Source organism: Arthrobacter sp. TmtSoilC79 (genome assembly GCF_059739405.1).
Window position 1 is genome coordinate 3,135,894 of sequence record NZ_AP046051.1, and the last position, 57,671, is coordinate 3,193,564.

The 57,671-nt window shown below is 63.8% G+C and carries 32 protein-coding genes (2 of these 32 cut by a window edge); 10 read left to right on the forward strand and 22 right to left on the reverse strand.

Translation table 11 applies throughout. From position 1 onward, the window contains the following. The 4 genes in view from AC6JA3_RS14430 to AC6JA3_RS14445 are tightly spaced (at most 40 nt apart) and all read right to left on the reverse strand, a layout consistent with a single transcriptional unit that may run on beyond the window. Positions 1–800, reverse strand: the 5' portion of a protein-coding gene (locus AC6JA3_RS14430; RefSeq protein ID WP_347783588.1) for an AAA family ATPase. Its footprint begins 409 nt before the window's first position; only the first 800 of its 1,209 coding nucleotides appear in the window; its start codon is at positions 798–800; the stop codon falls past the left edge of the window. A 10-nt stretch (positions 801–810) separates the two neighbouring features. Further along, positions 811–1,635, reverse strand: coding sequence for an inositol monophosphatase family protein (locus AC6JA3_RS14435; RefSeq protein ID WP_026547132.1), 825 nt, complete (start codon positions 1,633–1,635; stop codon positions 811–813). Then, the gene (gene ligA / locus AC6JA3_RS14440; protein WP_347783589.1) at positions 1,632–3,932 is read right to left on the reverse strand and encodes an NAD-dependent DNA ligase LigA; all 2,301 of its coding nucleotides are present in this window, start codon (positions 3,930–3,932) and stop codon (positions 1,632–1,634) included. The genes AC6JA3_RS14435 and ligA overlap by 4 nt, the downstream gene beginning before the upstream one ends. A 40-nt stretch (positions 3,933–3,972) precedes the next feature. Next, complete coding sequence (locus tag AC6JA3_RS14445; protein WP_155854612.1) at positions 3,973–4,134, reverse strand: hypothetical protein; 162 nt, start codon at positions 4,132–4,134, stop codon at positions 3,973–3,975. 13 nt (positions 4,135–4,147) lie between these two features. Here AC6JA3_RS14445 and AC6JA3_RS14450 point away from each other — a divergent pair, with 13 nt between their 5' ends. Continuing rightward, positions 4,148–4,516 (forward strand): hypothetical protein, encoded by a 369-nt coding sequence (locus AC6JA3_RS14450; RefSeq protein WP_026541430.1) that lies wholly within the window; start codon positions 4,148–4,150, stop codon positions 4,514–4,516. Between the two features lie 177 nt (positions 4,517–4,693). Here AC6JA3_RS14450 and AC6JA3_RS14455 read toward each other — a convergent pair whose 3' ends face one another. From AC6JA3_RS14455 to AC6JA3_RS14525, 15 genes are all read right to left on the reverse strand, one after another. Then, a complete protein-coding gene (locus AC6JA3_RS14455) occupies positions 4,694–9,148 on the reverse strand; it encodes a type VII secretion EssC family protein (protein ID WP_026547129.1) in 4,455 nt (1,484 codons plus the stop codon). Continuing rightward, positions 9,145–9,849, reverse strand: coding sequence for a hypothetical protein (locus AC6JA3_RS14460; RefSeq protein WP_026541428.1), 705 nt, complete (start codon positions 9,847–9,849; stop codon positions 9,145–9,147). The genes AC6JA3_RS14455 and AC6JA3_RS14460 overlap by 4 nt, the downstream gene beginning before the upstream one ends. A 45-nt stretch (positions 9,850–9,894) precedes the next feature. Further along, positions 9,895–11,748, reverse strand: a complete 1,854-nt coding sequence (locus AC6JA3_RS14465; protein WP_497920175.1) for a serine/threonine-protein kinase — start codon at positions 11,746–11,748, stop codon at positions 9,895–9,897. Beyond that, positions 11,745–13,970: an FHA domain-containing protein gene (locus AC6JA3_RS14470; RefSeq protein WP_497920177.1), complete on the reverse strand. Its 2,226-nt coding sequence runs from the start codon at positions 13,968–13,970 to the stop codon at positions 11,745–11,747. Before AC6JA3_RS14470 ends, AC6JA3_RS14465 begins: the two co-directional genes overlap by 4 nt. Then, positions 13,957–14,880: a PP2C family protein-serine/threonine phosphatase gene (locus AC6JA3_RS14475; RefSeq protein WP_026541425.1), complete on the reverse strand. Its 924-nt coding sequence runs from the start codon at positions 14,878–14,880 to the stop codon at positions 13,957–13,959. Before AC6JA3_RS14475 ends, AC6JA3_RS14470 begins: the two co-directional genes overlap by 14 nt. Then, the gene (locus AC6JA3_RS14480) at positions 14,877–16,469 is read right to left on the reverse strand and encodes an RDD family protein (protein ID WP_497920178.1); all 1,593 of its coding nucleotides are present in this window, start codon (positions 16,467–16,469) and stop codon (positions 14,877–14,879) included. The genes AC6JA3_RS14475 and AC6JA3_RS14480 overlap by 4 nt, the downstream gene beginning before the upstream one ends. Next, the gene (locus AC6JA3_RS14485) at positions 16,462–18,957 is read right to left on the reverse strand and encodes a transglutaminase TgpA family protein (RefSeq protein WP_497920179.1); all 2,496 of its coding nucleotides are present in this window, start codon (positions 18,955–18,957) and stop codon (positions 16,462–16,464) included. The genes AC6JA3_RS14480 and AC6JA3_RS14485 overlap by 8 nt, the downstream gene beginning before the upstream one ends. After that, the gene (locus tag AC6JA3_RS14490; RefSeq protein ID WP_026547124.1) at positions 18,954–20,357 is read right to left on the reverse strand and encodes a DUF58 domain-containing protein; all 1,404 of its coding nucleotides are present in this window, start codon (positions 20,355–20,357) and stop codon (positions 18,954–18,956) included. The genes AC6JA3_RS14485 and AC6JA3_RS14490 overlap by 4 nt, the downstream gene beginning before the upstream one ends. Positions 20,358–20,443: 86 nt before the next feature. Beyond that, entirely contained in the window at positions 20,444–21,415 is a 972-nt protein-coding gene (locus AC6JA3_RS14495) for an AAA family ATPase (RefSeq protein ID WP_026541421.1), read from the reverse strand. A gap of 66 nt (positions 21,416–21,481) precedes the next feature. Further along, complete coding sequence (locus AC6JA3_RS14500) at positions 21,482–27,667, reverse strand: Ig-like domain-containing protein (protein WP_497920181.1); 6,186 nt, start codon at positions 27,665–27,667, stop codon at positions 21,482–21,484. A gap of 157 nt (positions 27,668–27,824) precedes the next feature. Continuing rightward, complete coding sequence (locus tag AC6JA3_RS14505; protein WP_497920182.1) at positions 27,825–33,941, reverse strand: Ig-like domain-containing protein; 6,117 nt, start codon at positions 33,939–33,941, stop codon at positions 27,825–27,827. 360 nt (positions 33,942–34,301) lie between these two features. After that, positions 34,302–35,480, reverse strand: coding sequence for an adenylate/guanylate cyclase domain-containing protein (locus AC6JA3_RS14510; protein ID WP_091550697.1), 1,179 nt, complete (start codon positions 35,478–35,480; stop codon positions 34,302–34,304). Beyond that, positions 35,470–36,063 (reverse strand): PH domain-containing protein, encoded by a 594-nt coding sequence (locus tag AC6JA3_RS14515; protein WP_497920183.1) that lies wholly within the window; start codon positions 36,061–36,063, stop codon positions 35,470–35,472. The genes AC6JA3_RS14510 and AC6JA3_RS14515 overlap by 11 nt, the downstream gene beginning before the upstream one ends. After that, positions 36,056–36,979 carry a biotin--[acetyl-CoA-carboxylase] ligase gene (locus AC6JA3_RS14520; protein WP_223944995.1) on the reverse strand — a complete coding sequence of 308 codons (924 nt, stop codon included), beginning with the start codon at positions 36,977–36,979 and terminating at the stop codon, positions 36,056–36,058. Before AC6JA3_RS14520 ends, AC6JA3_RS14515 begins: the two co-directional genes overlap by 8 nt. Positions 36,980–37,067: 88 nt before the next feature. Further along, positions 37,068–37,946, reverse strand: a complete 879-nt coding sequence (locus tag AC6JA3_RS14525; RefSeq protein ID WP_026541415.1) for an SDR family oxidoreductase — start codon at positions 37,944–37,946, stop codon at positions 37,068–37,070. A gap of 212 nt (positions 37,947–38,158) precedes the next feature. On the opposite strand from AC6JA3_RS14525, the gene AC6JA3_RS14530 reads away from it, so the two are divergent. The 3 genes from AC6JA3_RS14530 (at position 38,159) to AC6JA3_RS14540 (ending at position 41,742) form a co-directional block, all read left to right on the forward strand. Further along, the gene (locus AC6JA3_RS14530) at positions 38,159–39,742 is read left to right on the forward strand and encodes an acyl-CoA carboxylase subunit beta (protein ID WP_091550702.1); all 1,584 of its coding nucleotides are present in this window, start codon (positions 38,159–38,161) and stop codon (positions 39,740–39,742) included. Continuing rightward, entirely contained in the window at positions 39,739–39,993 is a 255-nt protein-coding gene (locus AC6JA3_RS14535) for an acyl-CoA carboxylase subunit epsilon (protein WP_458107044.1), read from the forward strand. The genes AC6JA3_RS14530 and AC6JA3_RS14535 overlap by 4 nt, the downstream gene beginning before the upstream one ends. A 66-nt stretch (positions 39,994–40,059) precedes the next feature. After that, positions 40,060–41,742, forward strand: coding sequence for a DUF885 domain-containing protein (locus AC6JA3_RS14540; RefSeq protein ID WP_497920184.1), 1,683 nt, complete (start codon positions 40,060–40,062; stop codon positions 41,740–41,742). Positions 41,743–41,800: 58 nt separating this feature from the next. Here AC6JA3_RS14540 and AC6JA3_RS14545 read toward each other — a convergent pair whose 3' ends face one another. The 3 genes from AC6JA3_RS14545 to AC6JA3_RS14555 form a co-directional block, all read right to left on the reverse strand. Then, positions 41,801–42,136, reverse strand: a complete 336-nt coding sequence (locus AC6JA3_RS14545; RefSeq protein ID WP_139183447.1) for a hypothetical protein — start codon at positions 42,134–42,136, stop codon at positions 41,801–41,803. A gap of 1,450 nt (positions 42,137–43,586) precedes the next feature. Then, positions 43,587–49,295 carry a DUF6531 domain-containing protein gene (locus tag AC6JA3_RS14550; protein ID WP_497920185.1) on the reverse strand — a complete coding sequence of 1,903 codons (5,709 nt, stop codon included), beginning with the start codon at positions 49,293–49,295 and terminating at the stop codon, positions 43,587–43,589. 221 nt (positions 49,296–49,516) lie between these two features. Further along, the gene (locus AC6JA3_RS14555) at positions 49,517–49,798 is read right to left on the reverse strand and encodes a hypothetical protein (RefSeq protein ID WP_026547649.1); all 282 of its coding nucleotides are present in this window, start codon (positions 49,796–49,798) and stop codon (positions 49,517–49,519) included. A 360-nt stretch (positions 49,799–50,158) separates the two neighbouring features. On the opposite strand from AC6JA3_RS14555, the gene AC6JA3_RS14560 reads away from it, so the two are divergent. The 6 genes from AC6JA3_RS14560 to AC6JA3_RS14585 all read left to right on the forward strand — a co-directional run. Further along, positions 50,159–51,592, forward strand: a complete 1,434-nt coding sequence (locus tag AC6JA3_RS14560) for a dicarboxylate/amino acid:cation symporter (RefSeq protein WP_026547114.1) — start codon at positions 50,159–50,161, stop codon at positions 51,590–51,592. A 92-nt stretch (positions 51,593–51,684) separates the two neighbouring features. Beyond that, positions 51,685–52,116, forward strand: a complete 432-nt coding sequence (locus AC6JA3_RS14565; protein WP_026542732.1) for a YbjQ family protein — start codon at positions 51,685–51,687, stop codon at positions 52,114–52,116. 135 nt (positions 52,117–52,251) lie between these two features. Next, positions 52,252–52,968: a TetR family transcriptional regulator gene (locus AC6JA3_RS14570; RefSeq protein ID WP_026542733.1), complete on the forward strand. Its 717-nt coding sequence runs from the start codon at positions 52,252–52,254 to the stop codon at positions 52,966–52,968. Position 52,969: 1 nt separating this feature from the next. Beyond that, positions 52,970–55,495 (forward strand): MMPL family transporter, encoded by a 2,526-nt coding sequence (locus AC6JA3_RS14575; RefSeq protein WP_026547113.1) that lies wholly within the window; start codon positions 52,970–52,972, stop codon positions 55,493–55,495. Between the two features lie 183 nt (positions 55,496–55,678). After that, complete coding sequence (locus AC6JA3_RS14580; RefSeq protein ID WP_026542735.1) at positions 55,679–56,347, forward strand: Maf family protein; 669 nt, start codon at positions 55,679–55,681, stop codon at positions 56,345–56,347. 60 nt (positions 56,348–56,407) lie between these two features. Next, on the forward strand, positions 56,408–57,671 hold the 5' portion of the coding sequence (locus AC6JA3_RS14585) for an acetyl/propionyl/methylcrotonyl-CoA carboxylase subunit alpha (RefSeq protein WP_347781555.1). 608 nt of this gene lie beyond the right edge of the window; only the first 1,264 of its 1,872 coding nucleotides appear in the window; its start codon is at positions 56,408–56,410; its stop codon lies beyond the right edge, outside the window.

The window sequence follows — 57,671 nt, forward strand, 5'->3', positions numbered from 1 at the left end:
GCATGGCCGACGGCGGCATCCAGCTGCCGTTCGAAACCCACCTCGCGCAGCGTCTGCAGCGCGGCAGCAAGATCCTTCCCGCTGTGGTGCAGGACCGGAGTACGGGTACCCAGTTGCGCCTGGCGAGCCGGTGCCTCGGCATCAGTGCGGAAGTGATCGTAGAACCGCCAGGACCGCACTGAGTCCCGAACCCTCAGTACTTCCGGAGCCCGGTCCTGGTCCGAAACCTCGGTCAGCATGCTCTGGAAGGTGTCCAGCCGCCGCGACAACTCGGCCCACTCGCCTTTGGCCCCCCGTAATCTGGCCAGGCTTCCCTTCCGGTCCACCAGCAAAGACCCCGGCCTGGCTACGGAGCCGGAAAAGATCTGCTCCCGTTTGATTTCCGGGTCGAGGCTGAAGGCCGAGGGGCGGGTCCGGCCGGTTTCCGGGTCAAACCCCGAACCGCTGCCGGCAGGCATTCCCAGGTCCACCAAGTATCCAAAGTCGTCGCCGGAGTAACCGAGCTTGAGGTTGACGGACTCCCGACGGACTGTTCCCTGAACGGGCACCTCACCCCGCCGCATTGCCTCGCTGATGGATTCCGGGCCGGCCCACAGCGTCGAAGCCAGGCCGCCATCACGCGCCAGGGATCCCACCACATTTCCCGAGTCTCCCCCGGCGCACTCGGCCAGCAGGCGCAGGGCGCGGTAAAGCGAGGACTTTCCGCTGCCGTTGGCCCCGGTCACGATGTCCAGTCCATGCAGCTCCAAGGCAAGATCCCGGATTGACCGGTAGTTGGCGATGGCGAGGGTGGTGATCACTGGCTGGGGGTTACAGCGGGAACTTGCCGGACAGTTCCAAGGTCCCTGCGCACATCCAGGCCGCCAAGCGGTCCTCTGTGCTGGGCCCACCGGTCAGCGGGCTTTCCAGCCGGGGCCTGCGCACCCAACAACCGGCTTCCTCCGCCACCAGCGCGCCGGCGGAGAAGTCGTGCTCGTTCAATCCACGCTCGCCGTACGCGTCAAAGGTTCCGTCGGCCACCAGGCACAGATCCAACGCTGCGGAACCCAGTCGCCGAACATCAGCAAATCCTTCCATGAGTTCGGCCAGCCCGGCAGATTGGCTTGCACGGGTTGCGGGATCGTAGCTGAACCCCGTGGCCAGGATGAGACCTGTGCGCCCTGGAACCGGACCCGCCAACCGGATGGATTCTCCCCCGGTTTCCAGCCAGGCTCCCAGCCCGCGGCCGGCCGAGTAGACCCGTCCCAAGGCAGGTGCGTGGACCACGCCGGCCAGCCATACGCCGTCGGAATCGGCTACGGCAACAGAGGTGGCGTAGTAGGCGATGTTGCGGATGAAGTTGGTGGTCCCGTCCAGGGGATCAATGGACCAGCGGTACCCCGACGGCCTCTCCGGCCTGGTGGTGCCGTGTTCTTCCCCGGTGATGGTGTCATCCGGACGCTCGGCAAGGATCGCTGCACGGACAGCGTTCTCCGCGGCGACGTCGAAGGCTGTCACCCAGTCTCCTGCCTCGCCTTTGTTGCTGGTTTCCAAACCATCGCCGCCGGTGCCGATGACGGACCGGCGGGCCAGCACGGCGGCCCCCGCTGCCGCAGCCCGTTTGGCTACAGCCAGCAACCCGTTCACGTCAGTCATTCGGAATCCGTCCCGGCAGTATCTTCTTGGGTTGCTTCTTCAGTCGCATCTTCAGGTGCCGCTTCAGCGGCGGCGGGTCCGTTGGCAAGGAGCTCCCGGAATCCGTCCTCGTCCAGCACAGGAACGCCGAGCTGTTCTGCCTTATCCAGCTTGGTCCCGGCACTTTCTCCGGCCACCAGGTAGCTGGTCTTCTTGGACACTGAACCGGATGCCTTCCCGCCACGGATGATGATGGCTTCCTTGGCTTCGTCGCGGCTGAAGTTGGGCAAGGTACCGGTCACCACGATGGTCAGGCCTTCGAGCGTTCTCGGCATGGAGGTGTCCCTCTCGTCCTCCATGCGCACACCGGCGGCAGCCCAGCTGTCCACGATCTCGTTGTGCCAGTCCACGGAGAACCACTCCTTGAGGGCCACCGCGATGGTGGGGCCAACACCATCCACGTGTGCCATCTGCTCTTCGGTGGCGTTGCGGATAGCGTCCATGCTGCCGAAGGCCGTAGCCAGTGCCCGTGATGCTGTGGGGCCCACATGCCTGATGGAGAGTGCCACCAGCACCCGCCAGAGCGGTTGCTTCTTGGCCTTCTCCAGCTCCACGAACAGTTTCTCCGTGGTGGCCGTTGGCTTGGACGGGGACTTGGCCGTGCCCTTGGTGTAGAAATACGGAACGAGCTCGTACTCGCCCGTGCCTACGCCTTTGGAACGCTTCTCCCTGCGGATCAGGACATCGGCCAGGTCCTCGGGCTTCAAGCTGAACAAACCCGCTTCACTTGTCAGGGGCGGTGTTTCAGGCTCCGCCGGCTGGGTGAGGGCGATGGCCGCTTCCCACCCCAGGGCTTCAATGTCGAACGCGCCCCTGCCCGCAAGGTGGAAGACACGCTCACGCAGTTGGGACGGGCACGACTTCGCGTTGGGACACCGGATGTCCACGTCGCTTTCCTTGGCCGGCGCCAGCGGGGTGCCGCAGGACGGGCACTCCGTGGGCATCACGAACTCCCGGACCGGAGGGTCTTGTTTGTCCCTCAAGGCAAGGACCGGCCCCACGATCTCCGGGATGACGTCACCTGCTTTTCGCAGGATCACGATGTCACCGATCATGACGCCCTTGGCCTTGACCACGTCCTGGTTGTGCAAGGTCGCCATACCCACCGTGGAACCGGCCACTTTCACCGGTTCCATCAATCCGAAGGGAGTCACCCGTCCGGTGCGGCCAACGTTGACTGCTATGTCCAGGAGCTTGGTGTGGACTTCTTCCGGCGGGTACTTGTAGGCAGCTGCCCACCTCGGAACGCGGGAGGTGTATCCGAGGGCGCGTTGGGTCGCGAAGTCGTCGATCTTGACCACAATGCCGTCGATCTCATGTGCGAGATCGTGACGGTGCTCGCCGTAGTGGCTTATGAACTGCAGCACCTCGTCAAAGGAGTCCAGGACTTTGAGGTACGGGCTGGTAGGCAGTCCCCAGGTCTCCAGGAGCTTGTACGTTTCGGACTGGCTCTTGGCGTCCAGGCCTTCGCGTGCACCGATGCCGTGGACGTACATGCTCAGCGGCCGCTTTGCCGTTTCGGCCGGATCCTTTTGCCGCAGTGAACCGGCCGCAGCATTCCGGGGGTTGGCCAGCGGGGCCTTGCCGGCAGCTACAAGGGTCTCGTTGAATGCGACGAAGGCCTTGGAGGGGATGAACACCTCACCACGGATCTCGACTTCGGACGGATATCCGGAACCGCTGAGCTCCCGCGGGATTTCCTTGATGGTGAGGACGTTGTGCGTGATGTCTTCGCCGGTTGTGCCATCCCCGCGTGTGGCTGCGCGCACCAGCTTGCCGTCGCGGTAGAGGAGATTCACGGCGAGGCCGTCAATCTTCAACTCGGTCAGCCAGGCGATGGGCGGAACGGAGTCTCCGAGCTTGGCCACGGACGCTTCTGCCTTCCGCACCCAGGCCTCGAGCTCGTCCAGCGAGAAGACGTCGTCCAGGCTGTACATGCGCTGCAGGTGTTCAACGGCAGCAAAGGCCGAGGAAACTTCGCCGCCTACTTCCTGCGTAGGGGAATCGTTGGAGACCAGTTCCGGGTGGAGTGCCTCCAACTCCTCCAGCCGCCGGTACAGCTCATCAAACTCGGCGTCCGATACCGTGGGCGAGTCTTCCTGGTAATAGGCATACCTGTATTTACGGACGAGGTCGGCCAGGTGCTCGTACTCGTCCCGCAAGGACTCCGAGGGCGGGGTGCCCTCTCGTTCCACAACGGCTGCAGCCGTGTCCTCACCTGTGGTTTCTACCGGATTCGCAGTTTCTGGTGTGCTCACACGTCTATCTTGCCGCACCGTGCGGACATTATGCGGTGGGCTAGTGCGAGGAGAGCCTGTTCTTGCTCCAGAGTGCGAAGGCAAGGCCGCCCAGACCAACCAGCAGGACGCCGCCCAAGATACCGAAGAGACCCAGCATGTTGGGGCCGGAAATCGAGGTACCAACCATGGCCGCGGCCTGGGTCTCCTTGCCCTTGTCCACAGGAGTGTTCCAGTTGGACGACTTTGAGGGGCTGGGGCTGGCGGAGGCGGAACTAGCAGAAGGCGAGGCCGACGGCGTTGCTGACGCTGAGGTCGGCTCGGCCGTGGGCGTGGGTTCGGATGACTCCGACGCCGGACTGGTCACCCGGGGTGCCACGGTGACGAACTGGGTGACCGCGGGCTGCGGTGCCTGGACGGGCGGCTGGGGAGGCGCCGGTGCCGGTGCCGGCGCCTTCTGGGTTTCCCTTACCCTGGTCGGTTCCGGTTGCGGCGCGGGCTTCTTATCCGGCTCCGGGGCCAGGCCAGGCTGCGTGGGTGTGGGCTCCGTAGGAACCTGTACGGGAGCACACGTGGCTTTGCCCTCCGTGCATGGAGCGGCGTGAACTGCGCCGGCGGGCGCAAGCACCCCGCCGACGGCAAGGAAAGCGGTAAGGAGAACGGCAGGGACAACGGAGTGTCTCATGAAGATAACCTCAGCTGGGGCGTTGGGGTGCCGCCAGTTTTCAAGGAGTTCGGGTGTTTTGTGAAATCCTCCTATATCCACTGCGCTGCGGCAAATCCTAGCTTCTGTTCTCCGGCGGCATGGCAATCTGAAGTTTGCGTACCTTGCCCCGTCCAACAATGTATCCACGGCCCGGAATGAAGTCGGTACTGATCCGGCCCAGGGAGGTGTTGAGGAGGCTGTCGCCCTCCACATCTCCCGGGTTGAGCAACAGTCCGCGGCGGCCGGACTTGAACGGCTGGGCCAAGGACCAGGCCTGGGACCAGGTGGAGGTTTCGGACTCCCCCACCACCCATTGATCGGCCTTGATGGCTGCCGTGACCAGGCGGCCGACACCCGATTCTGCAAGCGTGTCCGTGAACTCGGTCAGGCCCTCGATGAAGATGGCCATGCTGCCCGGGTTGTCCGAGGCTTTGTCGATCAGGTCGTCCACCACATCGGACACTTCATCCGGGCCCACCAGCGAGCGGCTCCAGATGTTCAAGGAGGCAACAGCGGAACGGCGTGAACCGATGTAGATCAGGTCCGTCCGCGGGTTGGAGCGACGCAAAGCGTACGCCAAGGTAACCAGTGCAACCGTCCGTCCGGCACCCGGAGGGCCGGCGAGGAGCAGCGAACCCTTGGCGGCGATGGCCGCCGAACCCAGCGTTTCGTCGTCGACGCCTATCACGGGGTTGTCCGGAGCGCCGGTAGGCAGGATGTCCAGGTCCACCAATTCCGGCAGGCGCTGGATCTGCGGTGCCTGCTCCAGTCCCTGGCGGACCATGGCTTGGCTGAGCTTGGCCACTTCGCGTGCTTGCAGGGCCAGGTTCGGGTTGCCACCGAGCACGGCGAGCTGGACTTCCAGCCCATCAAGCAGGCCTCGACCGGGAGGGGACGCAGCGTTGAGGACGTCTTTGGGGACGTCCAAGGTCATGTAGTCGTCTTCGGAGCTGAGCCGCAGGACCAACCGCTTCTGGATGGAGGCAAGGAGCGACGCCGGAACGGAGTTGGTGCGGTCACCGCTGACGACGAGGTGGATGCCCAAGGGACGCCCGTCGGTAGCCAGGGTCAGGAAGATGTCCCAGAGCGCGGACAGCTTGCTGTACTCGTATCCTTCCCGGAAGGAGGACATACCGTCGACCAGGATGAAGATGCGCTTCTCCTCCGGCCGGTTGGCCAGCTGCCGGTACTCGACAATCGTCGATGCCCGGACCTCGGCGAACCGGGCAGCGCGGTCATCGGCCACTTCCTTGAGCCAGCGCAGCAGGCGGCCAACCCGTTCTACGTCGTCGCCGTTGATGATTTCACCAACGTGCGGGAGTCCGTCCAGCATCTTGAGGCCCGAAGAACCGCAGTCGATGCCGTAAATGTGCACCGGACCACCCCGGGGGGTGACAGCGGCAGCGATGGCGATACTGCGCAGCGCAGCCGACTTTCCGGATCCACCGGTGCCGTAGACAGCCATGTTGCCGTCTTTGTCCGGTTCGTAAAACACAGTTGGCTGGTCCTGGTGGGCGGGATCATCCGCCACGCCCAGCAGGAGCCGCTCATCCGTCCGGGGGTTGGGCAGCTTGGAGAAGTCGTAGGTGGTGGCAAGCTCGTTCAGCCACGGCTTCCGGGGAGGCTCGATGGACAGGACGTCGGCAGCGCGGATGATGTTTCCGGTCATCCGGGCAATGTCGTTCGGGCCGGCCGGTTCTTCCTCCACCTGGGAGACCAAAGGCGGCTCCCAGGTGGGGCCGGAACCGAAGGCCATCTCGACGATGTCGATCCTGGGACGCTGCGGCTTGTCGGTGGTCCAGCCTCCGGCGTAGCCGGTCTGGAAGCCCTGGATGCGGCCCGGACCGGTCTTCGCAGCGCCACGACCCGGAATCGAGGGATCAAAGTAGGCAGCAGTGGGAACACCCAGGATGTCCACGGCATCCACTTCATCGGCCATGCGCAAGGCAACGCGGAGGTTGGTGTTGGCCCGCAGGTTGTCCTTGATGACGCCGGCGGGACGCTGGGTGGCCAGGATCAGGTGCAGACCCAGCGATCGGCCTCGGGCTGCGACGTCCACCACGCCGTCCACGAACTCGGGAACTTCGGTCGCCAGAGCCGCGAACTCGTCCACGATGATGATCAGGTAGGGCGGGGCCTCGGGATCGGCCTCGCGCTGGAGCGCCAGCAGGTCCTTGGCTTTCTTGCGGTTCAGGAGGCGTTCACGGTAGTGCAGCTCCGCACGCAGGGAAGTCAGGGCACGGCGCACCAGGTGCGGGGAGAGGTCAGTTACCAGGCCCACGGTGTGGGGCAGGTGGAGGCAGTCAGCGAAAGCCGCGCCGCCCTTGTAGTCCACGAACAGGAAGCTCACACGGTCTGGGCTGTACGCCGCGGCCATGCCCATCACCCAGGACTGGAGGAACTCGGACTTACCGGCACCGGTGGTGCCACCCACCAACGCGTGCGGTCCCTCGTTCTTCAGGTCAAGGTAGAACGGCTCCACGCCCTTGGACCCCACCAAGGCCCGGAGGCTGCCATTGTCCTTGCGGTTGGGCACTGCCGTGGCGTGGACCGAGTTGTTTTCCTGCCACCGCTCGGCCACAGCCTGCGGGTTGTCCATCAGCTCCTTGCCGATCAATGTGGCATAGGAGACCGCGCGCGGGAGGTCGGAGTCGTCGTCAAGCGGGTTGCCGACGTCCACCAGCGGAGACATCATGCGCGCCAGCTGCGTGGCAAGATCCGCGTCGAGGCTTTCACAGCTCACCGGGTAAGTGTGGCGGCCCAATCGAACCTGGCCGGTGGTGGTGCCATGATCGCCGTCGACTGACAGGAAATCGCGGCACGCTGCGGGGAGCGACTGGACATTGGCGGCCACCCACATGATGTGGACCCCGTAATCGGGGCCCCGCTCCACCAGGCGGGTCAGGCGTCCGCGATCCACGGGGGCGTCGTCCTCAACGATCACCAGGACCGCCGGAACCACGGGGGCGGGGATCTCTTCGTGTTCGTCCTTAAGACCTGGCCGGGGCTGGGGGCCCGGTTCCTTGGCCATGGACTCGCGTTCTTCGACGAGGCTTTCCAGCCGGGACAACAAGGCAGCACCGGCGGCAGGGCCGGCGGCGAGGTGGTCGCCGGAGAGCGGGCTGTGGCCCGAACCCACGTGCGGGAGCCATTGCAGCCAGTCCCAGCGTTCGCGGGAGCGTGCGGAGGTCAGTGAGGTCAGGACCACTTCCGCCGGTGAGTGGAGGCCCACCAGTTGGAGCACCATCCCGCGGGCAACATCGTCCACCACGCTGCGGTCCCCCGCGACGCCGAACGAGCCGGAGGTACGCAGTTGGGAAACGATCGGCACGCCTTCAATCACACGGACCTGCTGAAGGCATTCCTGGATTTCGCGCATGTACTGCGGTTCGGTCTCGTTGGCGCCGGGCTCGTCGAACGGGATCCGCGACGGCGCGGAGCCCAGCCCAAAACGGACGCCAAGGAAGTGCTGGTGCTCGGGACGGTTGGTCCACAGCAGCGGGCCAAGCTTGTAGATCGCGTCCACGGTATCGCTGACCGACGGCGCTTCCTGGAGCCTGACTGCGCGCTCGATGTTCTGCTGCCGGTCAATGTCCTCGCGGAATGCCAGCATTGCGGCTTTGAACTGCTTGTGGCCCTCCTTGGCCTGTCGCTTGCTCTGCATCTTGTGGTCCACATAGTGCCCCACGATGAACAGCGGCATCATGGCCATGAAGAGCACGGAGAGCAGGTTCTGGGTGACGGCGAAGAGCACCCCACCCATCAGCAGCGGCGCCACCAGCATGATGTAGGGGAAGGGCTGGTGCTCGGGGCGCTTGGGCCCCGCCGGCGGCACGCGCTTGGGAGAGTCGAACCTGGGCAGCACCCGGGGCGAGCGGTTGAAGTCCACCAACGGCGACGACGGTCCCCCGCCGTGGTTGCGCGACAACGCCACCACTCCCACCGTAGTGTCGCCCAGAGTGACCGTGTCCGAGGACTGCAACGTTGCCCGCGTGACCGGCAGCCCATCCATCAGGAGGCCGTTGGCGGAGTTCGTGTCCACGATCTCCACGGTTTCGCCCACCGTGATGCGGGCATGGCGCTTGGAGGTCAAGGGGTCGGTGAGCCGGATGTCGGCGTCCCTGTCCCTGCCGATGTAGCTGGTGCCGAAAGGCAGCGAAAATTCGCGTCCGACGTCGGGCCCTGACATAACCCGCAGCGTCGCCGCTGCCGGTCCCCTGTTGGTGCCGTTTGCGTGGCCGTTCGAGGCGAACTGTTCACTGACCTGCGCGAGCGAAACCTTGGAACCAGGCCGCAGCCCGGACTCCAGCAAGTTGTCCGTGGGCCGCAGGACGTGCCCGGACAGGCCTCCTCCAACGAACGCTTCGTCCACGCTGATGGACAGGTTCGACGGCGGTTCGGTCCCCTTGCGTACGGGGTCGGCGGCCCAGAGTTCCGTGGCGATGTCAGCAACCGTGGCACGGCCATCCACCGTGACGGCGAGGTCCTTTGCTTCGGCAGGATCGCGCCGCAAGGTCAGGCGAAACTTCATCCTTCGTCGACTCCAGTCATTTTTTCAAGAAGGTGCAAATCCGCCGGGGTGACCAAATGCGAGGTCACAGCGTGCTCCACCAGGCGGGCGCGGCGATTGGTGGCTAGTTTTCCGGCGCCTCCGCGCAGGCCCACTACGCCCACGCGGTCCAGTTTGTCGCACACGTTGTCCAGCTTGCGGTTGAAGCGGGTCAGCGCCCATCCCAGGCGCTTGGCAGCCTCTGCCGAGGAAGGAATGGCGCTGAAGCCGGTGCCTTCGCGCCGCAGCATGGGCTCAGCCAAGGCCACGATCAAGGCCTTCTGCGAGTCGGTAAAGACCACGGGCCCAATGGTGGTGTCCCCGGCCTGGTCTTCTTCACGTGCTTCATGCCGGAACGATGGCGTCTTCAGGTGGACGGCGAACTCATAGGTGGTGGGACCGGCCGTGAAGATCACGTTGGTGTGGCTGAAGACCAAGGGAATCCTGGCGCCGGGCGCAAGCCAGGCCTGCATCCCGCCGGAACCATCGGCGATCGTGGCAGACAACATGCTGCCCACGTTGCTGAGCCACCACATGCCGTCGTAACGGGCAATCTGCAGGAAACGCCGGTGCAGGTACGGGTTGTCGTCGACCTCCAGATCACCTTCCCGACCAATGTCAAAGACGTCTTCGTCGGACGGTTCGTACCACTCCCCACAGAAATCTATTGCTAGATCCCCCATGATCTGTGCCTCCTATGTCGGTGATAAGTAAGTGTCATGCGCCGGTCAGCCTTCCAGGCAAGCAATGGATTCCGGGCCCTCCGGTGAGGCGCTGCCATCAGAGCGGACAATGATGACCTGGACACAAATGGGCGTTTCACCGAATCCGGAAACAAACGCCTTCTCGGTCTGGGTTGTCTCATAGGCGCCGTCGGCTTTGGCCGATTTGGTGCGCCACTTATAGGTGTCGCCCTCTTTTGGCTGCGGGTTCTTCCAGGAGAAAACAATGATGTTCGGGTCCTTGGTGTCCCGCGCTGCGGACAGTGCTTCGACGTCCGGGACGCTTCCACTGTCCAGGGGATCGGCCGGGGGCTTGCTCGCCGTTTCTGTCGGTGCAACCTTTGGTTGCGCCGACGAGCCCAGGACCACGCCAACAACGACGGCGACCACCAAGACTGCTGCTCCGGTGGCGGCGAGCCACAGGTTGCGTTTGCTGTGGTCGGCTGCCGGGGCGTCGTCGTCAACAGCCGTTGGCACCCCTGCGGAGGCAGAGGAGCGGCTGATGGTGGCATCATCCACAGGCTCAGGCGAGGACTGCCACCCCCGCAGCACTGTGGACTCTGCGACGTCCGGTTCTTGCACAGGGCTGTTGTCCCGGGCAGGCGCGTGAAATTGGGGCGGGGTTTGCTGGGCGGCTGCTTGCGTTGATTGGGCAGGGCTGGCTTGTTGGGCAGCGCTGGCTTGTTGGGCAGCGTTTGGTTGCTGAACAGCGTTTGGTTGCTGAACAGGGGTTGCTGGCTGGGCAGCGCTTCCTGGCGTTTGCTGTGCGGGCCTGAACTGGGTCGGCTGTACCGTTTTGGGCGGACCAGCCGACTGCGCAGGAGGCCGGGTGGCTCCTGGAACAGTGGAGGGAAAAGTCCGCGCCGGGAATGTGGGAGCCGAACCCGTGGTGGCCGTTCCGGAGGCGTCCGGATCGATGGACGCAATACTCCGGACCCGGGTTTCCTCGAAGTTGTCATCCGGATGCTGCTCGTCACCGTGCCCGGGCTCTTCGAGTACCTCAAACGGCGTCACGGACAGGTTCAGTTCTGTCTGGATCCGCTGGAGTGCCAAGGCAAAAGCATGGGCCGAGGAGTACCGGGACCCCGGCGATTTTGCCATGGCCGTAGCCAGGACGAGTTCCAGTGACTCCGGAACATCCGCCCGCCCAAGCCTGGGCAGGGGCGAATTGGTGATGCGTGAAATCAGCTCCCGCTGGGAGTTGTCCTGTCCGGGCAAAACGAACGGCGAACGGCCGGCCAAAAGCGTGTAAAGGGTGGCGCCCAGGGCCCAGATGTCCACGGGAACCCCGTCCACTGCGCCGCCACGGAACTGCTCAGGCGGCGACCACGGAATGGACATGCCGGCGTCGTCCTCGGTGTCCGCGCCAATGGTGCCGGAAATCCCAAAGTCCGTCAGGGCAGGCCGGTTGTAGTCAGTGACCAGGATGTTGGCAGGTTTGATGTCCCGGTGGACAATGCCGGCCCGGTGGGCAGTCTCGACGGCGGATGCCACCTGGATGCCGACGGCCAGGACCTCGTCCACGCTGAACCGCTGACGGCGGTAGCGGACATCAAGGCTTGGCCTGGAGCAATACTCCATGGCGAGGTAGGAATGGCCGTTCTCGGTGATCTCTGCTTCGAAGATCGTGACAATGTACGGGTGCGAGGACAACTGGGCCATCAGGTTGGCCTCGGACTCGAAGCGACGGCGCGCGCCCTCGGTCTTCAGGTCCGACAGCAGCACCTTGACGGCTACTTTGCGGCGGGGCCTGTCTTGCTCGTACAGGTAAACATCCGAGAATCCACCGGAGCCGAGCAGGCTGACGTACTGGAATCCCGGGATGGGTGGAGGCGGCGCGGGGGGCCTCTTGGAACTCAAAGAATCTCCTCGAAACGCAATGAAATATCGTCACCCAACTCTGCGATATCGCCATCGAGCAGGATGGCCATCTCGTTTTGGGCAAGCCTGCGGGGTGCCTGGCCTTCCCTGATCAACACGGTTCCGTTGGTTGCTTTCAGGTCGCACAGCATGACGTGCCAACCTTCCAACCTGACCTCGACGTGGGAGCGGGAGATGTCCCCACCGGGGCTCTCCACCTGCACCAGCTTGGGCATGGTGCCGCCCTGGACACGGGAAACGGAAGGTTGCCGTCCAATGATGAGCGACTGGTCAAGATCAATCAGCTCACCTGTCGAAAGGCGCATTCGGCCAAGACGTGGACGTGGGACCTGCTGCGCATCGCCGGACAAAGCTGTACCGCACACGGAACACTGCGGGTAGGTAGGCGGATTCGCGTGCCCTTGGGAGCACACCCTCGCCAGGACGCTTGGTCCGTTGGCAACCACTGCCTCCGACCCGTCTTTCGCCGCGTCCGACGCTGGTTTGGCCGCGTCCGTGGGATCCGCAACAAGGCTGCTCTTCATGATGGTTTGGCCGTCATGATCTGAATCTTCGTCAACCGCGGGAGAAGGCGCCGCTGGCCAGCCGCCTGGAAGCTGCGGGGCAGCGTCCACTCCACGCGGTGAGGGAGCCTGCCCGGGAGCTGGAACCGACCCAATGGCCGGCACCGCGGGCATATTCGAAAGCGGTGGCGGAACGCTGCCCGTGTCCGGTGCAGTGGGATTGTTGCGGAGCCAAGGGACGGAATCGATCAGCCCGGAGCCTCCGGTGGCTGCCGGGGGTTGCTCGACGGATTCCACGGCGGGTTCCACGGCGGGGGGCAGCTCAATGGGTTGCCCATGGCGTTCCGGAGCGGAGTGTTGCTGAACCGGGGACCCGGGGGCATCCGGTGTCTTGGACGCCGGGGCACCAGATATTTGGGACGCCGGGGCGTCGTGGTCATCGGAGTCGTCTTCCACGCGGACAGCCGCGTCTTCAATATTCCGCATCACCGTCTTGTCCCACAGGTGATCGTAATTGGTGGTGTTTTCCAACGTGGGCAACAACGGATCGGTGGTGCTGGTGTGGACAGGGACTTCCGACGCCTCCTGAACGTCCTCAACCGCAGGGCCATCTGCGGGTCCGTCCGCGGGTGGTGCCCCAACCGCCGCTTCCTTCGCGTCGTCGTTCGTTTCCGGACTCTGGAGACCAGGGGAATCCGGGAGAGCGCCCGCTTGCGAAGACCCAGCCGCCGCGGTGGTCTCCCCTGCCGGGGCAACTGTCAGTGAAGCCGCTCGGGTACCGTCAGCCGCAACCCCTTCAGGAGATTGCTCGGCTTCGTGGGATTCCTGGTCCCCTGGCCGGCCAGCGGCCGGCAGGTCATCAGCGTGCTGGTCATCAGCGTCTTGGACATCAGCGTGCTGGTCATCAGCGTGCTGGTCATCAGCGTGCTGGTCTTCAGCGTCTTGGACATCAGCGTGCTGGTCATCAGCGTGCCGGTCATCAGTGGGTTGGCTGGCGGAAAGCTGGCCCGGGGCGATGGTCAGGCCCAGGTCTGCCTCGGTGTAACCGATCATGGTCTCGTCCGAAACGCTGTCCCGCACGGCAGACCCGGCGTCGCGTTCCTTGGCCGGCACCTCCACAGGAACGGCTGCAGCGGATATCACCGGCACGGCGGGCCCGGCGTTGCCGTCCTTTGCCGGCACCTCCACGGGAACGGCTGAAGCAGGTATTGCGGGCACGTCATCGCTGACGGGTTCGCCGGGGGCAGCTTCCAGTGCTGACAAGAGCACCACGCCCTCCGCCACGGGAAGGCTGTTCAGGGGCATGTCCGAGGCGGAACCGCCACCAATCCGGAGGCTGTAGGAAGTTGCGCCGGCGAGCCGGCGTTCGGTCCATGTAGTGACATCACGTCCGGTGAGCTGTTCGGCACCCGACTCGAACTGGACCAGCAGTTCAAGATCACCACGAAGGAACACACGGAGCGCATCCTTGGCGTCAATGATCCCGAACGGAGGGATGCGGCTCAGGGATACGCCAAAGGCGTCCGTTACCTCGTGGAGGACTTCGTGGGCCTCGGGAGCTGATTCCAGCACCCCCCAAACAGTATCAATCAGGGCGTGCGGCGTATCCGGGCCAAGGAGCACCACCGTTCCGTTCCGCACCACGCCGAACCAGTCGCCCTGCTGGTAGCGGGTCTCCGACAGGTTACTGCTTGCCATCGACGCCTTCCTCCTGGTCCGCCGCGGGAAGCTCGTCTGTTCCATTCACCCAGGCCCTGGGAAGCGTGTCCTCTTCAACCTCGGCGGCAACCTCGGGGCGGGGCGCAGTGGTGGCGATGCCGGCGTCGTTCAGGACGTTCTTGGCGTCCACCACTATGACAGTGACGTTGTCACGGCCGCCGCTTCTGAGTGCGGCCTGGATCAGCGCGTCCACGGCGTCCTGCGGATGGGCCACAGTGCTGAGGATACGGAACATGTGGTCATCGCCCAGTTCACCGTTGAGGCCGTCGGAGCAAATCATGATCCGGTCGCCTTCCTGGATGGGAAGCAACCAGAAATCCGCTTCGGTCTCATCTCCCGTGCCCAGGGCGCGGGTCACAACGTGCCGCCGGGGATGGACCGTTGCCTGCTCTGCGGTGATGTCCCCGGAATCCACCAGTTCCTGCACCTCGGAGTGGTCAACGCTCACCTGGGTGAACTCCCCCTGGCTGAGGCGGTATGTCCTGGAATCGCCGATGTTCATCACCAGCCAATAGGGCAGGCCCATCTGTTCCACCACCACGACGCCGGACAGCGTGGTTCCGGCCCGGGCTCCGGTGGCGTTTCGAATAGCCGCGTCAGCCCTCAAGAGGCAGGCCTGCAGATCCGCCGCGGATGCTGTGCGGACACCGGCAGCAAGTTCGGGGGCGCTGCCCAGGGCCCGGACGCACATGCCGCTGGCAATTTCTCCGGCTTCGTGCCCGCCCATGCCATCGGCCACCGCGAAGACGGGGTCGGCAGCGATGAACGAATCCTCGTTCAATTCACGGCGGAGGCCGCGGTCCGTACCGTACCCGTAGCTCAGGCCAAAGGATGGCCCGCCCGGGACACCTGCTTCGGCGTTGGCAGGGGTGGCCGGCTGTGAATTCATGCTTGTCCTAGGTGGAAGGAACGGTCGCCAAAGTGAACGGTGGAACCGGGTCGGACCAGGACAGCCTGGCCCGGATGGAGTCGGGTCTGGAGGCCGTCGGGCGTGGTAACGGCACTGCCGTTGGTGGAGTTTCTGTCTGTGACCCAGACGCCATCGCCATCCACGCGCAGATGCAGGTGGGTTTTGGAAATGGACCGGCCGGGGTCCGCTACTGGCATCAGTTGTTCCACCGCTTCCCCTGGCTGTGGGGCAGGGTTGCGTCCCAGAAGAACCGAGCCACCAAGCTGGACGTCCTGGCCGTCGTCGATCCGAATCCGCAGGACCGCTTGCGCACGCTCGGCCCCAGGACGCATCTGGGTGCGCTCGACGTCGTCGTCGGGGTGCCCGGCAAAGCCGTGAACCGGTGCAGGAGGTTGTTGGATGACCTGGGGTTCAGGGGCGACCGGTGGCTGAATGACATGCGGCTGCTGCGCCACCGGGGCCGGGCGTTGTGCTGCCGTAGGGGGCCATGGAGCCGACGGCGGACGCCACTGGTTGGGGTCGTGGGATGGTTGCTGCGCGGCCGGCACCGCAGGGGTGGCATGCACCTGAGGCCCCTGGGCTTGAATCCCCTGAGCTGGGGAAGCAGTCCTCGGGGCGGCCTGCCCTGCGCCGGACGGCACCGGAGAAGCCACCGGCTGCACCGGCGGCAGGTCCATTGGAGCGAAACTATAAGGCCCCTGAATTCCGCCGGTAGCCACGGGGTTGCGTCCCGCGTGGACATCGAACATCAAGGATTTCGCTGCCTTGTCCTGCCAGCCGCGCAGTTTGCCGTCTTTATCCCAGGCATTGGAGACCACCACCAGGATGGCCCACACAACACCAAGGAATATCAAAGGAAGCCCGATCCACAGGACCAGGGAAATCAGGCCAAGCGCGGAAAGGACTACCGAGGTGATCCCGCCGAGGAGCAGGACACTGCCGGTGACGATGCCACGAACAAAAACGGCGCCTGCGCCGGGAGCGTACCCCTCGGCATCGGAGCTGCGGATTCCCATGAGCTGGTTGCCAATGGTGTTGCCGGATTTCGCCTCAAGGGCAAGCAGAACAAAGATGTAGACAACGGTGACGCCCAGGCCGATGCTGCCCAGGAGGACCAGCAGGCCGGTGTCATAAACAATGAAGCCGTTCCGGCGGGTTTGGGTGATGCCCGCGATGCCTATGGCGAAGGTGGTGGCCAGGACTGCTAGTGGTCCAAGCCAATCCAGCACAGCAGCGCCCAGCCTTTTGCCTGCAGATGCGGGCACCAAGTCGAGCTTGGTGGTCATGGTGGTCCCTCCCCCTGGCCCAGTGATACGGTCCGGCGCGTTGCTGGTTCCCGGTGGCACCGGGTGTGCCGGCGACGCCGCCGCCGACACTACCGAGATACTACCGGGATCGGGCACGCCCTGCCGGGTGGCGAACTCCAAAGCCGCTTTTTGGGCGTGGTTGATGTTCCCTTCCTTGCGGGCTCCACGGTTGCTCAGCGGGGAACCGCACTGGGTGCAGAACGCAGCCCCGGGACGGACTGCATGCTTGCAGGCCGGGCAGAGTTCGGCCTCATTACTCATTGGTGGTGTCCTTCTTGAACGGCCAAGTGAAGCGACGACGTGTCGCCGGATCAGTGGTTCCCAGCTCCCGGCGCCTCAAGGCGGCCCGCCCATCGGACAACAGGGACCTCGGCGAGAACCTGGCCTGCTGCCGTTTCCAGAAACCGACGCTTCCAGTGATGTCGGTCAAGGACGAGTCAACGATCTCCCAGTAGTCCTTGACCTCGTCCTCGCTTGGTTGACCGGCGCCAAAGACGGCAGCGTCGGCGCGGTGGGCCAGCATCGTGGTGGTGCCGCCCGCGTTCGGGAACGCCTCCGCGATGACCGTGGCCGACTCGCGGCGCGTGGACTTGGTATCGATCGAGGCACCCATGTCGGTGGCAAGGCTGATCACTTCGTTCCATCCGCCGCCGACCCGCTGCGCAGGGTGGCCGTCACGGAAACGGGCCTTCCGGCGTCGTGCCTTCAACAGGAGGATGAGCAACAGCGGCAAGGCCAGGATCCCCAACGGAATCAGCGCAACACCGATGGCTGCCAACAACGGACCCCAGAACAGCCAAGGGTTGTTCTTCTTCTCATCAGCGTCCAAGGCATCCGGGGTGGAGTCCGGCGGGAGGTCTGCCGGTTCCTGCGGCGGGGGCGGCGGCTGCAGCACCTGCGGCTTGGGCTTGGACTTGTTCTCCGGGTCCGGCGGGATGGGCACGTTGTCTTTGGGCGGGGTGGGATCGAAGGCAACCCAACCCACACGGTCGAAAGCAACCTCAACCCAGGCATGGACGTCCTTGCCGGTGATTTTGATATCCCCGGCGCCATTTTCGGGGCTCTTCGGATCGGGGTAGAAGCCCATCACCACGCGCGAGGGGATGCCCAGGTGCCGGAGCATGAGGGACATGGAGACGGCGTACTGCTCATCATCGCCCAGCATCTGCTTGGCGGAGAGCATGTTCCGGATACGTGCGGCGCTGTGGCCGGGCAGGCTCGGAAGCTGTCCCTCCGTCACCAAGCCATTGCTGAACGCACCGCTCTTCTGGAAGTGAGCTTCAATCTGCCGCACGCGGTCAATGGCCGTCGGCGCATCCGCGGACAATTCGTTGGCCTGGGAGGCGACGATCGGCGGCACTTCCTGCGCCTCAGGCAGAGTGAGCTTTGCGAAGTCGTACTGCGTCAACTGCCCGTGCTCCAAGGTACCGGGGTCCGAGACCTGCACGGTGTAGTTCTCACCCTTGGACAAACCCTTGGTGCTTACAGCGGTGTCCGTGCCGGCATTGAAGTAAAGCCCTGAGGCCGCGCCGGACGTGTCGGAGAAACTCATGCCGGTGGTGTGCCGGCCGCCCGGGACGAAGTACCCCTGGTAGTCCTCCACAGTGATGTCCAAGGTGTAGTTGGTGCCCTTCACCGGGCTCCCGGTATCGGCCAGCGTATTGAGCGAGCGGGCGTCGCCCACCTTGCTGAAGTTGCCGGAACTGTTGGGATCCATGGTGTAGTTCAGGCCGTTGAAGGCGTCCAGCGCAGCCAGGCGCACTCGGGCATCCTTGGGCAAGCCCTTGACGGTAAAAAGCGTGCTGTCCTTCTCGTCCTTGACGAAGTTCCGGAAGCTCGCCAGAGGAGTGATGTAGTCACGCGGATCGAACGGCGGGACAATCGTGTTCCGCAGGACCTTCCGGTCATCGCTGGCCGTCACAATCGGCGAGGCGATGGCGGTGACACCGACGGCGACCGCGATCACGGCAGCAGCAGTCCCAAGCCTGCGAAGCTGGCCGCGGCGGGCCGCACCGGCGTCGGAATCCGGCCTGTTGGCCGAGACGGTCTTGGTGCTCCGCTGCCGAAGGACATCGCGGCGGAACGTCGCCCATACGATCGAAACGATGGTGAGGGAAACACCGCGCTCCACGTTGAGGAAGCTTGCACTGGTGCTGAAAGCGATGCCTGTCACGAACAACACCAGGACGGGCAACAACGGCCAGTACGGGCTCTTCAGGCGCCATGTCAGCAGGCCCGCGGCCAGTGCCGTGAGCAGCGAGCTGAGGAATGGCACAATGAGCATCCCGTTGGCTGTGCCCACGGGAACGCCCACTGTGAGCATGTCCTTCCAGGAAAACACCACGCCCAGCAGCAGGGTCCGCAACGAATCGAGGCTCGGCAGGACGCCAAAGACCGCTGAATCCGGGACAGCCAGGGCAGAACCGAACAGCATGTAGGCGCCGAAGGTCACTGCTGCGGTGATCAGCAGCCCCAAACGAAGATGGGCGTTCAGGACCGCTATGCCCAGTCCGAGCAGCAGACCGCCCAGACCGGCAACCAGATAGTGCGCATCTCCGCCGAAGCTCAGGCTGAATCCGAGGACTCCAAGGAAAAGCAGCACCGCCAGGGCACCGCAATCCACGGCGAAGTGCCACAACGGGCGGCCGTCGGCAAAAATCGACCCGCCGGAGGGGCCCTTGGCGCGGCCTGAGGACCTGGCGCCCTTGGCATCGCGGGGACGCACGCGTAGATTCGGCGCGGTGCTCATGCTGCCGCCTTTCGAAGAACAATGGCGAGGTCGTCCAGGTCGCCCACCGTGAGGACCGTCAGGTCCGCGATGTTGGCCCTCGACGGCGCCGCGCCGGGTTGGACGCGCACTGCCAGGCTTCGGACTCCCGGAGGCACGGACGCGGCGCAGGTACGGAGCTGGGTCGCGCTGACGTGGCTGCCCACGACGAAGAACACCACCGAAGCGTTCGGAACGGCGTCGGACAGGTTACGTGCGAGGTCGACGGCGGTCTTCCGCATGGGTGCCCCGACAATGCGGGTGGCGTCGTCCAGCAGGTTGCGGCCGGTTTCGCAGCGGAGCGGTCCTCTTTGGGTCAGGACGTCGAGATCGCGCTGCTCACTGATGGCCTGGCGTCCGATGGATGCCGCCACTGAGATGGCCATTTCGAACTCAGGCTCGGAATCGTATTCGTCAGTGTTGATGGACAGGGCGATGGCAAGGTGGGCGCGGCGGGTTTCTTCGAACTGGCGGACCATGAGTTTGTTGGTACGCGCCGTGGTCTTCCAGTGGATATGGCGGCGGTCATCGCCCGGAACATAATCCCGAAGTGCATGGAAGGAGACATCCGCGCTGGACAGCTCCGTGGTGGGCATGCCTTCGAGGTCACGGATGAAGCCGGCGGCAGAGCTGCCCAGCGACACCGTGCGGGGGTGGACGAAGAGGTCCACCGGTTCCGTCCACATCACCCTACGGCGCAGGAGGTGGAGGGGGTCGGCGCGTACCGAGCGAACCGGACCCACCACGATCACGGCGCGCCGGGCCGTGGGGATGGTGAAGAGATCCTCGTGGACCTGCGCCGGCTTCATGCGGGGCAGATGGAACACAGCAGTATTGGCGCCGACCGGAAGTTCCAACGCGGCCGGCAGCAACGGCCTGGTGGAGACGTTGGACACCGCAATACTGCCCACCGCGTCATCGCCCACAGCCACGCGCGTGCGGGCAAGGTCCAGGACCACACCGTAGGCCGAGCGGCCCACGATGAAGGCAATCGCCAGGACGAACAGGAGGAAGGCGACCATTGCCGCGGACTTGGCTTCCTGCCAGCCCCAAGCCTGTCCGGCCCACCAGAGTCCGATCGCAGCAGCCAGGACCACCCAGCCCAGCAGGCTCACTACGGACAGGACCGGCCACACGAACTTCAGCCATACTCCGCGCACGTTGTTCCAAGCCGGAGAGAGGAACTGGCCGGCTGTTCCCGCGGCTTCGGCCCAGACGGCGGCCGGGTGAAGTGAGCTGGACTTGCCCGGTTTCCCGGTTCGGCCAGGGCGGTTGCCTGGTTCGTTCCGGGGAGTGCGGGCGCCGCGGATCTTGCCGCTCACTGCCGCCGTAGCGCGCTTGAACGAGTCAGCAGCCCGGGTCAGGGGTGTGCTGGAGGACATGTGGAGGCCTTTGTTTGAGCTGGGGTGCAGGTGGGGGTGCCAGGCGCCGGACTGGTTTGACCCGGCGCCGGCGCTTGTGCCGGAGGCTAGGCCGTGGCGCGTTGCTGCGGAGCCGCGACGTCTGCCAGGACCCGGGTAAGGACTACCTCGGGCGTAGCACCGGAGAACTCAGCCTCGGGATCCATCACCAGGCGGTGCGTCCAGACCACTGGGGCCAGTTCCTTGATGTCATCCGGCAGCACGAAGTTGCGGCCCTGCCCGGCAGCCCAGACCTTGGCCGCCCGGACCATGGCAAGTGCACCACGAACGGAAACACCAAGGCGGGTCTCGGATGCGTTGCGGGTCTCCTCGCACAGGCGCGAGATGTACTCCAGTACGGCAGTGTCCACGTGGGTGGTAGCTGCGAGATCGGCCATGTCGGCCACAGCCTGGGTGGTGATGAGCGCCGTCAGTTCCTTGGACCGGTCCTTGAGGTTGGCCCCGCCCAACAAGCGCACTGTGGAGGCGTGGTCCGGGTACCCGATGGAGGTCTTGATCAGGAAGCGGTCCAACTGAGCTTCCGGCAGGCGGTACGTGCCTGCTTGCTCGATCGGGTTCTGGGTTGCCAACACCATGAACGGGCGGCCTGCCTCATAGGTGGTTCCATCCACGGTCACCCGGGATTCTTCCATGACTTCCAGCAGCGCGGACTGTGTCTTCGGCGACGCGCGGTTGATTTCATCGGCCAGGACGATGTTGTTGAACACCGGACCCTTGTGGAACTCGAACTTCTGGGTCTTTTGGTCATAGATGGTCACACCGGTGACGTCCGACGGCAGGAGGTCGGGCGTGAACTGGATACGGTTGTGCGAACCCTGCACCGTTGCTGCCAGGGCGCGGGCCAGCGACGTCTTGCCCGTTCCCGGCGCGTCTTCAAACAGGACGTGACCCTCGGCCAGCATCGCCGTGAAGGTCAGCCGGATGACGTGCTCCTTGCCGAGCACGGCCTTGCCCACGTTGGCCACGAGCTTCTCGAACGTTTCTGCAAACCAGGCGGCTTGCTCGTTTGTCATGGTCATCGGTTGATCCTGTTCCTTATGTATCGGTGGGGGTTTGACGTTGTTGTTGGCTGCCGCCCGGACAGGCTAGCAACCGCCGGGACGGCTGCCGTAGATGTCCACAGTGGTGGACTTCACGAACCAGCCCGGGTGGCTGCCCTCGGTGACGCGGTACCAGGGCGTGCCGTTGTTGTAGATGTTCTTGGTGCAATCGATCTTCAGGCGTCCCTCGGACCGTGAAACCCAGCCAACACCACAGGACGGGCCGCTCGGGTTGAAGGTATCGGGCTGCCCGGGCTTACCGGGACAGGTGTTGTTGTGCGCCTGGATTGTGGTGGACGGCGGTGGTGGCGGGGGTGGCGGCGTGGGGTCAGCGCCGCTGGTGGCGTTGACATTCCCGCTCCCTGGACCAGCCACGACAGTGACTGCCCTGACCTTCAATTGCCGGGTCTTATCCCAGCCGCCGCCGGGGGCGTCATAGCTGTTTGCCTTACCTACGCTCGTCCATCCGCCGTTGTCGAGGCTGACCTCGTAGTGGTCCAGGGGTCGGCCGTTCATGGCCGGGTTGTTCCAGGTCCAGTGAACCTGGCCGTCACCCTTGGCAGACTTTCCACCACTGACATTCGGGGCGTTGGGCGGACCGTACGGGTTGCCAGTGCCGATGGCCTTGGCATCGCCTGCCATACCGTTCTTGACCGAGGTGGCAATGATGTTCACCACCACATTGGTGCCGTTGGGTTGGCCGCCGATACTTCCACCTCCACGGCCGATCGGGCCTGAGCCATAAGCCGTTTGCCAGCGATAGGTGATCTCGTTGTCCTGGGACCCGTTGCGTTCGGCGGCAGTCAGCGGTGTGAACGCAACAGTGAGTTGGCCACTGGTTCCGGTGGCTGTGACGGAGCCACTGCCCACCGTGCCGGGCTTGCCGGCAGCGCGGATTGCCGCAGACTGCTGGCTGACTCCGCTGACGCCTGCCTTGTTGGTAGCCGACACCGTGAACGTGTAATCAGCTTCAGCGTTGGCAACGGTGACGTTCTGCGAGGTCGCCCCCACCGACTGCGTTGCCACCACGGCACCGCCCCGGTAAGTGGTCAACGTGTAGGCGGACACGGCGTCGCCGTTGTTGTTCGGCGCAGCCCAGGTGACCTGGAGCTGACTCTGGTTGCCAAGGGGTTTGGCGCCGGCTACTGAAGGCGCGGCAGGGGTTGCCGGTACGCCGGCCGGCGTTTCCGCCGCCGAGTAGGGGCTCCACTCGGAGGGTTCCTTGGCGTCGTTCCGGGCCAGGACACGGACCTTGTAGGCCACACCGTTGGTCAGCCCGGTCCAGACGTGGCTGTTGCCCGTGAGGTTCTGGATCTGGGGGTTCTGACCGGCCGGAGCCGGTGAGATTTCGAGATCGTAGGACTTGATGGGCGAGCCCTTGCTGCCAGGGGCAATCCAGGCCACCGAGAGTTGCTTGTCACCAAACTTCAGCGTGGGAGCAACCGGAGTGTCAGGCTTGACGTCCGGACGGACTTCGGCGGAAACCGGAGAGCGCTCGGATTCATTGATCGCATTGGTGGCGGTGACGGCAAAGTGGTACTTCACGTTGTTGGTCAGCCCGGTCAACGTACACGTATTCGCGGGACAGTCCTGCTTGAAGCCGTTCTCCCCGTACACCGTGTACTTGGTGATGGGTGAGCCGCGATCAGCAGGCGCGTTCCACGTCAGCAATGCTGTCTGGTCGCCCACGCTTTGGGCCAACGGCGTGGTGGGTGCCGCCGGCTTGTCCTTGACCGTGAGTCGGATGCGGCCCGTCGCATACCGCGAGAGCTCACCTGTCTTGTCCTGCACTGTGTACGCCACAACCATGGTTCCGGTGAAGCCGCCTGCGGGAGTTACCGTGACGTTGCCGCCCCCTGCCTCGGCCGTTCCTTGTCCCGTTTCCGTCACAGCCGAAACGATCTTCAACGGCGTGTCCGGGAACGGATTGGAGTCGTTCGCCAAGGCGTTGACGGTGACGGGCTTTCCGGATTGCGCCTCCGGTTCAACATCGTCATTGGCTACCGGCTTGGGCCGGTTGGACGCCGTCAACCGCAGTTTGTACGTCGCAATCGCTTCGAGGCCGCGAGGGTCCTTGGCCTTCACCTGGACCGTGCCGCCTTGCCCGATTTGCACGGAGTCGTCGGCGGAGACCTTCAAAGTCTTGCCATCGACGTTCACCCTGAATCCACCCGGGGCTGCACCGGCCAACTCATACTTCATGTTCTGAACGTCGTCGGAGTCAGGATCGGACGCCAGCTTCTCCAGGTCCAGGCTGGCCGAGTCACCCTTGGGAACGTCCACGTCACTGCCAAGCAGCACCGGCGGGTTGTTCTTGTTCGGATCAGGCAGCACCTTGGTACGGATACTCAACGTGGACTTCAGTCCGTTGGGGTCATCAGGGCCTGAACCATCAGTGACTTCGAAGCTGATGGACCCGGGGCCGACGTATTCGGCACCGGCGGTGTACTTGATGGCCGTTCCGTTGCCCGCAACGGGGTCGCTGCCGTCCGCACCAATGAGCTTGATGCGGTCCGCCTGGGTCAACCGGGGCGACTTTCCATCGCGCACCTTGACCCATTCGGCCAGGTTAACGGTGACGGACTGGCCCGAAACCAGTTCCACCACTTCGTCCTTGGCAAGAGTCGGAACCTGCTGGCCGATGCCCGGAACCCAGATGATGGCTGTGGACTTCTGGCCGTCCACGTCTTCCACGGTGTACGGCACCAGTTGCGGCTGCTCGGTGAGGTCCACCACCACGTTTCCTTCGGAACCGGGACGGGCCGTTTCCAAACCTGTGGTGACCTTGAGGTTCTCCCCCACGCCGTCAGGATCCTCGTCGTTCTTCAGGACCGGAACGTCCACTGCGGTCTTACCCAGCGTTTGGGCGGACGTGACGCGGTCATCGCGTGCGATGGGTGCCTGCAGCGGAATGTCGTTCTTGACGATCACCCGGATGCTGGCCTGGCCCACGGCGTCCCGGTCATCGGCCACCGAATAGCGGACGTTGACAGTGCCCTCGGCTGCCGGCGCTGTGACCAGGACCCGGCCGCTGGTCTTGCTGACCTGTGCTTCAAGCCCTGCGTCGGCCTCGATGCTGTCCGTCAGGATACGGATGATGTCGCCGTCGGGATCGGTGTCGTTGGCAGTGGCATCCACGGCGATCTGCCGTCCGGGCCGAACCCGCACTTCGTCATCCACCGGGGCAGGCTTTTGGTTGTCTTCACCGCGGGGCGCGACGCCGACCGTCACCGTTCCGGTATTGACCGCACCTTGGCGGTCAATCACCTTGTATCGGAAGGTGTCGGTTCCCGCGCCATCACCTGCGGCGACGAAATCGATGAAGCTGCTGCCCGCCGTCGCGGTTCCCATGGTGGGGGTGCTGTCGATGCCCGTGAGCTGGACCGAGTCGCCGTCGGGGTCGATGCCGTCCAGCGGTACGGGAATCCGGACGCTGCCGCCTGCCACCACGCGTGCGGTGAGGTTCTGCGGCTGCGGACGTGAGTTCTGCGCACCTTCCAACGGCAGGATGTGGATGGTCACAGCCGCGGCGCTCTTCTGGCCCTGCGGGTCCACGGCGTTGTAGATGGCACGCACGGTCTTGGGGGTGGGGCCGGCGATGAAACGCAAGGTCTTTTCGGAAATGAACGCCTTGCCATCCTCTTCCGGAATGGTTTGCGCCAGTACGGGATCAACGGACAGTTCTTCGCCCTGCGGGTGTGTGTCGTTGTCCAGGACCGGAATGGTCACGACGTCGTTAACGCGGACGTTGACTTCGTCCGGTTTCGGTTGGGGAGCTTCGACGACGGCGGGGGCCGGCACCGGGACAACACCCACGGTGCCTGTGGCCGAGGCGCGGCCGTTGGACATGGTGTAGCTGAAAACGAACGGCTCTTTCGCGCCGAGGACGTCGGTAACGCGCAGGACGCTGTGGTCAATCACGCTGACCGAGGCCGAGGAGCCATCCGGGACGGTAACTGACTGGAGAACCAGAACGCCGCCGGAAGGATCCGAGTCGTTGGCCAGCGGATCAACCAGGACGCTGCCACCTACCGGGAGCAGGGCGACGTCGTGGACCGCAACCGGCGCACCGGAGTCCTTGCCGGATTCGACGTCCACGCGGATCAGGCCTTGGCTGCTTTGGGGGCCATTGCTGGCGATGTACGTCAAGTAGACCGGACCCGGTGTGGTGCTCCGGAAAGTGAACGTACCGCCGTCGGTCACGGGACCCAGTTCCGCAGGTCCGGCGGCCTCTACGTGGGCAACGCGCAAAGCGCCACCGTTGGGGTCGACGTCGTTCTTGAGGGGTGCGATGACAAGGTCCTGGCCCACCACTGCCGTGACGTGGTCGGCGTTGACCACCGGCGCCAAAGCGCCCGGCGGCTGAACGTTGACAACGATCCTGCCCGTGGTGGTGGCCCGGCCGTCCCATACCGTGATGGTGACGTTCTTCTTGCCCGGTGCTGCACCCGAGTCCTGGTACGTGAGCAGGCCGTCGCGGCGGACCTTCACCTGGTCCTGGTCGTTGTCCGTCTTGGCGTCCAGAAGCACGAGGTCGTCGCCGTCAGGGTCCATCCAGTCTGTCAGGATGTTCTGGCTGACGGACTTGCCCTGCTCCACCAGCATGGTGGTGGGCTCGCCGCGTTTGAAGAAGGGAGGCTTGTTGTCCTCCGGAGCGACCACGCGCAGCGTCACCTGGCCACCGGCGGACAAGCCACGTCCGTCCGAAGCGTTGTAGTCGAAGGTTTCCGTACCGGGCTTGGCGTCAGCGGGAACCTTGAGCTGGAACGCTGAGCCACCATAGATGTTCTCCAGCGCCCCCGATTTGGGTCCGTTCGCGCCCACCGCTGCGGTGAGGACGTCGCCGTCGGGGTCTGAATCATTGTCCAGGACGCTGAGGATAGTGGTTCGGCCAGGCCTGACACCGAACTCGTCCGGCTTGGTTTCCGGAGCACGGTTGGGTTTGGTGCGGTCCGGCAGGACGTTGATGGTGTTGTTGTCCGCGGACTCCTGGTCCTGGTCATCGGACTGGTTCTTGGGAGGGACAACATCGTCCCAGTTGTTGACGAGCTGCATGTTCTGGTTGACCAGCCACACGCTGCCCGAGTTCACGTCATTGAGGACTACGAGGTCGCGGTTGACGCGGAAAACGTAGCTGGGCGAGGCACTTGCCTTGGGGACGTCGTTCTTCTTGTCATCGGCATCGTTCTCGCAGTCGCGGACATACTTGTTGGCCCCGGACCAGGCTGCGTGAACACACTTGCTGACCTGCACTGGCGCTGCCGGGACACCTTCACCGTCGGCGTTGACTGTTGCCGCGGTGGCCCCATCCAAGGGCTGCTTCAGCAGGGCTTTCCGCGTGGCGATGGCAACGAAGCTGCTGTCCTCGCCGCTCTGTTGCAGCTTGGCTTCCCTTGCGTCCTGCAACTGAAGTTTGCGGCCGCCGGGCAGGAACAGGTTGCCGGAACCGGCGTCGAGGACTACCGGCTTGTCCCCCACGACAGCGATCTGGAGGTCTCCGGCGCCTTTGAGTTCGTCAATTTTGGTGACCTGTGAGTCTGTCCGCTCGCCATTGGCATCAACCGCGGTAACGGTGATTTCGCCCTTCCCCGGATCCGCTGTGTAGATGCGGTTATCGGCACCTACAGCGGAAACCAATCCCTGTTCGCCGGTCAGGACCGGTTCGGTGCCTTCTTCATCGAAACCGTTGACGGTGGAGGGCGACAACGCCCAAACCTTGCCCCGGGCGGGATCGGTCACCGACAGGACGGTGGAACCGTAGCTCACCTGCGAGGACGACGGCAGCTGCTTGTCGCCGCCAAGCTTGAGGTTCGCGGCAGAGACCTGGTTGATGGTGGAACCGGATTCGTCGTCGACAAAGACGTTGCCGTCATGCTGCAGGACGTCAAAGGTGGTGGTTGCCGGAGTCACGGCACCATCGAGAACACGCGACGGGTAGTTCAACCGGCCCACGGCGTTCTTGGTCTTGCTCACAACCCACACGCCGCCGTCGTTCAAGTCCACCTCAGTGGTCTTGAAACCCGGGTACAGCACAGCCCCGGTGATCAACAACGCGCCCGCTGCCGTGGCAGCAGTTCCCGCTATGAACTTCTTGTTTTGACGCCTCGTCAGCCTCAACTTGCCGAAGAAATTTCTCACAGCCCCAAAATTCCCTTGATATACAGCCGCTCCCCAGCGGCGTCCGGGCCAACCGACACATGCCGGCAGCCGTGCATTCCGCAGTACCCCCATACGGCGGCGGAATTTTCAGTCCCTAAGACTATCCCACGCACCCCACGTCCAATCGAGGAAACCCGAGACCGGGCTATCCATTGGCTTTGACAGACTACGGCCTTAACCACTGGGCGCGCGATGGGGAGATGTGCCCCGTCCGTAACCTTGATGAAGCTCAGCACGGGGGCGCTCCAATGCCTGCGGGATCCGGAAGGTGGGTGTGACCTGCGATGATGTACCGCCCTACGTTGCGGTAAGAGCCCGACTCGATGCGCCACCAGCGGTGCATACCGGTCCAGTTATCTGTTTGGTCAATGTAACAACGGACCACAATGGCGCCTTGGTCAGCTGAGGCCATCCATGGTGGCGTGTTGTTGCTTTGTCCGTCACACGTGAATTTCTTCGGGTCGTAGTTCGCGCCGCCCAAGGTAAAGCTGCAGGACCGCACCACGGCTCCTGGGTTCATGGTGGTGGTCCACTCCCCTTGGCGCCCGGACTTGGCACTGGCCGATGCCACGGGCCCACCGGTTCCCAGCGAGTTGAACGTCTGCACCGTGATGCTGTGAGCCTCTTCCCACCCGGCGGTGTTGATGGTCCGGCTGCCCGAGGCTCCCACAGTTTCCCACCCGCCGTTGTCGATGCGGATCTTCGTCGTCTTCACATCGTTGGTGGATGCCGATGGTGACGACCAGTTGAAGGTCACCGATTTCTGGTTCACGGCTCCGTTGGATCCCGACGCCGACGGCGTCCCCGGCGCACCAAATGGCGTTGCGGTGGCAGCTTTGCTGGCGTCGGAACTGGGCGCCACGGTTGAATGTGCTGTCACGGTCACGTTGGTGGCCTGGCCATTGGCGAAACCTCCTACGGTCTGCCCGGGCTGGATAGCGCCGGAGCGTCCGCCTGCGGAGTAGGTGTAGCTGACTTCGTTGGCCTTGGAGCCGTTGCGCTGGGTTTCGCCGAGCGCGGTGAAATTGATGGTGAGCTGGCCGCCGGCGGCGCCGGTGTTGGCCGGCGTCGCGCTGACGTTTTGAACGGTACCCAACTTTCCGGTGGCCCTGCGCGGTGGCGAAGCCGCGCTGACCAGGCTCTTGCCTGCTTTGTTTTCGGCCTGGACAGTAAACGTGTACGCCGATTGGTCGGTGGCAACCTCGAAGGTGGCTGTTCGGACGTTCCCAGGAACGGTTTGCGTCTGGGTGGTTCCGCTGCCGCCACTCATGGTGACGTAATAGCTCTTGATGGGGTCACCATTGATGCCCGGCTCGGCCCAGTCGACGCGGAGCTGGTTCCTGGATCCGAGGGCGGAGACCACGCTGGTGCTCGGCGGCGCCGGTGTCCCCGGGATGCCCGCCGGGTGGTCCTCGGCGGAATACAGCCCCCAGTCGGACGGGCCAAGATCGTTGACGGCCTGCGCGCGCACCTTGTACTTCACACCGTTGGTCAGGCCGGGCCACGTGTAGCTAAGGCCGGTGACCTCGTTCTTGACGGCGATTCCGTTGGCCGGCGGCGGTGAGATCTCCAGGTTGTAATGCTTCACCGGCGAACCCTCGGTTTTGGCGGGGGTCCAGGTGATGGCGAGGTCCTTGTCTCCTGCTTTGACCGTGGGGACGTCCGGGGGCGACGGCTTCTCATCCGGGGTGATCTCATTGGAGGGCACGGAGGGCTGGGACTCGCCCACTTCATTGGTGGCAACCACGGTGAAGACGTACTTGACGTTGTTGGTCAGGCCAGTCAACGTACACGTCGTGGTCGGGCACTCCTGCTGGAACCCCGCAGCCTTGACCGTGTACTTGGTGATGGCTGCGCCGTTATCCGACGGCGGCGCCCACTTGAGGACGGCCGTTTTGCTGCGGACGTCCGTAGCCACCGGCGCCGAAGGAGCGTCGGGTTTGTCCCGCACGGTGATCCGGACACGGCCCACGGCTTGCCGGCTGGGATCATCGGTCTTGTCCTTGATGGTGTACCTGACCACCAGGACCCCCTTGAAGCCGTCGGCAGGCGTCACCGTGATGGAGTCGCCTCCAATGCCAGGCTCGCCTGATGCGGATCCGGTTTCCACCACGGCGGAAACCACGGTCAAGGGTTCGCTGAAGGGGTTGAAGTCGTTGCCCAGCACATTGATGGTTTCGGACTTCCCGGCGTTGGCTTTATCGAGGACGTCATCGTTGGCTGCCGGTTTGGGTCGGTTCGATGAGACCACGGAGACGGTGACGGCTGCCTTCACAGGCTCTGAGCGGCCATCTGTCACCTTGAGCGGCACGGTCCCGCGGGCACCGGGGTTGAGTGAACCCCCGGGGGTGATTTTCAGGACCGTACCCTCCACCCGCGCGTCGAATCCGCCGGGCAGGTCACCGTCCACGCTGAACGTGAGCTTGCCTTGGTCCTGCTCATCAACGTCCGCGGCAAGGTTGGCCAGGTCCAGCTCAGTGGTGTCCCCCTTCGGCGCTTCAATGGCAGCTCCACTGAAGGTGGGGGCGTGATTGGCGTTGGGGTTCGGGAGCACCTTGGTTTGGATGGTCAGGGTGGACTTCAAGCCCTCGGCATCGTCCGGACCGCTGCCGTCGGTCACTTCGAAGGTGATGGACCCGGGGCCAACGTACTCAGGCTTGGCAGCATACCTCAGCGCAGTACCGTCACCAGCAATGACGTTGGTGGAGTCACCGCCCAGGACACGGATCTTGTCAGCCACCGTGATGCGGGGTTGGCGGCCGTCCCTGACCTTGACGTGGTCCTGGAGGGCCAAAGTGACTTCCTCCCCCGCTGTGACCTCCACGATCTCCGTGGTGGAAAGCGTGGGGTACTGGAGGCCCTGGCCTGGAATCCACATGACGGCCGTAGCGGATTGTCCGTCAATGTCCGTGACGGTATATGGAATCAACTGGTCCTCGGGCAGGAGTGTCACCACCACGTTTCCGGCGGTTCCGACGCGCGCATTCGGGTTTCCGTCCGGCAGGGAAATGGTGAGGTCCTCCGCCACGCCGTCGGGATCGGAATCGTTCTTCACCACCGGAACGTCAACCGCAGTCTTACCCAGGGTCTCGGCCAGCGTGATCCGATCGTCCACTGCCACGGGGGCATGGAGCGGCGCGGTCGGGCTTGTCTTGACACGGATGACCGCCGCGGCTTCTGCCTTCTTATCGTCCTGTATCCGGTAACTGATGCTGTCCGTGCCGGCGGCACCCGGAGCTGTGAGGACTACCTTTCCTGCCGCAGCTTCAACCTGGAGCTCCGGCTTGGCCTCGAACGTCGGCACCAAAGCGATGGGATCGCCGTCGGGGTCTGAGTCGTTCTTCAGCGCATTCACCGCCACCCGCCGGCCGGGTCGGACATCAATGACATCGTCCACCGCGATGGGCTTCTGGTTATCGGCTTCCGCAGGCGCGATGCCCACGATCACGGTGCCGGTGTTCTCCGCACCAATACGGTCACGTACGCGGTAGCTGAAGGTGTCAGTGCCCGCAGACGTGCCTCCGGCGGTGAACTCGAGGTACCCATCGCGCAGGATGGCCGTCCCCAGCTCGGGAGCTTTGTCGATACCCATCAGCTGCACCGAGTCGCCGTCGGCATCGATGCCGTCCAAGGGAACAGGGATCCTGACCGTCATCCCCGCAACCACGCGGGCCGTCAGATTCCTGGGCTCCGGCCTGGTGTTGATGGCGTCGTCGCGGGCGCGGATGCGGATGGTAACTTGCTGCGAGTCAGTTTGGCCCGAGGCATTGCTGACCTTGTAGATCGCGTAAACGGTGGTGGGTTCCGGGCCTGCGATGTAGCGCAACGTGTTGCCGGCAAGGAAGATCCGCCCGGCTTTCTCGTCCGGCTGCTGGGCCAGGATCGGGTCCAGCGTTAGTTCTCCACCATTGGGGTCCGTGTCGTTCTCCAGGACCGGGATGGTGACGACGTCGCCGGCACGGACGGAGACTTCGTCCGGTTTCGCCTGCGGTGCCTGGAGTTTGGTCGGCGCCGGGACAACCTGGACCGAGATGTCCCCGCTTGCGGAGGCTTTGCCGTTGGAGATCGTGTATTTCAACGACAACTGTCCTTGGGCACGGATGTCGGTGATCTTGATGACCGAATGGTCAAGGACCGCGACCGATACCGGGAGCCCGTCGGCTGCAGTGACTGACTGGACTACCAGGACACCCCCGCTGGGATCCGAGTCGTTGCCCAACACGTCAACCACGGTGCTGCCGCCGCTGGGCAGGAGCGCAATATCTCGAACAGCAACAGGCGCACCGTCGCTGTTTCCGGAAACCACGTCCACACGCACCAACTGCTGCGCGCTTGCCGGCCCGTTGGTCACCATGTAAGTCACGTAATGGGCGCCGACGGTGCTGGAGTTGAAACTGAAAGTCTGCTGGTCCGGCCCCACCACCGCTGTTGACTGCGGATCCGGTTGTGCCTGCGCAAGCCGCAACGTGCCACCCTGTGGGTCGGTGTCGTTCTTGAGCGGCGCAATCACCGTATCCTGGCCCGCCACCGCGACCACATGGTCAGCGTTCGCGATGGGCGGCAGTGCACCTGAAGCACGAACGTCGACGCTGATCTGCCCTTGGGTGGTCAGCGACCCGTCCGAAACACTGACGGTTAGGGTTTTGCGGCCCGCTCCCGCCCCTGAATCCTGAAAGGTGAGCAAGCCGTCGGGCCGGATCCGGACCTGGTCCGCGGGATCGCTGCTGGAGACGGCGACGGCGAAGACGTCATCGCCGTCGGGGTCCAACCAATCGGTGAGGACAAACTGGCTGGCGATCTTCCCGGACTGGACCACCAACGTGTTGTTCCGGTTCGGCTTGGGCTGGGGTGCGTTGTTTTCCTCCGCTGGCACAACCCGCAGGTCAACATCGGCGCCGCCCGTACCGCCACGGCCATCATCCACCGAATACTTGAAAGTTTCCGAGCCCGTGGTTCCTGCTGGAACCGCAATCTGGAAGCCGGTGCCACCGTAGACGGCGGACAAAGCGCCTGACTTCAATGGCTCGCTGGTGCTGACCGTGAGGACGTCGCCGTCGGCATCGGCATCATTGTCCAGAACGGGCAGGACGGTGGTCTTACCGGCCCTGATCCCAAACGCATCAGATTTGGCCACTGGGGCGGTGTTGGGTTTGCTCCTGTCCGGAAGGACAGTCTGCTGGACTTCGTCCGCAGAGTCCTTGTCGGCGTCGTCCGAGGTCTGTTGGGGCGGGATGACGTCATCCCAGTTGTTGACCAACTGCATGTTCTGGTTGACCATCCAGACGTTGCCGGAGTTGACATCATTAAGCACCACGAGATCGCGGTTAACCCGGAAAACGTACGACGGCGACGCACTCGCCTTGGGAACGTCGGAGCGTTTGTTATCTGCCTCGTTGGCGCACTCCCGGACGTATTTGTTGGCGCCGGACCACGCGGCGTACGTGCAAGACCCCAGACGGACGGGGGCCGCCGGAATCCCTTGGCCGTCTGCCGAAACAGTCTTGGCGGTCCCGCCGTCGAGGGGCTGCAGAAGCAGCGCTTTCGGAGTAGCGATGGCCACACTGTTGGAGTCCGGGCCGCTCTGCTGCAGCTTTGCTTCCCGGGCATCGTCCAGATGGACCCTCTTGCCCCCGGGCAGCACGATCTCGCCCGTGGCAGCGTTGAGTACCACTGCTTTGTCGCCGACAGTGGCCAACTGGACTTCGCCGTCGGCCTTCAAAGCGTCATCACTCCTGACCTGCGAGTCCACGGCTTTGCCGTCAACGTCCACCTTTGTGGCCGTCAGCGTCCCCGCCTTCGGGTCCAGCGTGTGGATGGTGTCATCCACGCCCACCACTGAGGCCACGCCCGGCGACTGCTCGAACAAGGGTTCGGATTCGTCGCTGAAACCGCCAATGGACGTGGGCGAAACGGCCCAGACCTTGCCCTTGGACGGGTCTGTGACAGCCAGGACCTTGTTGCCGAAACTCACCTCTGCGGAGCCGGGAAGTTTTTGGTCCCCTCCGAGGCGCATGTTGGCTGCGCTGACGGGGTTGATGGTGCCGCCGTCGGCGTCATCAATGAAAATATCGCCGGCCTGCTGGAGGATGTCGAAGTTGGTACTTGCCGGAGTTACTGCTCCATCCAGCGATTTGGAGGGGTAATTGAGGCGGCCGGCCGCGTTCTTGGTCTTGCTGACCACCCATACACCGCCGTCGTTCAGGTCCACCTCGGTGGTCTTGAAACCCGGATAGAGGATGGCACCTGTTACCAGGACAGCTGCGGCGGCAGTGAAAGCAGTGCCTGCAATGACCTTCCGCCGGCGATTATTGGCACGGCGTTTTCCGGACCCATCAGACAGAGCCATCCCAGATTCCCCCACAGTTCAGGCAGCACGGAGCCGCCATCGCCGACCCCCACGGCGCAACACGACACAATCAACCCACAGCCTACCGGGTTACTCCATCGATTAGCTAAGTCGTGACCTAAATCGCACCCACACGCTCGCTCACATAACACCCCATAAAGCCGAACGCTCGCTCACATAACGCCCCCGAAGGCCGAACGCTCGCTCACATAACACCCCCGAAGGCCGAACGCTCGCTCACATAACACCCCTTAAAGCCGCACGCTCTCTCCCTTTCTTGAAGAAAGTGAGAGAGCGAACGGTCTAAACCCGGGGGACGTGATAGAGCGAACGGCTTGGAGGCGGCCCGGCCGGAGGCGTCTAGTCGAGTACCAAACCCTTGCCGCGGCCCCGGGCCAGCATGACGGGATGAATCTCGCCGAAACCGCGGACATTTTCAGATTTCTGCGGAACCAGGACGAACCGGTCATCCTGGCCCAACGCAGCGGCGGTCATGGCATCCACCAGGACAGTCCCGGGTTGGGCCAACGTGGTAAGGCGGGCAGCGAGGTTGACCGTTGGTCCATAAATGTCCCCCAGCCTGGAAAGGATGCGACCCCAAACCATGGAGACACGGCATTGCGGCAGGATCTCGTCTTCAGTAAAGGCCTGCGCCAATGCAAGGGAAATCTCGGCCCCTGCGGCTGGTGTCTCGGCAATGTAGAGGACTTCATCGCCCACGGTCTTGACCAGACGGCCGCCACCTACGGAGATAATTTCTGCGCACTTGTTCTCAAAGCGCTGCACCAACTGGGCAAGCGTCTTCTCGTTCATGCGGCGCGAAAGGCTGGTGTAGGAGACTAGGTCGGCGAAGCCCACTGCCCGAGCCAGGGGCAATGGCGAATCGTCTTCGTCGCCCTCACGGCCTTCCTCGCTGGCCTGAAGTCCGGCCTCGGCGCGAACCGCGAGGCGCTGCACACCGGCGTTAAGTTGACGGCGGTAGGAGTACACAAGGATCTCTTCAAGCGAATCCACCAGCGCCGGCAACTGACCTACCAATTGCTTGCGCGCCACTGCATCCGGAATCCCCTGCTCGGAGACCATGTCTTCCACCAGCGCTTCGATCTGCCAGACCACCATCCGGTCTGTCATCTGCCCGATTGAACGGGTAACGGAGATGGCGGCTTCCTCGGTCAATATCCCGGCCCGGACGAGGTCCAGGATGGTGGACAGGGCGGCCTGGTCCCGTTCGGTGAAAGCAACGTCTTCGTCGCCGAAGTTCGGGAATCCCAGGGCACGCCAGATTTTGCGGGCCGACAGGATGGAAACGCCCGCCCCCGCGGCAACTTCACGACGACGGAGCTTGCGTTCACCGCCCAGCAGCTTCGATTCCAGAGCTTTGATGGCAAGGCGCTCGGCGGACATGACACCAGTGGGCGGACCACTCTGCACCGCAACCGGAGCAGGGCCGGCGTCGGTGTCCTCATCCACGGAAGGCTCGGGGACGGCGTCGAACTCCTGGTCCAAGTCCCCGCCGGACTGCTGATCCTCAACGCTCATCTCTTCCACCTTCTCTCAGCTCCCATGGCAACTGGTCATAGTCCGTCAATACTTGGCCTTCAAAAACCTCACCTTGCGGGAGTTCATCCATGGCGTCAAGAATGAACCCCCGGAATTTTGCGACCTCGGGAACATCCGCCAGAACGGCCGTTCCGGAGTGCCCGGTATCCAAGGATATATTCCCGGAGTGCAATGCCCGTTGGAACATGCTCTGATGGACCCCCACATTGCGGATTGCCACGAGCGATACTTGCCAGTCCCGGCGTCGAAACATTCCGTATTTGGCACGTATCCGCCTGCTCGTCAGGATGTAACGGACGGAATTCCAGCGCATCACCCGGCGCAGGCTGTAGCCAAACACCAGCCAAGCTGCCAGCAACAGGCACAGCCCGATCAGCCATGGCGTCCATTCAACTGTAATGAAAGAAGCCAGACGCTGGGGATTGCCTTTGACAATCCAGGCGCAGGCATAGCCTGTGAGGGCCGGAGCAGCAAGGAAGGCAAGCACAGGAAAGAAAAGGGAGCGGGCCTGCTGACGCGTGATGGTGATGACCTGCTCTCCCGGAAGCAACTCCTTACGCATAACCGCTTTCTGTGGCGCGCAGGTGCACCACATCCCCAGCCGTCACCACATGCTCCCTGCCGCCGTGGTCTACCACCAGCAGGGATCCGTGCTCGTCCAGCCGCGAAGCATGGCCCACGAGTTCGAGATCTCCGGGCAAGTGCGCCCGTACTTCCCGCCCAAGGGTGACCATGGCCGACTCCACCCGCTTGTGCAGGGAAGCTCCGCCGGCCAAACCTGCGGCGGGGTCTCCTTCTGAATTGCAGAAACTGCGGTAAAGCCGTGCGAAGCGGGACAGGTAGCTTTTTAGCAGCGCGGTACGGTCCGTCGTCGTGGCCCCTTCCAAGGCCAGCGACGTAGCTGTCTTGACCGGCAATTCCTCCTCAGCCAGCGTCACGTTGAGGCCCACGCCGAGGATCACTGCTGGAACCGAGCCATCGCTGATGTTGGTCATCTGCGCCAGGATGCCGGCGATCTTGCGGCCGTTCACCAGGACGTCGTTGGGCCACTTGATATCGGCAGTAACCCCAGCCGTTTCCTGCAAAGCTTCACGCAGGGCAACCGCAGCCAGGAGGGACAGCCACGAGTAGCTCTGGGTGGGTACCGGCATGCCTTCGGCTGTGACAGGACGAAGCACCATGGATACAGACACCGCTGAGCGCTCGGGCGATTCCCACTGCCGGTCCAGCCGTCCACGCGCCGCCGTCTGGTGTTCGGCGGTCAGCACGGAAAGGTCAGTCCACTTCTTGGGCTCAACGGTGACCGCCCGCACCAGGTCCTGGTTGGTGGAGCCCGTGGATTGGACGATGTTCAGTTGCGAAATGCCCGCTGCCGACAGGAACTCCGGCTGCAGCAATGCTTCACGGTCCAACGCGGGCCGCTCGGGACCGGCGGCCGGGATGTGGGGTTCGCTGCTGTCTGGCTGTTCGGCATCCATAGCTGAATCCTATCCATTCGCAGCGAACACAGATGGGCCGCGCCCTGAAAAGGGTCTGGGAATACACCCAGAGAACGCCGAGTGGAAATCAGAGGAAGATGTCCGGAACCAGGCGGTCTTCGGGTGCACCGAGACTGTAGGGCGAAAAATCCGACACACCGGCTGCTGTCAGGACCTCTTCGTCGGTGAAGAATTTGCCTGTTGCCCCGGAACCGGTCAGGACAGCATGTGCGGCATCGGCCATGATTTCGGGGCCTCGTGCTGCTTGCACGATTTGCTGCCCGCCGGGCATGTTCCGGATCGCGGCCGTATCAATCAGCGTGCAGGGCCAGAGGGAGTTGACCGACACGCCGTCGTTCTTGAGCTCTTCGGCCAATCCCAGGGTGGTCAGGCTCATTCCGTACTTGGCCATGGTGTAGGCAAGATGCATGCCGGCCCATTTCGGGTCCAGGTTCAGCGGCGGGGACAGGGTGAGGATGTGGCCGTGGCTGGATTCCCTGAGCGCCGGCAGCGCGAGCTTGGAGAGCAGGAAGGTGCCACGAACGTTGATGTCCTGCATGAGGTCGTAACGCTTCATGTCAACAGCATCGGTCCGGGAAAGGTCAATGGCCGAGGCGTTGTTGACCACGACGTCGATACCTCCGAAACGCTCGACGGCGGCGGCGACGGCTGCGGCTACGTCGTCGTCATTGCGGACATCCCCGACGAGCGGCAATGCCTGGCCACCGGCAGCGACCAGCTGATCGGCGGCGGTGAAAACCGTGCCTTCGAGTTTGGGATGGGGATCCCCTGTCTTGGCCATGAGCACGATGTTGGCGCCGTCGCGGGCCGCACGCGTGGCGATGGCCAAGCCGATGCCCCGGCTGCCGCCGGACATCAGGATGGTCCTGCCCTTGAGCGAACCAGTAGCTACGTAGGGAGTCTGCGTGGGCGCAAGTGCGCCGGAAGCGTCGTTGCTTGAAGTCATGGGGACACTCTAACCCAACTATGTTACTGGCGGGTAACATGTGGGTGGCTTTGGCTTGGACGCGGAAAATTGTAGGGTTTCTACAGCGGTTCGCGGCAAAGGCGTCACTAGACTGGCCTGCGGGGCCTGTTCTTTGTACGGAAGCTACTTAAGCTTCATGACCAACACCGAACTGCGCCAGCGAAAATCAGCTACAGAGCCGGAGACACTTGATGAGCCACGATCTGACAACGACAGCGGGAAAGATTGCCGACTTCCGCGACCGCCAGGCCCGTGCAGAGCAACCTTCCGGCCCGGAAGCGATTGAGAAGCAGCACGCACGGGGCAAGAACACTGCCCGCGAACGCATTGATCTCCTGGTTGATCCGGGCTCCTTCGTCGAATTCGACGCCCTCGCAGTCCACCGCTCCACCGCTTTCGGCATGGAGAAAAAGAAACCCCTCGGCGACGGCGTGGTCTCCGGATACGGAACCGTTGATGGCCGCCTCATCGCGATCTACAGCCAGGACTTCAGCGTCTACGGTGGCTCGTTGAGCCAGGTCAACGGCGAGAAGATCGTCAAGGTCCAGGAATTCGCCCTCCGCAACGGGTGCCCTGTTGTGGGTATCAACGACGGCGGCGGCGCGCGCATCCAGGAAGGCGTCGCCTCGCTGGCCATGTTCGCTGACATATTCCGCAACAACGTCCATGCTTCCGGCGTTGTCCCCCAGATTTCCCTCATCATGGGCCCATGCGCCGGCGGCGCCGCCTACTCCCCTGCTTTGACCGACTATGTGGTGATGGTGGACAAGACCTCGCACATGTTCATCACCGGCCCCGACGTCATCAAGACGGTCACCGGCGAAGACGTGGACATGGAAACCCTCGGTGGGGCACGCCAGCACAATGCCACCACCGGAACCTCCACCTACCTTGCCTCCGATGAGGCTGACGCGATCGAGTTCGTGCGCGAACTCCTGGACTTCCTGCCCTCGAACAACCTCTCCGAAGCACCCGTGGTGGAGCACGACCAGGAACTGGAACTCAACGACGACGACCAAGCACTGGACGCGCTGATCCCCGATTCCGCCAACCAGCCCTACGACATGCGCAAGGTCATAGAGCAAATCGTGGACGACGCACACTTCCTCGAAATGCAGTCCCTGTACGCACCCAATGTGATGATCGGCTACGGCCGCGTTGAGGGACACACCGTGGGCATCGTGGCCAACCAGCCCATGCAGTTCGCTGGAACCCTGGACATCTCCGCCTCGGAAAAGGCTGCCCGCTTTGTCCGGCACTGCGACGCCTTCAACATCCCCATCATCACCCTGGTGGACGTCCCCGGCTTCCTGCCCGGCAAGGACCAGGAATTCCAGGGCATCATCCGCCGCGGCGCCAAGCTCCTCTACGCCTACGCCGAAGCAACGGTCCCCAAGCTCACGGTCATCACCCGCAAGGCTTACGGTGGAGCGTACATCGTGATGGGCTCCAAGAAGCTCGGCGCGGACCTCAACCTCGCATGGCCCACCGCCCAGATCGGCGTCATGGGCGCCCAGGGTGCCGTGAATATCCTGTACCGCCGCGACCTTGCTGCCGTTGCCGAAGCCGGCGGAGACGTGGAAGCCAAGCGCGCCGAGATTATCCAGGGCTACGAGGAAGAACTCCTCAACCCGTACCAGGCAGCTCAGCTTGGCTACGTGGACGCCGTCATCGCTCCGTCCGACACGCGCCTCCAGATCATCCGCGGCCTCCGAGCCCTCCGCGACAAGCGCGCCAGCCTGCCCACCAAGAAGCACGGAAACATCCCGCTGTGAGCACGCCGAAGCATCGCGCCGATTCGGCGCCGGACGCTGCTCCCGCAGAACCCGCCGTCCCGCTGTTTTCGGTGGTCAAGGGCGAACCGACAGCCGAAGAGCTCGCGGCGATTGCCGCCGTCGTGGTTTCACTCGGTACGCAGCAGGAGGCTGCCGCAGCCAAGCCGAACGTCCGGCATTGGGTGCGACGCCAGCAGCTGCGCCTGGACCCGTCACCGGGCCCTGGCGCATGGAAGCGCAGCCGCGGCTAGTTTTCCCGCACGTAGAAAAGTTCAACAACCCTTTCACGTAAGCGGTGTCGCAGCTAGGCTCTGTGGGTGACTACTGCAAACACTCCTGTACGCCCGAAGTCCGCCATCGATGCCGTCGCTGACGCGTACACAGAAAAGTTGATCGAACTCAATCCCGGCTTTGCCACCACGCTGGGCCTGCCGGGACACGAAACCGAATACCAGGACTACTCCCCTGCCGGTGCCGAGGCTCACGCGGAGGCCACAAGGTTGGCCTTGGATGCCCTGGCGGGCCTTGAGCCGTCTGACGACGTGGATGCCGTCACCCTGGACGCCATGCGCGAGCGGCTCGGCCTGGAATTGGAGATCCACGAGTCGGGTTGGGACCTCGCCGACCTGAACAACATTGCCTCTCCTGCCCAGGACATCCGCGCCATTTTCGATCTCATGCCTACCGAGACCGTCGAACACTGGGAACACCTTGCCGGCCGTGCAGGCAACGTTCCTGGCGCCATTGAGGGCTACATTGAGTCGCTTCGCTCCGCTGCCGACGCCGGGAAAGTAGCCGCCGCCCGCCAGGTCCGAATCGTGATCGAGCAGACCGGCCGCTACGCCTCAGAGGATGGCTTCTTCGCCAAAATGGCCACCAACGCTGCTATTGGTGGCTCCCCGCTGCCCGCCGAGGTTCAGTCAAAGCTCGACGCCGGGATTGCGGCCGCGCGTTCTGCGTACAGCGCCTTGGGTGAATACCTTCGGGACGAACTGTTGCCCCTGGCGCCGGAGAAGGATGCAGTCGGGCGCGAACGCTACGCGCTGGCCTCGCGTTCATTCGTTGGCGCCGAAGTAGATCTGGAAGAGACCTACGCTTGGGGCGTTCAGGAGCTCGAGAGGCTTATCGGCGAGCAGGAAAAGGTCGCGGCGCAGATCAAGCCCGGCGCCTCCATTGAAGAAGCCAAGGCCGTCCTCAATAGCGACCCTGCCCGCCAGATCAAGGGCACCGACGCCTTGAAAGCCTGGATGCAGGAACTCTCCGACCGCGCTGTCTCCGAGCTGGCCGATGTCCACTTCGACATCCCTGATGTCATGAAAACTCTTGAGTGCATGATCGCCCCCACCGACGAGGGCGGCATCTACTACACCGGCCCTTCCGACGACTTCTCCCGGCCCGGACGCATGTGGTGGTCAGTGCCGGCAGGCGAAGACACCTTCACCACCTGGTCCGAAACCACCACCGTTTTCCACGAAGGGGTGCCCGGCCACCACCTCCAAGTCGCCACGGCAACATACCGCCGGGAGCTGCTGAACAACTGGCGGCGGAACGTCTGCTGGGTCTCCGGCCATGGTGAAGGCTGGGCGCTCTACGCCGAGCAGCTCATGCTGGAACTGGGCTACCTCAAAGACCCAGGTGACCACATGGGCATGCTCGATGGCCAGCGGATGCGGGCAGCCCGCGTAGTGTTCGATATCGGTGTGCACCTGGAACTGCCCGTCCCCGAACGCTGGGGCACCGGCACCTGGACGCCGGAGAAGGGCTTCGACTTCCTCAAGGCCAACCTCGACATCAGCGAAGGCCAGCTTCAGTTCGAATTCACCCGCTACCTGGGCTGGCCGGGACAAGCTCCGTCCTACAAGGTGGGGCAGCGTCTGTGGGAGCAGATCCGTGCCGAGCTGGAGTCCCGTGAAGACTTCGACCTCAAGTCCTTCCACAGCAAGGCGTTGAACATCGGCTCGGTCGGTTTGGACGTGCTGCGCCGGGCGTTGCTGGGCTGACCCGGCTCGAGTGCCTCCGGCCAGAAGCTGGGGGCACTCGATGTGCTGCGACGCTGGTTCAGTCAAACTCCATGAAATCCCGTACTGCCGCAATCAGCCACTCATCCATCGAGTGGTATTCCGCTGCCTGGTGGCGTACGGCCGCCCCAGTTGCGTCCCGCATCACGTCGTAGTCATCGACGACCACGACGTTCTTTCCGGTCCAGCAGGCCACATCATCGTTATCGGACCTGCAGGCAAAAGGAATCAGGTTCCAGCCAGGGAAAACCTCGTCTGTGTGTTTCATTCGCTGCGCCTGCTGTGCTCCTCGTAGGAGTTCCCAAGGTTCCAGATCCACTATGCCTCGCTCGATCATGCGGTCATAAAGAACTGGCAATGCAAGATTCTGCGTCAATGGTTTTCCTCCCAGTGGCCGTCAAGCACATCTGAATTCTCGAACAGACTCTACAGTTCATTTCACATCGTGAAGGAGCTCCCTCAACCGAGTTTCCGTAGCGTCGACGTGCGAGACGAGATCCTCATTATCAATGGTCCGCAACACTGCCGATATGGCCGTTCGTAAGACATCAGATTCTCCGTCATCGACAGCTGAGGAATGGCCCGGGAGGCACTCCTGAAGCAGCTCTTCACGAGGGTCGTCTACCTCGTATCCAGGTGTTTCAAGAATCCAGCACATTATCATCCATGTCCGGGCTGTTCCACTAGCTCAGTCGATTTGTTGAAATGAATAGACCATCGGCGTGATGCGTAACATCTCGTGCAACTTCCACGTTGATTGTGTTGTTGCGCCAATCTGGAAGGCGAAGCGTCCACCGCCGGCCAATTCGCTTGCCACGGCATCCCGGTTCGACTCGGTGATACCCCTTGTCAACGTCAGGGTTCCACAATCGGAGGTGCTTATCTGCACCCGCGACCAGGTCCCTCCCCCTGACCCGAGACCGCCCTCCGCACCCATAACCGTGCATTCAATGGACACTCTATGAGTCTCGTCATACGCATCCGAAACCGTCGCCACAATAAATATAGCGACAGGCACCAGTAAGGCCGAGGACACGATCGTCCAAAAAACCCATCGATCCCTCCGGAGTTGCCTCTGCGACTTCTCGGATAGATGGCCTGACACCTCCCGACCCGTTGATGCGCTCATGTTTCCTCCTTGAGATACGTGCCCTATTCATTGGCGAGCACCAGAGTCCCTACCGCGGCAACTGGTATCGGGTCGGGGGTAAGACTGCAGAATCGGCCCTATGGAAGACGCCCCCCAGCGATTGGGTAACCCCTGCAGCAATCGTGAAAACTGCGGGATGCTTGTCCCTCCCCCTACCCAACGCTAGGCTTTTTCGGCTGTCTCGGCCAGATGAGCATATTGCCGTCGCATAGGTAAGGTCCGGAAGTTACCCAACTAGCAAGGTCAACTTTTGTCTAATGAATAGAAAACGCGTTAAGTGAAAGAGCAGCTGTCTGGAAATATGTCACCACATTTTATTCAAACAAACTTTTCTGACCGTCAAATGTGAGGCCAGGCACTCGCATTACCCAAGGGAGAAGGTCCGTATCAGCGAAAACATGAATTGAGCATTCCCCCGTAAAATGAAAAACAAGATCCGAAGCCCCAGGGGTCGCCGCAGATATGACCTCAAGTGAGCTACCGATTAACCTCTCTGCCTCAGCCTCAAGGTTTTCGGATTCCCAAGGAATCGTGCCTTCTGGTGTTTCAAGTTCCCACGGGCAGTTCAACGCAAGCGACCAATTCTCGCCCATTATGCACACGAATGGGTCGTTGGCCACTATGTGCGTTACCGACAATGGCAGAGCGTCCCTGAGAAGGGCGAAGCGGTGATTAGTCATGGCATCAGGTTGACGTGCGTGCGTTCGCGGACATAGAGAACCCGGTCAGACCTCGTAAGACCACTCGGCGGCTGCACTGGCTTTCCAGTAAAAGGATTGATCAAGCCATCATTCGCATTCGTAAATGAAGCCCTAAGTTGGGCAGCGCCTGAAGGTTCCATAATTCGCACTAGACTACCATCCGGCATGCTGTACATCATCCCTGGGGAAGTTGTCGGTACACCATGAAAACCCGCTCTTTGAAAACCTGTTTCCAAGGTGGTACGACTCGTCGGTATCACAACTCCGTCTGCGCTAGCAATGAATGCCGATCCAGCCGGATTAGACGAAACCATTGGTGAAGGCGGCAATTCGCCGAGGCGGGTCGTGGGCAGGGCCCGGAGGTCGACCCTGTTTGCGGCGCCTCCGATGGGGAGTGCGCCTGTTCCTCCGCCGAGGGCTGTTGCGCCGAGGAGGCCCGTTGGGGTGTGGGGTCCTGGGCCGGTAAGGTAGCCCCCGGCTCCGCTGATCGCCCCTTCAACTCCGTTTTCCACGGCCATCCGGGCCACGGGATTGTTGACGAGTTTGCCCGCCATCATCCCGACCCCGCCGCCGATCATGCCGAGGCCGCCGGAGATCGCTGCTTGGCCCCAGTTGACGTGGCCGGTGGTTGCTTTTTGGATGACGACGTCGGCGCCGAAGCTCATCAATCCCATGCCCGCGAGTTGTCCGCCGGGGACGAACATCAACACGGCCCCGCCGACCACAGCGGCCCCTCCGACGACGTATTCCCAGTTGTCTCCGAGCCAGTCCCCCGCTGCGGCGATGGCGCCGCGGGAGGACCCGTCGTAGGCTTTCAGGTCCGCGTCGGTCAGGGGCCGCAGGCCGGTGGGGTCGGTGGTGTTGAGGGGGTTGTTTCCGGCGTAGGAGTAGGGGTTCCCGTCCCAGCCCGCGCCGAGGACGGGGGCGAGGGGGTCGGTGGAGAGGAATCCCCGGGTGGCCGGGTCGTACGCGCGTTTGCCGAGCCATTCGAGCCCTGCGATGTCGATCCCGCCACCGGCGGTCAGGCCGATACCGGCGGGCAACACACCACCCAGACCACCAGCAATAGCAGCTAAGGGGCTGCCCGGGTTGGGTGTGGTGGGGGTGCCGAGGACGGCCCAGGGATCGTGCTGATCGGTGGGGCGGGCGGCACGCCACCCGGGCGTGGTCCACGCGTCGCCGATGCCGGTGACACCGCCGGGCAGGGACAACACCTGGGTTGTGTTGGCACCGGCGAGGGTCGGCACGGGCGCTGCGGTGTCCCACCACAATGGTGTGCCGTCCACGGTGGCGAGTTCACCGAGCGCGTCGACGTGGAGCCGGTGCCGGTTTCGTTCGGCCCCGTCCCGATCCTTCTCGATGGTGCCGGTGAGGTAGCCGGTGGGGCCCCAGGCGTATTCGGTCCAGGACCCGTCGGCCCCGATCACCCTGACCCGGCGGCCCAGCCCGTCATACACAAACTCGGTGACCGAACCGTCAGGTTCCGTCACAGACGACAGCTGACCTGCGGCGTCGTACTCAAAAGTGCGCGCCCCGGTGGGGGTGGTTTCGCGGAGAAGCCGCCCACCGGCGTCGTACTCCCACCCCACCACCGAACCCGACGCCTCCGAGCCAGTCACAGTGGTGGTGGCGGAGACCATTTGCCCGGCAGTGTCGTACCCGTACCGGGTCACGACCCCGCCCCTGGACAGACCGGTAATCCGGCCGCCGTCCTCACGACCGATCAACGTCACATCAGCAGCACCCGGAGGGTTGGTGCCGTTGTCGGCGGTGGTGGTGCGTGTGTGCTCGACGAGTGCCCCTCCCCGATACACCCATTCCTGTGAGTATTCCCCGGCGGTCGCGGTGGTGATCCGCCCGGAGGCATCGTGGGTGAAGGCCGCGTCCCCGAGCAACGGGTTCGACACCTTCACGACCCGGCCCGCGGCGTCGCGGATGTAACGGGTGGTGGTGCCGGTCGGGTCCGTGAAGGCGGTGCGGTTCCCGTCACCGTCATACTCCCACCCCAACACCTGACTCCCGGTCCCGGTCCCGGTCCCGTTGGAGCGGCGGGTGAGGAGGCCGCGGCGGTCAAAGCACAGTTCGCGCTCCACCGCATACCCCGCCCCGCCGGTATGGTCGGTGATGACCACCCGCCGGCCGGCCACGTCACGTTCAATGGCGGCGATCAGGGCACCGTCCACCGAGGTGGACGCTTCCCGGCCCGCGGCGTCGTAGGCCCAGGTGGTGGCGTGCCCGTCCGGGTCCGTCTGGGAGAGTTGCCGGCCTGCCGCGTCGTAGGTCGCCGTGGTGACCCTCCCGAGCGGGTCCGTCACCGAATCGACTTGGTCCGTGGCCGTATACGTGCGGGTCGTGACCCCACCATTGGGGTCGGTGATGCGGGTGAGCCGGCCGCGGGTGTCGTACTCGAACCCGGTCCTGCCACCCACCCCGTTGATCGTGGCCACCAGTTCCCCGGCGAGGTTGTATTCGAAGCGGCGGGTCCCGTACCAGGAATCCTGGGCAAAACTCAGCCGCCCAACCTTGTCGTACCCGTACCGGGCCGTCCCGTCCCCGGGGGTGTGCTTCGCGGTCAACCGGCCACACGCGTCGTAAGCGAACGTTTCGACCTCACCGGTGGGCAGTCTCCTCGCGGTGAGGCGCTGGTCGACGTCGTAGGACAGTTCCGTGACCGCCCCGACCGGGTCAATGCTCTTCCACGGGCGGCCGCAGTGGTCGTACTCGAACCGGGTCACCGCCCCCGTCGGTGAGGTAATCGAGGTAATCTTCCCCGCAGCGTCACGGCCCAGGACCGTCAACCCGCCCTCACCATCGACCAACTCGACAGGGTTGCCCGCACCGTCATACGTGATGAGTTCCGCGGACCCGTCGACAGATTCGATTTTCGTGGGCCGGCCGTACTCATCAAAACTATAAGTATTCGCGGCGAACGCGTCCGTCAGGGACGCCGTCCCGGCCGTCCGGTCGGTGACCGCCCCGGTCCGGACCTCGGTCGGATCGATCACGGCGGTCAGGGCACCGACCGTGTCGTACTCCCGCACCCAGTCATGCCCGGCAGGGTCCGTGATACCCACCAGCCGGGAGAGGTTGTCGTGGGTGAAGCCCCACCTGCCCCCGTCCGGCAACACCGCAGCCGTGAGGTTCCCGAGCTCATCAACCACCCGCTCCACGACCCGGCCGAGCGGGTCGGTGGTGCGGGACAACTCGCCGTTGGGGGCGTACTCGAACGCCGTCCGGCCCCCATCCGGGGCGACCACCGCGGTGGTCCGGCCCGCGGTGTCGTGCTCGAACGCCCACACCGCCTCGTCCGGGTCCACCCGACGCACCAACATCCCGGCTTCGTCATAACCGAACCGTGTCTCAGCCCCCGACGGGCTCACCGCCGTCACCGGACGGCCCGCCCGGTCCCGCACAATCCTCGCGGTGTCACCTGCGGCGTTGGACGTTCCGGTCAGGTCCCCGAACCCGTCGTACTCAAAACCAATCATGACCCCGACCGGGTCCGTGACCTGGGTCAGGAGCCCGTCCCGCCACACCAGCTCGGTCCGGCCACCCAACGGGTCAACCACCACGGACGGGTCCCGGGACAGCTCATCGGCGTACTCATAGGTCACGACGGACCCGGACGCGGTCACCAGGGTGGTGATACGGTCCTGCTCGTCCCAGCCGTAGCTCAGGTCCGCGCCTTCCGGGGTCACGGTCCGGATCTTCCGGCCCCGGGTGTCGTAACCATGGACCGTGACCGCGCCGTCACGCTCGGTCAAAGACACCAGATTCGAGTGCCCGTCATAAGACATGGACTGGCGCCGGTCCTCCGCGTCCAGCACCCCCACCAGGCGGCCCTTCGAATCAGCGACCCAGGAATTCGACCGGGACCCGTCCTCATCAGAGACCACCGTGACCCGGCCCGGTAAATAAGCGAACCGCGTCCGCCGCCCATGCTGAGTGACCTGCATGATGACCCGGCCGGCCTCGTCATACGTGTTTTCGGCCTCCACCACACCCGCGGCCGAGACCACCGACCCGATCAAGCCCTGCTCGTTCCACCCATACCTACGGGTGCCGGTCTCCGTGCCCACGGTGACCAAACGGCCCTCGGCGTCGTACCCGTACTCAACCCGGCGCCCATCCGACCCCCGAACCACCCCGACCACACCATCAACGTAATCAATCTCCACAAACCGGCCCCGCCCATGCACCAACCGGCACACCCCACCCGGCACACCACCATCGACCGCAGTCTCCGCATCAGATGCAGCCGCGGCTTCGCGGTCATCCACGCTGGCATCCGCGCCGGCGGGATCCATAACATCGGACGCCACAGCATCGGATACGGCCCCTGAGGGAGCACTGCGGTGGGCGGAGATGGTCCGGCCGGGCCCTGCCCCGGTCCCGAGCCACACCCCGGCAGTGGTGTAAGCCCACCAACGGCCCTGGTTATCGGCCACGACCAGCACCTCGGTAACACCTGCGGGGACCGAGCTCAGCTCCGCCAACCACGGTGTGCCGGCATCTTCGCAGGTGAGCCAGTAGTTCTCCCCGACGGCGCGGGCCCAACCCGCACCCTCACGCGGGAAGTCCACCGCCCGGCCGTCGGCCATCACCCACCGGCACCCCTCATCAGTCAGGACCAGGTGCTGGTCCAGCACCGAAGCCCACCCCGGACCGAACACCCCAACAGTGCCCAGGCCCGAACCGAGAGAGTTATACATCCTTGTGACCGCCAGGTCCGCGGCCGCCCCGGCGAACCCCAGATCCGTTTCCGGTTCAATGAAATTCCCCGTGGCCGTGTTCACCGGATCATTGGCATACCCGGACGAGGGCACCGCCCCGGCCGCCGTCGGCGGGTCAATGACCAACCCCGTCCGGGTCCCCGAAACACCCGCCGCGGCCAACGCCTCGTTCACCGCCGCATCCGACAGGGTCGAGACCGCGCCCTCACCCCCGGCAGCAGCAAACGCGTCCGCGACCACCAACGCCCACCCCGCGTCTGCCTCATTCGCCGCCAAATACTGCCGGAACGCGCTCACCACACCCGCAGCGTCGATCCGGCCCCACCCGCACCGGTCCGCGAACGAGGACAACTCCGACTCCAAAGACCCCGGCACCGACGCAACACCCTCATCCAGACCACGCGAACCCGCAGCGAAAGTCCGCAACGACTCCGGACGCGCCGAGGACACCCCGCCCCCAAACCCGCCACCCGGGCCAGGGGTCTCCCGCGACCCCGGCACCGGAGCCTCGGACGGGAACGACGGCCCACTCCCGGGCTCCATATTCGGACGCGCCTCCTCACCCCACAGGCTGTCACCAAACTGCTCAAGCCAGTTGCGGTTGTTATGCCGCCGCACCCACTCGTTGTTCTCCCGACGCCGGTCATCCTCTTCCCGCGCACGCTCGATCATGGTGCCCACATACTCCGCGACTTTCCGCAACGCCGCGGCCAAGGACTCCGCGTCCCGGGACGCCGTCACCGCGTTCGCCGCGAACACCTCCGAAAAATGCCCCCGGAAATCCTCCCCCGCCCCGGTCACCAACGGCGTCCGCGACCCCAAATGCTCATCAACCCGCGACGCTGCGGACTCAAAAGCACCCTTCACCGACTCAGCAACCCCATACACAAACCGGCCACCATGGGCACCATCGGAATCCGGCAACAACGGCATCTCAACGAACTCGGTCACAACCACAGCCCCCCACAGAACAAGAACGCGAACAAAACCCAACAACCCACAAAAACCCGCACCACACCCACAAGGCACGACCCCGCACCACACCCACCGGCACCACAACAACCCGCGCTACAACCACCGGCGCTACAGCAACACAGTGCAACGGCCGGGCAACCACACCACGCATCAACGCAGCACGATCACCCGGCCCCCACACTCACACCAAAAAAGAATCAGGCCCCTCCACCAGCAGAGAAAATATCCTGCGAAATCTTCTGCAACTGACCCCGCAACTGCTCCAGCTCTTCCTTGGCCTTATCCAACGCAGCCTTCGTCTCCGGCCACGTCGAACCACGGAACTCAGCAGCCAACGGACCATCCCACACATTCGGATCCGACAACACACGACCCTGCGCATCCAACGCCGAAATCTGATCCGTAAACCCACCAGTAATAATCGACTGCACCTGACCAATAGCAGCCTTGGCCTGCTCAGTAGACAACACACGCGACATAGAACTTTCCTCCCAATAAGAACAATCGCAACACCCAAGCCAAACCAGCCCAGGCAACCAGACGCCCCCAAACTACCAACACCAACCAATAAATCCAACAAACAGAGAAACGATTGTGGATAAACGTGCTGGCGCACCCGAAGGGCTAATGCGAGACCTCTCGCGGCCGGAGGGAGTCGAACCTCTTGACTGCCGGGAGATCGGCGGCCGTCCTCACACGCGGCCAACCGTCAATGACCGCAAGCTCCCCAAGCCACCCCGTGAGACCAACGTCACAAAGCTGCGGGAATAACTTTTGCGCACGTAACATTTCTCAACGTCCGTTCGCTATGTTATTGGCCATGCACCTAACGTGTTCCGGTGAGCACCTCAATCAACACTTCCCCAGCAGCTGGCAAGAGCGGCTTCCGGCTCCCCAAGTGGGCCGGTTCCTTCGGCGTCCAGATCATCGCAGCCCTCATAGTGGGCCTCATCCTTGGCCTCATCGCCAAGTACACGGGCAGCACCAAGACCACCCCCAACGGTCTGGGGGCTACCCTCCAAACGATCGGCTCCAGCTACGTCTCCTTGCTGCAGACCGCCGTCGTTCCTTTGATTTTCACCGCTGTGGTGAGCTCCATTGCCAACCTGCGCCAGGTCTCCAACGCTGCGCGACTGGCTTGGAACACCCTGCTGTGGTTCGCGATCACCTCGCTGGTATCGGTGCTGATCGGCATCGGCCTGGGCGTGCTCCTGCAGCCGGGCGCCGCAACCGGCATCACCGAAGAAGCCAAGTACGCCGGCAAGACCGGTGACTGGTGGGCCTTCCTGATCGGTCTCTTCCCCAAGAACTTCCTGGGTCTTGGCGCCAGCTCCACAGTGACCGAGAGCGCCAACGCTGCCACCACCGTCAGCACCGCGGTCAACTTCAACGTGCTGCAGATCTTGGTCATTGCGATCGCGATCGGTGTGGCTGCACTCAAGGTGGGCAAGCAGGCCGAAGCCTTCCTCACCTTCAACGCTTCCGCGCTGGCTGTTATCCAGAAAGTGCTGTGGTGGATCATCCGCCTTGCTCCGCTGGGCACCATCGGCCTGATCGGTAACGCTGTGGCCATCTACGGCTGGGACACCATCGGTTCCCTGGGCAAGTTCACCGCCGCCATCTACATCGGGCTGGCTCTGGTGCTGTTCGTCCTCTATCCCATCCTGGTGCGCATTCACGGGCTCTCCATCAAGCAGTACTTCTCCGGCGTGTGGCCGGCCGTGCAGCTGGCGTTCGTCTCCCGTTCCTCGATCGGCACGCTGCCGCTCACGCAGCGCGTCACTGAACGGAACCTCGGCGTCCCCTCCGGCTACGCTTCCTTCGCCGTGCCGCTGGGTGCCACCACCAAGATGGACGGTTGCGCAGCAATCTACCCGGCCATTGCAGCCATCTTCGTGGCACAATTCTTCGGCATCAACCTGGACTTCAGCCAGTACCTGCTGATCGTTTTGGTCTCGGTCCTGGGTTCGGCCGCTACGGCAGGTACCACCGGCGCCGTCGTCATGCTCACGTTGACCCTGTCCACGCTGGGTCTGCCGCTGGCCGGCGTCGGCCTCCTGCTGGCTATCGACCCCATCCTGGACATGGGCCGCACCGCGGTCAACGTGGCTGGCCAGGCACTGGTCCCGGCCATCGTGGCCAAGCGCCAGGGCATCCTGGATGAGTCGCTGTACAACGCACCCCGCAACGGTGCCGCCTTTGCCGACGAGTACGCCGCCGACAAGGCAGCAGCCGAAAGCAACGAGCGCGAACTGGCCGATACCAAGGCGTAGTCTCAACCTCTTTGGAAGTGCGCAAATCCCCCGGGGAGTTCTCCCCGGGGGATTTCCCCGTTAAAGGGGCCATCTCTGGATAGGCTCTGACCATGTTGATCGTCACTTCAAATGAAATCCCGGGCCACCGGATCGATGCCGTCTTCGGCGAAGTCATGGGCCTCACCGTCCGCTCACGGGACATCGGCTCGCAAATGCTGGCCGGCTTCCGTTCCCTCGGCGGCGGCGAGCTGCCCGAAATGACCAAGGCACTCTACGAAAGCCGCCAGGAAGTCATGGCACGCATGGTCAATGAGGCGCAACAGCGTGGGGCCAACGCCATCGTCGCCATGCGGTTCGACACCTCGGAAATGGGCACCAACTGGACCGAAGTGTGCGCCTACGGCACGGCCGTCTACGTACTGCCGCTCGGAGAGGGCGAGCCCGGGGCAACGGGACAGTCGATCTATCTGACCAAGTCGGCCGCGCAGCAGCAGAGCCAGCCGACTCCTCCCGCGCCGCCGGTGCCCCCGACCCAGTTCTAGTTCACGCTTCCGAGTCCCGCCCTGGTTCGCCCTCCTCCCTGTACAGGGCTGGCCGCGACGAACAAGGGCGGGACTTTTCGCATGCCCATCCGCCTCAAATTGCGCAGAGTGCAAACTTGCACTTAGTGTAAGTATGTGACACAAACCAGTAGTCAGGAAGCCGCTGCAGAGTCGCCCAGCACTGCTGAGTCAACAGCGCCCACCAGGCGCGAACTCAACAAGGCGGCCACCCGCAGCTCCATCGCATCCGCAGCCCTGGACCTCTTGCGCAGCAACGGGTCCGGCAATTTCACCGTAGAAGACATCGCGGCCGCCGCCGGTGTCTCGCGGCGAACCTTCTTCAACTATTTCCCAAGCCTTGAGGCGGCCCTGGCCTCCGTGGCCGACGGCTTCATGGACCACGCTTTGGAGCAGTTTCGGCTGCGTCCGGCAGATGAGTCGATCCTCGAATCCGCTCAAGCGGCCCTCATGGCGCTGGCCGATCCCATGTCCGTCGCCCCCATGGCCGAGCTGTTCAGCCTGACGCAGGACAACCGCCAGTTGGCCCGCTCCGAGCTTGAAGCCTGGGAACACTGCACCGGGCAGATCATCGACGCCGCCCGCAGCAGGCTCGGCGCCGGCGTCAGTGAGCTCTATCTCCACGCCCTGGCAGGCTCCGTGATTTCGTGCGGCAAAGCAGCCATGAACGTCTGGTTCGCCGACCGCGGGCCCGACCTCTCGGCGGAGTCCCTCGCGGTCCTTCGCCAGCACCTCATCGATGCGATGGGCCTCCTCGGAGCCGGCTTCGCGCCGCCGTCGGACGCGCCCGTCCCCACCTCCCCCTCCGCTCCAACCACCACAGATCGGTTCTGACATGGCCTCGTTCCTCTACCGTCTCGGCAAGTTTTCGTATCGGCGCCGCTGGCTGGTCATCTCCATCTGGCTGGCCGTCATGGTGGCAGTTGGCGGCTCGGCCGCAGCCTTCCACGGCACCATGTCCAACAACTTCACCATCCCCGGGACCGAAACCCAGCAGATGGCGGACAAGCTCAAGGAAGCGCTCCCTGATTCTTCGGGAGGCTCCGCCAGCGTGGTCTTCGATGCCGGGGACGGCGGATTCGACCAAGCCAAGAAGGACGCAGTGGCCGCTGCGCTGACCAAGCTCGAAGCCATGCCTGACATTCAGGGAACGGTGAACCCGTTCACCACGCAGGAACAGTTGGACACCTCCGCCGGCGAGATCGCGGCCGGTGAAGCCAAAGCCGCCGCGGGCAAGGCACAGCTTGACGCAACCCGCGCGCAGCTGGAGGCAAGCGAGGCCCAACTGGCCGGGGCGGAACAGCAGCTGGCAGCCTCAGGCCTGACGCCTGAGGAGATTGAAGCACAGATGGCTCCGCAGCGCGCAGAGCTTGCGGCAGGCAAGGAAAAGCTCGACGCCGGAGCCAAGGAAGCTGCCGACGGCGCCACCGAACTCGCGCTGGGAAAGCGACAACTCGAAGCCTCCGAAGGCCTCCGTTTTGTCTCCAGCGACAACAAAGCGGCAGTAGCCCAGGTCCAGTTCAAGACCTCCATCAACGCCGTTGACCCCGCCGTCCGCGAACAGGTCCAAGAGATCGTCCACGGCGTCTCATCGGCCGGCGTCACGGCCTACGCCAGCAAGGAAATCACCGAGGACGTCTCGGAGATCTTCGGGATTGCTGAAATCGTGGGCGTCGCAGTCGCGGCCATGGTCCTGATCCTGATGCTCGGAACACTCATCGCGGCCGGGCTTCCCCTCCTGATGGCCCTGATCGGCGTAGCTGTAGGTGTCGGCGGAACGTTCGCACTGACCAGCGTCATCGACATGAGCTCCATCTCTCCAATGCTTGCCCTGATGCTTGGCCTCGCGGTTGGTATTGATTACTCCCTCTTTATCGTCAACCGTCACCGCACCCAGCTTCTGGCCGGCATGGACGCGGAGGAATCCGCTGCCTTGGCTACGGGCACTTCAGGTAATGCCGTGCTGTTCGCCGGTCTCACCGTCATCATCGCCTTGGCTGCACTGGTGGTTCCGGGACTTCCCTTCCTCGCCGTGATGGGTGTTGCGGCCGCAGCGACAGTGGCCGTCGCCGTCGTCGTAGCTTTGACCTTGACCCCCGCAGTTCTGGCCCTGATCGGCCGGAGACTCATTTCAAAGCGCGCCTGGGCCAAAGCCGCAAAGCACAACGCTGAGCCGGGCCACGAAGCGGCCGACCGTGAACGCGAAGAGAAGCGCAGCAGCGGGGGCTGGGGCGGTATGGTTACTCGTCATCCGTGGGTTGCCCTGGTTGCCAGCGTCGTATTGTTGGGCGCTTTGGCGTTGCCGGCCTCGCAACTGCGGTTGGCACTTCCCGACGGCGGTTCCGAGCCTGTCGATTCGCAGGCGTTCAAGGCCTATGACCTCACCCGCAGCAGTTTCGGTGAAGGCGTCACCGGACCGATCGTCGTCGTCGGCGAATTCCCTGAAGGCCTGAGCGAAAACGACGCCAAGAACAAGCAGTTCGATGTCGCGGATCAGCTTCGGAGCGTTGAGAATGTCATTGCTGCGGTACCGATCGCACTGAGCGACGATCGTCGCACCGCAGTGTTCCAGGTGATTCCCAAGGAAGGCCCGGCCAGTGCGGGTACCGTGCAGGTGGTATCCGATCTCCGCGCAAAGGGTGCTGTGATCAGCGATAACCTTGACGTGAAAATTGGCCTTACCGGACAAACCGCGGGCAACATTGACGTTTCCAACAAGCTCGGCGCTGCATTGCCGCCGTACTTGGCGATCGTCGTGGGACTCTCCCTGCTGCTCTTGCTGCTGGTCTTCCGCTCGATTGTGGTGCCCCTGCTGGCAACCGGCGGTTTCCTTCTGTCCCTCGCTGCTGCCTTCGGCGCCGTAGTTGCCGTCTACCAGTGGGGCTGGCTCGGAGGGATCTTCGACGTCGCCAATCCGGGCGCTGTCCTGAGCTTCCTGCCCATCATCCTCATCGGTGTGCTGTTCGGTCTCGCCATGGACTACCAGGTGTTCATCACCTCGGGCATGCGGGAATCGTTTATGCACGGTGAGACTGCCAAGCACGCGGTACGCTCCGGTTTCAGCCACGCTGCAGCCGTAGTCACCGCGGCTGCGATCATCATGGTCAGCGTGTTCTCCGGCTTCATCTTCAGCCACCTCACCATGGTCCGGCCGCTCGGCTTCGCCATGGCGTTCGGTGTACTGATCGATGCCTTCGTGGTCCGCATGACCATAGTTCCAGCCGTCATGTACCTCTTGGGCGAGAAGGCCTGGTGGCTGCCCAAGTGGCTGGAACGGATCCTGCCGGACGTCGATGTTGAGGGCGCCAAGCTGGAGCGGACCGATCGCCGCAAGACCGACACGGGGGAACTGGTCCACTAACGCTCGATCACATAACAGCCGATATTCACGATCGCTCTCTCACTTGCTTGAGGCAAGTGAGAGAGCGATCGGTTTAAGCACGGGGGACGTGAGAGAGCGATCGGTTTAAGCACGGGGGACGTGAAAGGGCGATCGGTTTAAGCACGGGGGACGTGAGCGAGGGTTCGTATTAGGCTGGGGACCGTGACCCGATTGATTCTTGCCTCCCAGTCCCCCGCCCGCACCAAGCTGCTCACGGAGGCCGGAATCAGGCATGACGTCCTGGTCTCGGACGTTGACGAGGACGCTGTCCAGGCGAAGTATGGGGTCACCGACGCGCACGACACCGCACTCTTGCTGGCCCGTGCCAAGGCCGAGGCGGTCGCTTCCCTCCCAGAGGCTGAGGGTGCCTTGGTAATCGGCTGCGATTCGGTATTCGAGTTCGACGGCGAGTCCCATGGCAAGCCCTACACTGCGGAGGTTGCCCGGGAACGGATGCTGCGGATGAGCGGCTCGCAGGGCGTGCTCCACACCGGCCACTGGCTGATTGACTGCCGGGACACCGCCGCCGACGTGGACGAGGACGCTGAAGATGAGCCTGCCGAAGGCTCGGGTGCCACGGTCGGAGCCGTTTCCAGCGCGGAGGTGCACTTCGCTGAGATGAGCACCTACGACATCGACGCCTACATCGCCACCGAAGAACCCCTGCACTGCGCCGGATCCTTCACGATCGACGGCCTGGGTGGGGCCTTCATCCGCAAGGTCGACGGCGACCCGCACGCCGTCGTCGGGCTTTCCATCTCCACGCTGCGCGACTTGCTGGTCCATGCGGACGTGCGGATCACCGAGCTCTGGGACAACGACGAGCAGTAGAAGCCGTTTGTAGCAACCCTACAAAGGAACATCGCCTCACACACGGAATCCCCCATCAATATGGGCGGAACCCTCACAATCGCGCTAGGCTCCTCAAGGACAGAAGGAGTCAACAACTTGTCAGCTAACCCGGCGCAGCCCATTTCCAGCCCTCTTACCAAGGTCTTGATTGCCAACCGCGGCGAAATCGCGGTCCGCATCATCCGAGCCGCCCGGGACGAAGGCATTGCCTCCGTAGCGGTGTACGCCGACCCTGACCGCGACGCACTCCATGTCCGCCTTGCCGACGAAGCCTACGCTTTGGGGGGCAACACCGCCGCCGAGTCGTATCTGGTGATGGACAAGATCATCGACGTCGCCAAGCAGTCCGGCGCTGACGGTATCCACCCCGGCTACGGCTTCCTGGCCGAAAACGCCGAGTTTGCGACCAAAGTCATTGAGGCCGGTATCACCTGGATCGGCCCCTCCCCCGAAGCGATTTCGGCCCTTGGCGACAAGGTCCAGGCCCGCCACATCGCCGAAAAAGTGGGCGCTCCCCTGGTCCCCGGTACGGCCGACCCCGTAGAGTCCGCCGACGAAATCTTGAAGTTCGCCGAGGAATTCGGCCTTCCCATCGCCATCAAGGCTGCCTTCGGCGGCGGCGGGCGCGGCATCAAGGTTGCCCGCACCATGGAGGAAATCCCGGAGCTCTACGAATCCGCGGTCCGCGAAGCCATCGCCGCTTTTGGTCGCGGCGAGTGCTTCATCGAGCGTTTCCTTGATGCCCCGCGCCACGTCGAAACCCAGTGCCTGGCCGATGCTTTCGGCAACGTTGTGGTGGTTTCCACCCGCGACTGCTCGCTCCAGCGCCGCAACCAGAAACTTGTTGAAGAAGCCCCGGCTCCGTACCTGAGCGAAGAGCAGAACAAGCGGCTTTACGAGTCCTCCAAGGCCATCCTCAAGGAAGCCAACTACCTTGGCGCCGGAACGTGTGAATTCCTGGTGGGCCAGGACGGCACCATCTCCTTCCTCGAGGTCAACACCCGGCTCCAGGTGGAGCACTGCGTCTCCGAGGAAGTCACCGGAATCGACCTCGTCCGGGAACAGTTCCGCATTGCCCGCGGCGAAGCACTCGGCTACGACGACCCCGAGGTCCGCGGCCACTCCTTCGAGTTCCGCATCACCGGCGAGGACCCGGGCCGCAACTTCATGCCCGCCCCCGGCACCATCACCACCCTGAAGAACCCCACCGGCCCGGGCGTCCGGATCGACTCAGGAGTTGAGCAGGGCGACGTCATCAGCGGCAACTTCGACTCCATGCTCTCCAAACTGATCATCACCGGCG

Coding starts and splice junctions, on each gene's coding strand:
- AC6JA3_RS14435 (WP_026547132.1), bottom strand. CDS start 1,635: ATGACTGACGTGAACGGGTTGCTGGCTGTAGCCAAACGGGCTGCGGCA.
- AC6JA3_RS14455 (WP_026547129.1), bottom strand. CDS start 9,148: ATGAAGTTTCGCCTGACCTTGCGGCGCGATCCTGCCGAAGCAAAGGAC.
- AC6JA3_RS14460 (WP_026541428.1), bottom strand. CDS start 9,849: ATGGGGGATCTAGCAATAGATTTCTGTGGGGAGTGGTACGAACCGTCC.
- AC6JA3_RS14470 (WP_497920177.1), bottom strand. CDS start 13,970: ATGGCAAGCAGTAACCTGTCGGAGACCCGCTACCAGCAGGGCGACTGG.
- AC6JA3_RS14475 (WP_026541425.1), bottom strand. CDS start 14,880: ATGAATTCACAGCCGGCCACCCCTGCCAACGCCGAAGCAGGTGTCCCG.
- AC6JA3_RS14480 (WP_497920178.1), bottom strand. CDS start 16,469: ATGAGTAATGAGGCCGAACTCTGCCCGGCCTGCAAGCATGCAGTCCGT.
- AC6JA3_RS14485 (WP_497920179.1), bottom strand. CDS start 18,957: ATGAGCACCGCGCCGAATCTACGCGTGCGTCCCCGCGATGCCAAGGGC.
- AC6JA3_RS14490 (WP_026547124.1), bottom strand. CDS start 20,357: ATGTCCTCCAGCACACCCCTGACCCGGGCTGCTGACTCGTTCAAGCGC.
- AC6JA3_RS14495 (WP_026541421.1), bottom strand. CDS start 21,415: ATGACCATGACAAACGAGCAAGCCGCCTGGTTTGCAGAAACGTTCGAG.
- AC6JA3_RS14500 (WP_497920181.1), bottom strand. CDS start 27,667: ATGGGGGTACTGCGGAATGCACGGCTGCCGGCATGTGTCGGTTGGCCC.
- AC6JA3_RS14505 (WP_497920182.1), bottom strand. CDS start 33,941: ATGGCTCTGTCTGATGGGTCCGGAAAACGCCGTGCCAATAATCGCCGG.
- AC6JA3_RS14510 (WP_091550697.1), bottom strand. CDS start 35,480: ATGAGCGTTGAGGATCAGCAGTCCGGCGGGGACTTGGACCAGGAGTTC.
- AC6JA3_RS14515 (WP_497920183.1), bottom strand. CDS start 36,063: ATGCGTAAGGAGTTGCTTCCGGGAGAGCAGGTCATCACCATCACGCGT.
- AC6JA3_RS14520 (WP_223944995.1), bottom strand. CDS start 36,979: ATGGATGCCGAACAGCCAGACAGCAGCGAACCCCACATCCCGGCCGCC.
- AC6JA3_RS14525 (WP_026541415.1), bottom strand. CDS start 37,946: ATGACTTCAAGCAACGACGCTTCCGGCGCACTTGCGCCCACGCAGACT.
- AC6JA3_RS14530 (WP_091550702.1), top strand. CDS start 38,159: ATGAGCCACGATCTGACAACGACAGCGGGAAAGATTGCCGACTTCCGC.
- AC6JA3_RS14555 (WP_026547649.1), bottom strand. CDS start 49,798: ATGTCGCGTGTGTTGTCTACTGAGCAGGCCAAGGCTGCTATTGGTCAG.
- AC6JA3_RS14565 (WP_026542732.1), top strand. CDS start 51,685: ATGTTGATCGTCACTTCAAATGAAATCCCGGGCCACCGGATCGATGCC.
- AC6JA3_RS14575 (WP_026547113.1), top strand. CDS start 52,970: ATGGCCTCGTTCCTCTACCGTCTCGGCAAGTTTTCGTATCGGCGCCGC.